General features: G+C 65.5%; 51 protein-coding genes and 1 tRNA gene (2 of these 52 cut by a window edge). 22 read left to right on the forward strand and 30 right to left on the reverse strand.

The window, feature by feature from the left end; genetic code table 11:
* Window positions 1-1,384, forward strand: partial view of a DNA cytosine methyltransferase gene (locus ACJJVR_RS12655; protein WP_405405055.1) — the 3' portion only. Its footprint begins 107 nt before the window's first position; 1,384 of the gene's 1,491 nt are visible here — the last part of the coding sequence; the start codon falls outside the window, past its left edge; its stop codon occupies window positions 1,382-1,384.
* A gap of 6 nt (window positions 1,385-1,390) precedes the next feature.
* Here the strand turns inward: ACJJVR_RS12655 and ACJJVR_RS12660 are convergent, their stop codons facing one another.
* The 4 genes from ACJJVR_RS12660 to ACJJVR_RS12675 are packed head-to-tail and all read right to left on the reverse strand — an operon-like array spanning window position 1,391 to window position 8,633.
* The gene (locus tag ACJJVR_RS12660) at window positions 1,391-3,478 is read right to left on the reverse strand and encodes an AIPR family protein (protein WP_405405056.1); all 2,088 of its coding nucleotides are present in this window, start codon (window positions 3,476-3,478) and stop codon (window positions 1,391-1,393) included.
* The gene (locus ACJJVR_RS12665; protein ID WP_405405058.1) at window positions 3,475-4,422 is read right to left on the reverse strand and encodes a PD-(D/E)XK motif protein; all 948 of its coding nucleotides are present in this window, start codon (window positions 4,420-4,422) and stop codon (window positions 3,475-3,477) included. Before ACJJVR_RS12665 ends, ACJJVR_RS12660 begins: the two co-directional genes overlap by 4 nt.
* Complete coding sequence (locus ACJJVR_RS12670) at window positions 4,415-7,153, reverse strand: Z1 domain-containing protein (protein ID WP_405405060.1); 2,739 nt, start codon at window positions 7,151-7,153, stop codon at window positions 4,415-4,417. Before ACJJVR_RS12670 ends, ACJJVR_RS12665 begins: the two co-directional genes overlap by 8 nt.
* 4 nt (window positions 7,154-7,157) lie before the next feature.
* Window positions 7,158-8,633 (reverse strand): ATP-binding protein, encoded by a 1,476-nt coding sequence (locus ACJJVR_RS12675; protein WP_405405061.1) that lies wholly within the window; start codon window positions 8,631-8,633, stop codon window positions 7,158-7,160.
* 283 nt (window positions 8,634-8,916) lie between these two features.
* Here ACJJVR_RS12675 and ACJJVR_RS12680 point away from each other — a divergent pair, with 283 nt between their 5' ends.
* Entirely contained in the window at window positions 8,917-9,174 is a 258-nt protein-coding gene (locus ACJJVR_RS12680) for a hypothetical protein (RefSeq protein WP_405405062.1), read from the forward strand.
* 482 nt (window positions 9,175-9,656) lie between these two features.
* Here the strand turns inward: ACJJVR_RS12680 and ACJJVR_RS12685 are convergent, their stop codons facing one another.
* Both ACJJVR_RS12685 and ACJJVR_RS12690 read right to left on the reverse strand, forming a co-directional pair.
* The gene (locus tag ACJJVR_RS12685; RefSeq protein ID WP_405405064.1) at window positions 9,657-11,402 is read right to left on the reverse strand and encodes a tyrosine-type recombinase/integrase; all 1,746 of its coding nucleotides are present in this window, start codon (window positions 11,400-11,402) and stop codon (window positions 9,657-9,659) included.
* Between the two features lie 92 nt (window positions 11,403-11,494).
* Window positions 11,495-11,569: transfer RNA gene (locus ACJJVR_RS12690), tRNA-Thr, on the reverse strand.
* A 137-nt stretch (window positions 11,570-11,706) separates the two neighbouring features.
* On the opposite strand from ACJJVR_RS12690, the gene ACJJVR_RS12695 reads away from it, so the two are divergent.
* The 6 genes from ACJJVR_RS12695 to ACJJVR_RS12720 all read left to right on the forward strand — a co-directional run bounded on the left by ACJJVR_RS12695 (window position 11,707) and on the right by ACJJVR_RS12720 (window position 16,001).
* On the forward strand, window positions 11,707-11,877 hold the full coding sequence (locus ACJJVR_RS12695; RefSeq protein WP_405405065.1) for a hypothetical protein: 171 nt from the start codon (window positions 11,707-11,709) through the stop codon (window positions 11,875-11,877).
* Window positions 11,877-13,148 carry a UDP-N-acetylglucosamine 1-carboxyvinyltransferase gene (murA, locus tag ACJJVR_RS12700; RefSeq protein WP_405405067.1) on the forward strand — a complete coding sequence of 424 codons (1,272 nt, stop codon included), beginning with the start codon at window positions 11,877-11,879 and terminating at the stop codon, window positions 13,146-13,148. Before ACJJVR_RS12695 ends, murA begins: the two co-directional genes overlap by 1 nt.
* Window positions 13,149-13,150: 2 nt before the next feature.
* Window positions 13,151-13,627, forward strand: a complete 477-nt coding sequence (locus ACJJVR_RS12705) for a DUF2948 family protein (RefSeq protein WP_405405069.1) — start codon at window positions 13,151-13,153, stop codon at window positions 13,625-13,627.
* 115 nt (window positions 13,628-13,742) lie between these two features.
* Window positions 13,743-15,056, forward strand: a complete 1,314-nt coding sequence (gene hisD, locus ACJJVR_RS12710; RefSeq protein ID WP_405405413.1) for a histidinol dehydrogenase — start codon at window positions 13,743-13,745, stop codon at window positions 15,054-15,056.
* Complete coding sequence (locus ACJJVR_RS12715; protein WP_405405070.1) at window positions 15,053-15,532, forward strand: UPF0262 family protein; 480 nt, start codon at window positions 15,053-15,055, stop codon at window positions 15,530-15,532. Before hisD ends, ACJJVR_RS12715 begins: the two co-directional genes overlap by 4 nt.
* Window positions 15,533-15,536: 4 nt before the next feature.
* A complete protein-coding gene (locus tag ACJJVR_RS12720; RefSeq protein WP_405405072.1) occupies window positions 15,537-16,001 on the forward strand; it encodes a low molecular weight phosphatase family protein in 465 nt (154 codons plus the stop codon).
* Here ACJJVR_RS12720 and ACJJVR_RS12725 read toward each other — a convergent pair.
* A complete protein-coding gene (locus ACJJVR_RS12725) occupies window positions 15,998-16,240 on the reverse strand; it encodes a DUF1127 domain-containing protein (protein ID WP_405405074.1) in 243 nt (80 codons plus the stop codon). The genes ACJJVR_RS12720 and ACJJVR_RS12725 overlap by 4 nt on opposite strands.
* 134 nt (window positions 16,241-16,374) lie before the next feature.
* On the opposite strand from ACJJVR_RS12725, the gene ACJJVR_RS12730 reads away from it, so the two are divergent.
* Entirely contained in the window at window positions 16,375-17,241 is an 867-nt protein-coding gene (locus ACJJVR_RS12730; protein ID WP_405405076.1) for a LysR family transcriptional regulator, read from the forward strand.
* A 4-nt stretch (window positions 17,242-17,245) separates the two neighbouring features.
* On the opposite strand, the gene edd is transcribed toward ACJJVR_RS12730, so the two are convergent.
* The gene (gene edd, locus ACJJVR_RS12735; RefSeq protein ID WP_405405078.1) at window positions 17,246-19,048 is read right to left on the reverse strand and encodes a phosphogluconate dehydratase; all 1,803 of its coding nucleotides are present in this window, start codon (window positions 19,046-19,048) and stop codon (window positions 17,246-17,248) included.
* Window positions 19,049-19,171: 123 nt separating this feature from the next.
* Between edd and ACJJVR_RS12740 the strand changes: the two genes are divergently transcribed.
* The 6 genes from ACJJVR_RS12740 to ftsY all read left to right on the forward strand — a co-directional run bounded on the left by ACJJVR_RS12740 (window position 19,172) and on the right by ftsY (window position 25,845).
* Window positions 19,172-20,404 carry an RSP_2647 family RNA methyltransferase gene (locus tag ACJJVR_RS12740; RefSeq protein ID WP_405405080.1) on the forward strand — a complete coding sequence of 411 codons (1,233 nt, stop codon included), beginning with the start codon at window positions 19,172-19,174 and terminating at the stop codon, window positions 20,402-20,404.
* Window positions 20,404-20,943: an RSP_2648 family PIN domain-containing protein gene (locus tag ACJJVR_RS12745; protein ID WP_405405082.1), complete on the forward strand. Its 540-nt coding sequence runs from the start codon at window positions 20,404-20,406 to the stop codon at window positions 20,941-20,943. The genes ACJJVR_RS12740 and ACJJVR_RS12745 overlap by 1 nt, the downstream gene beginning before the upstream one ends.
* A 60-nt stretch (window positions 20,944-21,003) precedes the next feature.
* The gene (gene zwf / locus ACJJVR_RS12750; protein WP_405405415.1) at window positions 21,004-22,449 is read left to right on the forward strand and encodes a glucose-6-phosphate dehydrogenase; all 1,446 of its coding nucleotides are present in this window, start codon (window positions 21,004-21,006) and stop codon (window positions 22,447-22,449) included.
* 2 nt (window positions 22,450-22,451) lie between these two features.
* Window positions 22,452-23,123 (forward strand): 6-phosphogluconolactonase, encoded by a 672-nt coding sequence (pgl, locus tag ACJJVR_RS12755; protein WP_405405417.1) that lies wholly within the window; start codon window positions 22,452-22,454, stop codon window positions 23,121-23,123.
* Window positions 23,124-23,132: 9 nt separating this feature from the next.
* The gene (gene pgi, locus ACJJVR_RS12760) at window positions 23,133-24,731 is read left to right on the forward strand and encodes a glucose-6-phosphate isomerase (RefSeq protein WP_405405083.1); all 1,599 of its coding nucleotides are present in this window, start codon (window positions 23,133-23,135) and stop codon (window positions 24,729-24,731) included.
* Between the two features lie 109 nt (window positions 24,732-24,840).
* Complete coding sequence (ftsY, locus tag ACJJVR_RS12765; RefSeq protein WP_405405085.1) at window positions 24,841-25,845, forward strand: signal recognition particle-docking protein FtsY; 1,005 nt, start codon at window positions 24,841-24,843, stop codon at window positions 25,843-25,845.
* Here the strand turns inward: ftsY and ACJJVR_RS12770 are convergent.
* Window positions 25,842-26,954 carry a Hint domain-containing protein gene (locus ACJJVR_RS12770; RefSeq protein ID WP_405405086.1) on the reverse strand — a complete coding sequence of 371 codons (1,113 nt, stop codon included), beginning with the start codon at window positions 26,952-26,954 and terminating at the stop codon, window positions 25,842-25,844. The genes ftsY and ACJJVR_RS12770 overlap by 4 nt on opposite strands.
* Window positions 26,955-27,080: 126 nt before the next feature.
* The gene (locus ACJJVR_RS12775) at window positions 27,081-28,061 is read right to left on the reverse strand and encodes a GlxA family transcriptional regulator (protein ID WP_405405087.1); all 981 of its coding nucleotides are present in this window, start codon (window positions 28,059-28,061) and stop codon (window positions 27,081-27,083) included.
* A gap of 148 nt (window positions 28,062-28,209) precedes the next feature.
* Here ACJJVR_RS12775 and ACJJVR_RS12780 point away from each other — a divergent pair, with 148 nt between their 5' ends.
* A complete protein-coding gene (locus ACJJVR_RS12780) occupies window positions 28,210-29,616 on the forward strand; it encodes a class II 3-deoxy-7-phosphoheptulonate synthase (RefSeq protein ID WP_405405089.1) in 1,407 nt (468 codons plus the stop codon).
* A gap of 32 nt (window positions 29,617-29,648) precedes the next feature.
* On the opposite strand, the gene ACJJVR_RS12785 is transcribed toward ACJJVR_RS12780, so the two are convergent.
* The 7 genes from ACJJVR_RS12785 to ACJJVR_RS12815 all read right to left on the reverse strand — a co-directional run bounded on the left by ACJJVR_RS12785 (window position 29,649) and on the right by ACJJVR_RS12815 (window position 37,532).
* Complete coding sequence (locus tag ACJJVR_RS12785) at window positions 29,649-30,518, reverse strand: lysophospholipid acyltransferase family protein (RefSeq protein WP_405405090.1); 870 nt, start codon at window positions 30,516-30,518, stop codon at window positions 29,649-29,651.
* Window positions 30,515-31,438 (reverse strand): DMT family transporter, encoded by a 924-nt coding sequence (locus tag ACJJVR_RS12790; RefSeq protein WP_405405091.1) that lies wholly within the window; start codon window positions 31,436-31,438, stop codon window positions 30,515-30,517. Before ACJJVR_RS12790 ends, ACJJVR_RS12785 begins: the two co-directional genes overlap by 4 nt.
* Before the next feature lie 85 nt (window positions 31,439-31,523).
* Window positions 31,524-33,542 carry a transketolase gene (gene tkt, locus ACJJVR_RS12795; protein WP_405405093.1) on the reverse strand — a complete coding sequence of 673 codons (2,019 nt, stop codon included), beginning with the start codon at window positions 33,540-33,542 and terminating at the stop codon, window positions 31,524-31,526.
* Window positions 33,543-33,616: 74 nt separating this feature from the next.
* Window positions 33,617-34,939, reverse strand: coding sequence for an HlyC/CorC family transporter (locus ACJJVR_RS12800; RefSeq protein WP_405405094.1), 1,323 nt, complete (start codon window positions 34,937-34,939; stop codon window positions 33,617-33,619).
* A gap of 10 nt (window positions 34,940-34,949) precedes the next feature.
* Window positions 34,950-35,918, reverse strand: a complete 969-nt coding sequence (locus ACJJVR_RS12805) for a site-specific tyrosine recombinase XerD (RefSeq protein WP_405405096.1) — start codon at window positions 35,916-35,918, stop codon at window positions 34,950-34,952.
* Complete coding sequence (locus ACJJVR_RS12810; protein ID WP_405405098.1) at window positions 35,915-37,375, reverse strand: hypothetical protein; 1,461 nt, start codon at window positions 37,373-37,375, stop codon at window positions 35,915-35,917. The genes ACJJVR_RS12805 and ACJJVR_RS12810 overlap by 4 nt, the downstream gene beginning before the upstream one ends.
* Window positions 37,368-37,532 (reverse strand): hypothetical protein, encoded by a 165-nt coding sequence (locus ACJJVR_RS12815; RefSeq protein ID WP_405405099.1) that lies wholly within the window; start codon window positions 37,530-37,532, stop codon window positions 37,368-37,370. The genes ACJJVR_RS12810 and ACJJVR_RS12815 overlap by 8 nt, the downstream gene beginning before the upstream one ends.
* Window positions 37,533-37,605: 73 nt before the next feature.
* On the opposite strand from ACJJVR_RS12815, the gene ACJJVR_RS12820 reads away from it, so the two are divergent.
* Window positions 37,606-38,211, forward strand: coding sequence for a shikimate kinase (locus ACJJVR_RS12820; protein WP_405405100.1), 606 nt, complete (start codon window positions 37,606-37,608; stop codon window positions 38,209-38,211).
* Window positions 38,208-39,314 (forward strand): 3-dehydroquinate synthase, encoded by a 1,107-nt coding sequence (aroB, locus tag ACJJVR_RS12825; RefSeq protein WP_405405101.1) that lies wholly within the window; start codon window positions 38,208-38,210, stop codon window positions 39,312-39,314. Before ACJJVR_RS12820 ends, aroB begins: the two co-directional genes overlap by 4 nt.
* Before the next feature lie 76 nt (window positions 39,315-39,390).
* Here the strand turns inward: aroB and ACJJVR_RS12830 are convergent, their stop codons facing one another.
* Complete coding sequence (locus ACJJVR_RS12830) at window positions 39,391-40,437, reverse strand: Glu/Leu/Phe/Val dehydrogenase dimerization domain-containing protein (RefSeq protein ID WP_405405102.1); 1,047 nt, start codon at window positions 40,435-40,437, stop codon at window positions 39,391-39,393.
* A 221-nt stretch (window positions 40,438-40,658) separates the two neighbouring features.
* Window positions 40,659-41,177 (reverse strand): single-stranded DNA-binding protein, encoded by a 519-nt coding sequence (ssb, locus tag ACJJVR_RS12835; protein WP_405405103.1) that lies wholly within the window; start codon window positions 41,175-41,177, stop codon window positions 40,659-40,661.
* 247 nt (window positions 41,178-41,424) lie between these two features.
* Here ssb and ACJJVR_RS12840 point away from each other — a divergent pair, with 247 nt between their 5' ends.
* Window positions 41,425-41,994 carry a lytic transglycosylase domain-containing protein gene (locus ACJJVR_RS12840; protein WP_405405106.1) on the forward strand — a complete coding sequence of 190 codons (570 nt, stop codon included), beginning with the start codon at window positions 41,425-41,427 and terminating at the stop codon, window positions 41,992-41,994.
* 3 nt (window positions 41,995-41,997) lie between these two features.
* On the opposite strand, the gene ACJJVR_RS12845 is transcribed toward ACJJVR_RS12840, so the two are convergent.
* The 11 genes from ACJJVR_RS12845 to mdh form a co-directional block, all read right to left on the reverse strand.
* Window positions 41,998-42,519 (reverse strand): transglycosylase SLT domain-containing protein, encoded by a 522-nt coding sequence (locus ACJJVR_RS12845; RefSeq protein ID WP_405405107.1) that lies wholly within the window; start codon window positions 42,517-42,519, stop codon window positions 41,998-42,000.
* Entirely contained in the window at window positions 42,512-43,900 is a 1,389-nt protein-coding gene (lpdA, locus tag ACJJVR_RS12850) for a dihydrolipoyl dehydrogenase (protein WP_405405109.1), read from the reverse strand. The genes ACJJVR_RS12845 and lpdA overlap by 8 nt, the downstream gene beginning before the upstream one ends.
* Window positions 43,901-43,963: 63 nt before the next feature.
* A complete protein-coding gene (locus ACJJVR_RS12855) occupies window positions 43,964-44,365 on the reverse strand; it encodes an MAPEG family protein (RefSeq protein WP_405405111.1) in 402 nt (133 codons plus the stop codon).
* Window positions 44,365-44,619, reverse strand: coding sequence for a hypothetical protein (locus tag ACJJVR_RS12860; protein WP_405405112.1), 255 nt, complete (start codon window positions 44,617-44,619; stop codon window positions 44,365-44,367). Before ACJJVR_RS12860 ends, ACJJVR_RS12855 begins: the two co-directional genes overlap by 1 nt.
* A gap of 97 nt (window positions 44,620-44,716) precedes the next feature.
* Window positions 44,717-46,222, reverse strand: coding sequence for a 2-oxoglutarate dehydrogenase complex dihydrolipoyllysine-residue succinyltransferase (gene odhB, locus ACJJVR_RS12865; protein ID WP_405405114.1), 1,506 nt, complete (start codon window positions 46,220-46,222; stop codon window positions 44,717-44,719).
* 4 nt (window positions 46,223-46,226) lie between these two features.
* Window positions 46,227-49,193 carry a 2-oxoglutarate dehydrogenase E1 component gene (locus ACJJVR_RS12870; protein ID WP_405405115.1) on the reverse strand — a complete coding sequence of 989 codons (2,967 nt, stop codon included), beginning with the start codon at window positions 49,191-49,193 and terminating at the stop codon, window positions 46,227-46,229.
* A 34-nt stretch (window positions 49,194-49,227) separates the two neighbouring features.
* Entirely contained in the window at window positions 49,228-49,608 is a 381-nt protein-coding gene (locus ACJJVR_RS12875; RefSeq protein ID WP_405405118.1) for a hypothetical protein, read from the reverse strand.
* A gap of 67 nt (window positions 49,609-49,675) precedes the next feature.
* The gene (gene sucD, locus ACJJVR_RS12880) at window positions 49,676-50,560 is read right to left on the reverse strand and encodes a succinate--CoA ligase subunit alpha (RefSeq protein WP_405405419.1); all 885 of its coding nucleotides are present in this window, start codon (window positions 50,558-50,560) and stop codon (window positions 49,676-49,678) included.
* Between the two features lie 81 nt (window positions 50,561-50,641).
* Window positions 50,642-51,835, reverse strand: coding sequence for an ADP-forming succinate--CoA ligase subunit beta (gene sucC / locus ACJJVR_RS12885; protein ID WP_405405119.1), 1,194 nt, complete (start codon window positions 51,833-51,835; stop codon window positions 50,642-50,644).
* Window positions 51,836-52,019: 184 nt separating this feature from the next.
* Window positions 52,020-53,189, reverse strand: coding sequence for a hypothetical protein (locus tag ACJJVR_RS12890; RefSeq protein WP_405405120.1), 1,170 nt, complete (start codon window positions 53,187-53,189; stop codon window positions 52,020-52,022).
* A gap of 67 nt (window positions 53,190-53,256) precedes the next feature.
* Window positions 53,257-54,219 carry a malate dehydrogenase gene (gene mdh / locus ACJJVR_RS12895; RefSeq protein ID WP_405405122.1) on the reverse strand — a complete coding sequence of 321 codons (963 nt, stop codon included), beginning with the start codon at window positions 54,217-54,219 and terminating at the stop codon, window positions 53,257-53,259.
* Between the two features lie 158 nt (window positions 54,220-54,377).
* Here mdh and ACJJVR_RS12900 point away from each other — a divergent pair, with 158 nt between their 5' ends.
* The 3 genes from ACJJVR_RS12900 to ACJJVR_RS12910 form a co-directional block, all read left to right on the forward strand.
* Window positions 54,378-55,127, forward strand: coding sequence for a sulfite exporter TauE/SafE family protein (locus ACJJVR_RS12900; protein ID WP_405405124.1), 750 nt, complete (start codon window positions 54,378-54,380; stop codon window positions 55,125-55,127).
* An 82-nt stretch (window positions 55,128-55,209) separates the two neighbouring features.
* Window positions 55,210-56,052, forward strand: a complete 843-nt coding sequence (locus tag ACJJVR_RS12905) for an HpcH/HpaI aldolase/citrate lyase family protein (RefSeq protein ID WP_405405126.1) — start codon at window positions 55,210-55,212, stop codon at window positions 56,050-56,052.
* A gap of 42 nt (window positions 56,053-56,094) precedes the next feature.
* A protein-coding gene (locus ACJJVR_RS12910) for an NnrU family protein (protein WP_405405127.1) crosses the window boundary here: on the forward strand, window positions 56,095-56,194 show its 5' end (the start). The gene runs 452 nt beyond the window's last position; only the first 100 of its 552 coding nucleotides appear in the window; the start codon lies at window positions 56,095-56,097; the stop codon falls past the right edge of the window.

A 56,194-nucleotide genomic window follows, 5' to 3' on the forward strand; every position in this document is an offset into this window, starting at 1 on the left:
CTCGGTCGAGATGGACCAACATGCCGTGGCAACCCTGCGTCTACGGTCTTTCCTCCGTTCGTTCGATGACGGGTTTCCTGAAGAGTATTACCGGGCACTGGAGTCCGGCGGGAATTTCACGCGCATGCTGGAGCGGCATCCTGATCGTTGGCAGACCGCATGCAGCGAGGTCAGACAGCTTGTGCTGGGCGAACCGGGCGTGTTCGAGAGCATCGCCCCCATATTGGACAGGACGCGGGAGGAGTTCGGGGGCAACACGATCCTCATAGGCGGCCCTCCATGCCAAGCCTACTCTCTGGCCGGTCGATCGCGGAACAAGGGCAAGCAGGGCTATGTCGCTGAGGATGATCAACGGCACTACCTCTATCGCGAATATGTCCGCATTCTCGAGCGGCTGCGACCGGCCGCCTTCGTGATGGAGAACGTCAAGGGGATGCTCTCCAGCAAGGTGGATGGCGGCGGGATATTCACGCGCGTCCTCGACGATCTTGAAGGGGCTGCGGACGGTTATCGCCTGCTGCCCCTGACGGTCCCCTCTCCTGCGGACGGATCCCGCGCGCAGGCACGTGACTTTCTCGTGCGTGCCGAAGAGCATGGCGTTCCGCAGGCGCGTCACAGGGTCATCATCTTGGGCATCCGCAGGGATGTCCTGTCGCGGGTATGCTCAGGAGCGACACTTCAGGCTCATTCCGGCGCGGTGACGGTCGATGAGGCGCTTCGCGGGATGCCTACGTTGCGCAGTGGTCTCTCGAAGGAGGACAGCCGTGCCGCCTGGCAGAAGGCCGTCCGCGATCATGCCGAACGGATCGCCGCCCTCGACACCCTGTCCCCTGATCTCGCGCGGCTGCTGCGGCAGGTCGCGCGGTCCAACTCGCTGCCGGATCATCGCGTGGCCATTCGGCTTGGCGACGACAGGCCGCCTGCGCCCTTGGACGGATGGCTATGCGACCCGCAACTGAACGTCGTGCTGCATCACGACACCCGCGGGCATATTCCCGCGGATCTGGGGCGCTATCTTTTTTCCTCGACATTCACGAAGGCCACCGGGCGCGCGCCGAAGCTCTCGGAGTTCCCGGACTGGCTGCAGCCCGAGCACAGGAACCGAGAGAGCGGAGACTTCGCCGACCGCTTCAGGACACAGGCCGCGATCCGGCCATCCACGACCGTCACCAGCCACATCTCCAAGGATGGACACTACTTCATCCACCCCGATCCGTCCCAGTGCCGGTCACTGACCGTCCGCGAGGCGGCGCGACTTCAGACCTTTCCCGACAACTACTTCTTCTGCGGGCCGAGGACGATGCAGTATCATCAGGTCGGCAACGCCGTCCCCCCATACCTCGCGTGGCAGATCGCCAAGGCGGTCAGGGCCTTGCTGCCCTGAACCTTGTCAGGCGTGCGCAGCGTCGCGGTTGAAGCCGTTCTCCTCGAGGCGCGCCAAGACGGCGACCGCCATGCTTGTCTGCCGTTCGGTCGGAAGGCGCGCGGGCATCTTGGCGCAGATGCCCAGCACGCCGAACTCCGCAGGGCTGAGCAGACGGTGCTCACGTCCCCATGCCTGAGCCTTGGCCCAGAACTCCGCGCCGAGTTCCAGCACGCGAACCTGATCGACGACGTCCTCCGAAAGCTTGCGGTCCGTCTTCTCGTCGCGTGCCGTCTCCTTGACGTCCTCCGGATCGACGATCATGTCGTCGAGGCCGTCGGGATAGGACAGCTTCCGCTTGCGGAACTGCTCCCAGCAGGCCTGCTTCTTGGCCCATTCGCTCATGTTGCGCACTCCGGCCGGTGGGCTGGTGATCACCTGCTGAGCCTCGGCCGCCGCCGTCAGCAGCGCTTCCTGCAACGCGGGCGGCACGTCCTGTGCGCGCCAGACGCGGGCAAGATCGACCGCCTTGTCCCGCGCTGACACATCGGCGGCCACCTTTGCGATCGCATAGGTCACGATGTTCGCCCGATAGCCGCCCTCATACCAGGCTTGCGCCGAGACGAGCTTTTCCAGTTTCCGGAAGATGATCGCCTTAGCGATCAGGTTTCTGAACCAGCCATCATCGACCCTGTCACCACTCTTGCCCCAAACCTTCTCGATCGAGCGTGCGAAGGCCGCGAAGTTCTTCTGCGCCCCTTGGCTGACGATGAACGGCTGGCCAGCCCACGTGTTCTCGAACTTGGCGAGATCGGTCTTGCTGAAGAACTGCGACCGGGGGAACTCGGCATCCCACCGCTTCCTTCCGGCCTCGGTCATCTTGCCGCGCGCATCGGCATACTGTCCCCGTGCGCGCTCGTAGAACCATTTCGTCTCGCGATATCCATGATCCCCCGAGGGGGCGAGCAGCTTGCGCGACAGCTCCTCGATCCGGACATGGAAGGGATGGTTCGCGAAGAAGTCGGCAGCGTTGACCTTGTTCTGGCTGTTCGCGTATTCCGAGATGCGCGGGACGACGCTCTCCGAAAGGATCGGGGGAACGATGCTCAGCTTCATCTGGACGAAGATGTCATCCATCCCGGCGCCGGCGGCCTTGGCTGCGGCATGGAGGGACGCTGTGGTCTGTCCTCCATTGACGATCTGCAGGTTGGAGGCCGACCTGAGCAGCAGACCGTCTTCGGTCTGCTCCACCTCTACCTCCTCGGCCGTTGCCGCAAGGCCGTTGTTGTAGCTGAGGAACATGTGCGGCTCCTCGAGGATCGTCCTGCGGATGCCCCGGTTCACCCCGCCCTTGGCCTGAAGGAAGCTGCGCACGTTAGATTCCAGCAGGCGCGCCCCCCAGACATCGTAGATCGCCGCAAGCTGACGCCCCGGAATCACGGCGATGTAGCTCTCAAGCGCGGCGTCCGATCCCGACGCTTTCAGGACCGGCACGCCGGCACCGAAATCCTCGCTGAATCGGATGGTCATGTCGGCGCGTGCCTTGCCCTGCTCGGCGTATCCCTGCAGTCGCTTGAGGTCCCAAACGTTGTAGGTCACGGGCTTGCCGTCGATCTCGCCCGCAGGCGTCGCGTCGACGCGCGCACGATTGTCCGAGTTCGTGACGTAGATGAGCTTGATCTTGACGATCCGATCCCACCGCGTCGCGATGAGGTCGGCAAGACCGGCTCCTTGACTCGTCTCCTCCAGCTGGTCCCGGAATTCTTCCAGCCGTGCATGCCGCAGAAACTCCACAAGCTTCTTGAACTGTGCCTTCAGCTCGTTGCCCGTTGTCATGCGAACTTCCTGTGTGATCTGAAAATCACACAAGATCAGCGCAAGGATCCCCTCGGCGTCAACCGGATCACCTCCCGATCCGGTAACCTGGATCAGGACGCCGTTCCTGCCCGTCCCCTGATGATGGGCGTAGTCCGCTTGATCGATCTCGCCGGCCTCGGTCAGGAACTCTCCGATCCGTTCGAAGAAGGCCTCCTGCGCATAGGTCCCGGACGCATCCGCATCGCCTTGGATGTCGGCGATGAGGCTCCGGTGGAATTCGTCAAGATCCGACATCATGCGATCCTCGCAGGCGACAGCACGTCGTCGTAGACTTCGAAAGGCGCGCAGGCGTGCAGGTTGATGTAGTATTTCAGGTTCTCCACGCCGAGTGGCAGCGGAGGCGTCATGCGGGGAAAGCCGTCACGGACCTCGTATGTTCGAGATGTGCCGGTCTTCCACACGCGCCTTTCATCGACGTCCTCCGGGCGGAAACCTGTCGCAGCGATGCGCCGCTCCCATAGGTCTACGGCTGCCGGATCCGAGGCCAACATGGCCCCTGTCATCCCGACGTGGTCTGCCAGTGACAGCCCCTCGGGCGCGATCGCCGTATCCACGTCGATAACGCGCAGATAAAGCGCAAACCCGTCGATAGTCTCAAGCTGCACCTCGGAGGATATCGCGATCTTCGGATGGGCCGCCCCGCGTCTGGCCTTGACCTCGACATGCATCGTCGCAAGCTCGAAATCCTTGGCGCTTCCTTCGGGGCCTTTCCATGCCTCGACCGCCGCAAAGGCCCCGAATGACTCGATCAGGGCGCGCAGCACTGCAAGCTCGGCCACTAGACCCCGCTGCTCTTCGAGGGTCAGGCCTCCGGTCCCGCCGCTGCGCAGCAGATGGTGCCAGCGAAGGGTGCGCTGGACGGCGCGCGCCAATGCCGCATTGGGGCTTTCCACCGATTCCGCAGCAGAGACGACATCGCGGCAGAGCGTATCGAAGATGTCGGCCTGACCGTGATCCGAGAGGGAGAGGCAAAGATTGCCGCGCCCCTCGACCGTCCGGTAGCAAAGCGTCAGGTTCCGCAGCTGCGGTAGGGGATGGACCTCGGCCACGCCCTCGCCAAGCCTGAGGACGAGGCCGGGCGCGCCGTCAGGCATCCGTGCCCAGAAGATGTCGTGTCGTCCATGGCCGTCGACCCGTCGACCCGTGTCGGGGGCCAGATCACCCCAAGGGGTCTCAGCCATCGATGTCGCCCTCGTCGTCGGTATCGTCGTCATCTCCATAGAGCTCGCGGAATTTCTGCGCGTTCACGATGTATTCGACGCGCTCTCCCGGAACGCTGGAGGTCGGCAGGCTCATCCCCCAACCGGCCACGACGGATTTGGGAAAGTTGCTGGGAAGAGGCAGCAGGGTCTTCTCATCGTTGCCGTGATATTCTTCGCGCAGCTTGACGATCTGGAGCACGAACAGCGGGCGTTCGCGCACTTGGCGATAGATCTTGTCTGGATAATTGACCTTGCCGGTCTCGGCATTCACCTTCTGGGGATTGTTCTGGCGATAGGCCGCCTCGGCGGCCGCTGCGGCATCCAGTGCGACGCCGATCTTCTCAACACCCCGCGACGCGATCCTGGCCTTCTTGCCGCTGATGGACAGCAGGCCGTTTCCGAGATCGCCCAGTTCGACCTTCCGCGACTGTGGCCCGATTTTCCAGCCCGCATGGAGAAACGGGGACTCCCCCTTGACGCTGGCGATCAGCACGTCCCAATGCGCCAACTCGTCATCCTTGCGTGCATCTATATAGCTGCGGATCGGGCCGGTCTGCGTCAAGAACGCCGCATCGTGGTTCCGCCATCCCAGAAGGAACCGTTGGATAAGATCGACAGGCACCTTTCGGAGGAGGCGGCCGCCCATGGGCTCCTCCGCCATCTCAGGTCCGAAGCCGGCCGCCGAAAGCTGATCGAGAAAGCGCTTCGCGTGATCGAGGTTCGCGTCGACATCCTTCACTCCCAACTTGGCCGTCTCGACCCATGCGTTCGACAGACCGACATGGACGACCTTCTGCCCCGATCCCATCTTGTTGCGCGCTGTCACCAAGAGGGCGGACGGGTGGCTGCGGACTGCCAGACCGAAATCCGCCGGCGTCAGCCTCGCGCTCTCCATGTTCTTGAGCTCGAGATGCAACTCCTCCGATGCTTCGGCGATATGGGCATACCAGTCAATCGCGTCCGTCGGCATCCAGATCCGGCAGAGGTCCTCGTAGCCGCCGCGATACCCGAACCAGCGCCCCATCTGCATCAACGTGTCATACATCATGGTGTTACGCAGGAACCAAGTGACCGTCAGCCCCTCGAGCGTCAGGCCGCGCGACAGGGAATAGCCGCCTACGGCGATCACGGTCTGACCGATCTCGCCGATTGTCGCATAGTCCAGCCCGTTGCCGCGGCTGTTGACCTCCACCACCTTGGCCGCGGCGATGGCGTCCAGCAGCGCCGCTTGGACGTCGTCCCATGCGAACCCGGTGTCGCCGTATTCCTTCCGCCAGACATCGTGCAGGGCTGCGATCTCGGGATCGGCCAGCCCTCGCACGCCGAGGGACCCGTTGATCCGGACCGCGTTCTGGATGTCGGACAGACGCTCATGGATGCGGTTGCGGATCCTGCCCTGGACGGCGGTGAAACGGCTCGCGTTGACCAGCATCGAGCAGTGCTTGGACGCCTGGCCCCGAAGGTTGCGGATCGTGCGTGCGACGAGGAAGGCGCGCAGAGCCTCAATGAGTGAAGGCGGAAGTTCGGCGATGTCGTGATCGATCTTGTGCGTGACGGGCAGCACATCCGCGTTGTCGGCGATGTGTCGCAGCCATACCGGAGGACCATCCTCGGGCAGTCCGTCGATGAAGACCTTGCTAGCGCCGAAGTAGTTCGTGGGGGCATCAAGGCCGATGATGAAGTGCTTGGGAAACAGATCCTCCTTCAGCGCGTCGTCATACTGGTCGGGGTCAACGAAGATGTTCGCGAAAGGCGTCGCCGTGTATCCGACATAGCAGCTCCGGCGGAAGGTCTTCAGGAGGTCGCGGATCTGGCCGTTGATCTTCGTCACCTCCTCCTTGGCATATTTCGTGTTGATCGAGGCGTTGTCTGCCTCGTCGTCGATCAGCAGCATCGGCTGATCGATCATCTGTTCGTCGCCCTTGGCGCTGTTGTCCTTGAGCCAGTCGAGAAGGTTCTTCAGCGTGCTCGGGTTCTTCTTGATCACAAGGACGACCGGAACCTTGTAGGAATCGATCTGGCTGGTGTTCGTCGACGCGGTCTCCTTGTGGAAGTCCCGCTTCGTGTTGGTCAGGCTGACCGGGACGTGGCGTTCGTCGAACAGGCCGACCCCGATCGCATGGTTTCCCTTCTGCCCCGTGCGGCCGGTGTCGCGGCCGATGAAGCCTTCGTCGATGCGCTCCTGGGTCTGGTTGCGGAGGTTGTTGTGGATGCCCGCGATGACGATGATCAGCCGATATCCCGCATCCGCCGCCTTGCAGATCAGGCCGGTGTAGTTCGCGGTCTTACCGCTCTGGACATGCCCGACGACCATTCCGCGTCGGTCCCATTCTTCCTCCAGCCGCGGATTTCCCAGCCGGCCGAGGATGCGGTCCGTGACGGCGTCGGTCGAGGTCACCACATCCTGCGGGAGCCCGTTCTTCAGCAGCAGCTTCTTGTAGCGGTCCCAGTAGTAGGGTGCGATCGAGGCCTTGGCGTCGTCGAGCCACGGCTGGAAGGCCGCGTCGTCGACCATCGCCCCAAGGCCCATTGTGACGCTGAACCGGCTTTCTATGTCCCGGGCCAGCTGCTCAAGGGTCGCTTCGTCCGCACCTATGCCCAGAAGGACGTTAAAGTTGGAGATCATGCCCCGCAATTCCTCGCCGGTCTTGCGATGATGCGCCAGCGACTGAGAGATCACCGAGTCGAGGTGAGTGATCTGGTTGGTCATGTCCTCAGTTCTCCTGCATACCGGCGAGCATCTCGCGAATTTTGTCCTTGTGACGACTGAGCGGCTCGGTCGAACATAGCGCCTGCAGCACGTCATTTCCTGCCATGCCGGTTGCCAGAAGCATCCTGACGGCCTGCTCCACCGACTCCGCGACCTCCTCGAACTCGGTCTGATCAGCTTGGACGCCCTCGGCGCCGCCTAGCATATCAGCATGCAGGGCCGGAACCGGCAGTCCGGCCCCAAGAAGCCTGATGCAGGTTCGGAAGCCGTTGCGGAATTCCTCGGGCAGGGCCTGCGCGAAGCCCTCGATGGCGGGATGGTCGGCATTAGGGCGATAGATGATGCTACCGTCCTTTTGGAACCGGTTCCAGAGCGGCAGGTTCGCCTCGTCCACCAACTTACGGCCGCGCTTCTGATAGGTCCTCTTGGATGTGCCCTGCATGCGCTCGACGATGCGTCTCAGCCGATCTCGAACGACAGGCGGCATCTGGGCCGACGCCTTGCGCACGTCGATTTTCCAGTCGGCATCCATCGTGTTCGGGATGTCGACCCGGACGCGGCTCAGCTTGGTCAGCTCGGTCGCGCGGGCAAGCCCGAGCCACCCCCCGGCGATGATCAGCCGGCGCTCGCGATAGATGTAAAAGCCCTGAGATCGCAGATGGCCTTCTGGCCCGCCTATCTGATCCCACTCGGCTTTCGTCATCCGACCATGATGCGGCAGCGTGAAGCACTGGGCGAAGATCGTCTGGTTCGCATAGGGGATCGGGTCGATCTCACCGGCCTGCGTCGCGGGGTGCTTCGATGCGAACGGATCCAGCGGCACAAGCCTGCGACCGTTCAGGAAAAGATTCAGCTGAGGCCTCGTCCCTTCCATGTATCGGTGAAAGCACAGGCGCAGATGGTGCTCCGCCCCGGACAGGGCGGCGTTGACCTCCGCCGAACGCTTTTTTGCATCGTGACGGACATTGGTCGACAGGCGGTCCAGCTTGCGCCAGATGACGACAGTGCCGCGCTCCGTCAGTTGTTCGATCGCCGGAAGGGAAACGGGGTCTTCCTCTACCTGCACCTGCCAAAGGTTGCTGCGGGACACCTCGTCAAGGTCCCATGTCGCGGCGGTGGTGGTGCCATTCCGTCGGCTTGCGACGGTCAGCATCCGGCATTGCGAAAAGCTTGCGCTCTTTAGTCCGAGACCGAAGCGGCCCAGGTCGTGTGTCGAGCGCTGTTCGAGAGGGTTGCGCGATCCAGGCCGCATCGCCTCGATCAGTTCCTCCCGCGTCATTCCCGAGCCGTCATCGACAATCGCGATCCATGGGGCGTCGGATATCGTGTCGGCGACGATATGAACCGCCGTCGCCCCCGCAGTGATCGAGTTATCGATGACATCTGCCATCGCCGTCTCGAGCGTATAGCCGAAGTCTCGCATCCCCTCGATCAGGGAGGCGGCATGGGGGGTGGCGTCCGCCAGACTCTTTAAATTCATGTCTTCAATCGTTTGTATGAGCGATGCCCGACGTTCCCCATCTCGGGCCGCTGCGTCAAGCAATTCTCGGATCGGATCTGCGTAAAGTGCAAATCATGTCTGTCAAGCCGGCCTACCCTGACCCTCGCCGGCCCTGCGTCCGGGGCAGGTCCTGTCCTGCCAGTTCGCCTATGCACATATTAACGTAACTGGCTTGGAAAGTCGCCGTCAGGCCTAACATCCCATACGACACCTCGTTTGCCGACACCTAAGATGATGAAAGAAGCAACATGAGGTGAATGAGATGGTTGAACTTGTAAAAGATGTCAGGCTGATCCGGATCGTGCGGTGGCGATCGATGGTGCAGAACTTGCTGATCATCGGTGCGATCTTCTTGGCGGCGGCACTGTATCGCCTGTCGGAAGACAACTGGGCCTTCACCAGTTTGACTGCGATCTACCTTCCGGTCGGGATGGCCCTCTTGACTGCAGGCATCATCCTTCTGATGCGAGGGCCAATAATTTATGTCGAGAAGGACGGCGTCACAGAGAACGACATCTAGGACGCCGGCGCCTTTCATTGGTGGACCATGAGGGCGCGAGGCCCCTTCGTAGCCGAGTGCGAGCGGGGGTGTGTGCGGACATTGACGTTGACCTTAACTTTTATCCAGCCTGAGCAGGACTCCGGGGTTGAGTTTTTCCCTTCTAGGCCGGTTGGGCAACGGGGCTGGCGCGGAGCTTTGCGGATTGCGCAAGGTCAGACCCCGATGGGAGGTGTAAGGTCTAGGCGAACTCGGCAGGCGACTGCTTGCCGAGGCGGGAGTGTGAGCCTTCGGTGTTGTAATCCTTGCGCGAGGCCGCGAGCGCGCCGCAGGTGTGGTTCTCCACTGCGGCGAACCCGGTTCCAAACTGAGGAGAGCGAGGCCTCGATCACCATAACCTGGAGCTCGCTCGACCCACTGCCGCCACATCTCGCGAAGAGCTTGGGCATCTTTGTGAGTTGACGGGTTTCTCGCCTTAGCTGCTGAAACATGGTCACTTGGATTCAGTCTTTGCTCATCACGGGTGTGTTCAGATCGTATTCGGCAAAGGCATCGATCACCCGAAGCTTCGCCGTGATGGTCACGTCGCCATAACCATCACTGGCCGTCTTTCCGGAATGACCCTGTATCGCGTCTAGGACGCGGACAGGTGCGCCTTGTTCAAGGCCCAACGTCTTGAACCGGTGGCGAAAGCCATAATTCGGCTGAACATCGTCCGGCACCAGTCCCAAGCGGTTCAACCATTCGCTGATCTCACCGGATATCGCGCGCGCGCTCGTGACATATTTCTCCCGTGAAGGTGCCCGATGAAACAGCGGCCCAGGCGCGGCTTTGATGAAGAAGTCCGCGAACCCCAGTGACACCAGCTGAGGATGCAAAGGCACGTCGCGAAACTGTCCCGTCTTCACTGATCCCGCCTCAGGGGTGATGCGCATGATCCACCTGCCGGCTTCGATGCGGAGATCCTCCTTTCGAAGCTGGGTGAGTTCGGTGGGACGCGCGCCCGAGAAGGCTGCCAGCAGCGGCACCCATCGCTTTGCATTCGAGAGCCACGGCCGTTCCTGGTTGGCTGGGTTCGTCCGATGCGGTGGCTGGTAGCGATAAGCGGCCTTGAGAATACGCGTCGCTTCGAGAGTGCTGTAGCCTTTCTCTCGCACTTGGATCCTGCGCGGAACCTGCTGTCGGACGCTGGAGGCTTCATTCGACGCTAGGCGGTCGTTGTCGTGCGCCCATTTCAGAACCGCCCGGACGGCGGCCAGATACTTGTCGGACACCGTTTTCGGTGCCTTGCCCGACGAGAGCAGGCCGTCTCGCCAATCCAGTAGGTTGCGTTTGGTGATCCTCTTGGCATCGTCATGACCCAGAAACCTTCGCAGGTCGGCGATTGCGTGCGTCCAGTTCGCGCCCCCGTCGCGGTGTTTGCCAAGCTGCTGTCGCGAGAGGATGTAGTCCTGGAATAGACCCTGCAGGCTGATACGCGTCTGTGCCAGGACCGAACGTTGCGGTGGCTGCAGGATCGGGTCGACGGATTGGCCTTCGAAGTTCCCTGCATCCCGCTCGAGGGTCTGCGTTAGTGCCGCAATCTCGGCCCGAACCAACGCGGCCGAAAGCATTTGCCGATCCTGAGACCCGCGCGCGGCCGCGTGCGAATGTTCCTCGACCACGCGATTTGTGCTGATCTCGACAAGGGTGTGGTCTCCGGATCCAAGTCTGACCTTGAGAGCCTCCATGCGCGAGCGGCGCAGACGCCGGTCGTGCTCGCGCGCGCCTCTCATCAGCTCATAGTCCGTCTGCGCCATTATGGCGCCGACGGGATCCTCGCTGTCACTGATCTCACCTGTATCGATCTTCTGCATGATCCGTTCATACTCGGCCTTTTGAGCTTCGAGACTGGGCATGCGCTCCTGTTTGGCGTCGTAATCCGAGATGACTTGGCGGTAGTGCTGGTGTGCAAGCTCCTGGATGATTTCCGGGGTCAGGGGGACGAGGACGCGGGGCGGGCAGGAGACGGCGTCAGTCGGTGACCCTGGAGCGCCGGCCATGCCTGCTTGTGCCCGGGCCTGTGAAATCTGCTGTTGAAGTCTCGCGACGGCGGCGGCGTGATTCTGCGATGCAATGGTGCGGTCCCCTCCCAAGGGTTCCGCCAGCTGCGTCCTTCCGCCGAGGAAGGGTCGCAGCGCCTCAGGAATGGCGATCCGAGCCCAGAAGCGGCCGTTCTTTTCCTTCCAGTGACGTCGTGATCCCGCCATGTCGCAACCTTCATTCTGGCACCTGTTCTGGCACCAGAAATGGCACCAGGGCCCACGAAACAAGGGTGTTTTTTCATATCAAGGGTTTGGGATGGTGCTGTGAGAGAGGATTGAACTCTCGACCTCACCCTTACCAAGGGTGTGCTCTACCACTGAGCTACCACAGCAACGTGAGGCGGCGTTTAGCCAAAGGTTTCGGACCCTGCAAGGGGGTCTGCGCAATTTTTCGCGAATTTGGCGATTGATCGTGCTGCATGCGTGCGTTTGCTGGACGTGCGGGCCACACGGCGCTAACAGGACTTCCATGACCGATCGACGCGACGACAAGCCCAAACCTGACAGTCGTGATGAACGCCTGCGGCAAGCGCTGCGCGCGAATCTGGCACGGCGCAAGGAACAGGCGCGGTCACGGGCGGATCGGGACGACAACAAGACTGCCCCGGATGCGGGCGGCGAGACAGGCAAGGACAACTGATGGATCAGATCATCGTCACGGGGAACGGCCCGCTTCACGGGGAAATCCCCATCGCCGGCGCCAAGAACGCCTGCCTGACGTTGATGCCAGCGACGTTGCTGACCGACCAGCCGCTGACGCTGACCAACGCGCCGCGCCTGTCCGACATCCGCACCATGACCGCGCTGCTGGGCTCTCTGGGGGCCGAGGTCGCCAGCCTGCAGGAGGGTCAGGTCCTGGCCCTGTCCAGCCATGCGATGACCAGCCACCGGGCCGAATACGACATCGTGCGCAAGATGCGGGCGTCGATTCTGGTGCTGGGGCCGATGCTGGCGCGTGACGGCGTGGCCGAGGTCTCGCTGCCAGGCGGCTGCGCGATTGGCGCGCGTCCCGTGGACCTGCACCTGCGCGCGCTGGAGGCGATGGGCGCGACGCTGGATTTGCGCGACGGCTATGTGCATGCCAAGGCACCTTCGGGCGGGTTGCGGGGTGCCGTGTTCGAATTCCCGGTCGTGTCCGTGGGCGCGACCGAGAACGCGCTGATGGCCGCGACGCTGGCGCGTGGCACCACGGTGCTGAAGAACGCCGCCCGCGAGCCCGAGATCGTCGATCTGGCCCGCTGCCTGCGCGCGATGGGTGCACAGATCGAAGGCGAAGGCACGGGCACCATCACCATTCAGGGCGTGCAGGCGCTGCATGGCGCGACGCATCCGGTCGTGACGGACAGGATCGAATTGGGCACCTATATGCTGGCGCCCGCCATGTGCGGCGGTGAGGTCGAACTGTTGGGCGGCCGGATCGAGTTGTTGGCGGCGTTCTGCGAAAAGCTGGACGAGGCCGGGATCAACGTCGAGGAAACCGCGCGCGGCCTGAAGGTCTCGCGCCGCAACGGCCGGGTGCGCGCCGTCGATGTCCGGACAGAGCCGTTCCCGGGTTTCCCCACCGACCTGCAGGCGCAATTCATGGCGCTGATGTGCATGGCCGAGGGCACGAGCGTACTGGAGGAGACGATCTTCGAGAACCGCTTTATGCACGCGCCCGAACTGGTCCGCATGGGTGCGCAGATAGAGGTGCATGGCGGTCATGCGACCGTCACCGGGGTGGAAAAGCTGCGCGGTGCGCCGGTGATGGCCACCGACCTGCGCGCATCGGTCAGCCTGATTCTGGCGGGTATGGCAGCCGAAGGGCAGACGACCGTCAGCCGCGTCTATCACCTGGATCGGGGTTACGAACATGTCGTGCGCAAGCTGCGCGGCGTGGGGGCCCATATCGAACGCGTCAAGGAGGAGTGATCATGGCCGAGGATGCCCGTTTCGCCGATGCCGACCCCCGGCCCCTGGCCCTGAGGGCCGAGGACGAGGACGACCTGCGTATCCTGTCGTCGCTGGTGCAGGACGCGGTTCTGACCGGCACGGATGTCAGCCATGACCGTCAGGCACGGCGGTTGTCGCTGTTGCTGACCCGGTTCCGGTGGGAGGATGCCACCGATGCTCGGACCCAGGGGCGCGACTACGAACGTGTCCGCGCGGTGCTGGTCATCGGTGACGTGATGCGCGTGGTCAGCGATGGTGTCGGGCGCGATGCGGACACAGTACTGTCACTGCTGGCGATCCGCTGGCAGGCAGGCGAGGACGGCACCGGTCGCCTGTCGCTGGACTTTGCGGGCGACGGGACCATCGTGGCGGATGTCGAGTGCATCAACCTGGACCTGCGCGACGTGACGCGCCCGCATCGGGCGGTGTCGGGCAAGGCGCCGCAGCACCCGGAATAGAGCCTTTCGGGGCATCTGGGCAAAGAAGAAGCCCGCGGCATCCTGTCCGCCCCCCGGCGCTTGAGCCGGGCGAGGACGCGGGGTACGGCCACGCGGGAACACGAGGGGAATGATGATGCCGGTCTTTCTGAACAGCGCCGACGCCGATTTCGAAGACGGCTTTCGCGCGATGCTGGGTGCCAAGCGCGAGGATTCGGCCGATGTGAACGACGCGGTCACCGCCATCATCCGCGATGTACGCGATCGGGGCGATGCGGCCCTGTGCGACCTGACATCGCGGTTCGACCGGCTGGATCTGACGCCCGCCACCCTGCGCTTTTCGCCTGAGGAGATCGCGGCGCATGTCGCCCGCGTCACGCCCGAGGATCGGGCCGCCCTGGCCCTGGCGGCCGAACGCATCCGTGCCTATCACGCCCGCCAGATCCCCGAGGATGCCAGCTGGACCGACCCCGAGGGCGCGACCCTGGGCTGGCGGTGGAGCGCGGTGTCGGCGGCGGGACTGTACGTGCCGGGCGGGCAGGCGGCCTATCCGTCCAGCGTGCTGATGAACGCGATCCCGGCGCGGGTCGCGGGGGTCGAGCGGCTGGTCATCTGCGTGCCGACGCCGGACGGGGTGGTCAACCCGTTGGTGTTGCTGGCGGCGCAGCTGTCCGGTGTGGATGAGATCTATCGCATCGGCGGAGCGCAGGCTGTGGCGGCGATGGCTTATGGCACCGATACCATCGCGCCGGTCGACAAGATCACCGGGCCGGGCAACGCCTATGTCGCCGCGGCCAAGCGGCAGGTCTTTGGCCGCGTGGGCATCGATATGATCGCCGGTCCGTCCGAGGTTCTGGTGATCGCGGATGGCGAACAGAACCCCGACTGGCTGGCATGGGACCTGCTGGCGCAGGCCGAACATGATGCCGACGCGCAATCAATCCTGATCACCACCGATCCGGCCATGGCGCAGGCCGTGGCCGCGGCCGTTGAACGCATCATCCCGACGCTGGACCGGGCCGCCATCGCGGGGGCCAGCTGGCGCGATTACGGCACGCTGATCGTGGTCGACGACCTGGACCAAGCGGCGGCCCTGTCGAACCGCATCGCGCCAGAGCATCTGGAACTGTGCGTGGCCGACCCCGAGGGGCTGGCCGCCAAGTGTGTCCATGCCGGCGCGATCTTTCTTGGCGCGCACACGCCCGAGGCGGTCGGTGATTATGTCAGCGGGCCGAACCACGTGCTGCCGACGGCGCGTTCGGCGCGGTTCAGTTCCGGCCTGTCGGTCATGGATTTCCTGAAACGCACCACCATGGCGCGACTGACGCCGGGGGCATTGGCGGCGATCGGCCCCGCCGCGGTGCGGCTGGCGGCATCCGAGGGCTTGCAGGCGCATGGCGCTTCGGTTCAGGCTCGGTTGGGGACCTTGAACGAAAGACCGCTGGAATGAGCCGCATCACCCGGATCGAGATCGACGACAGTGCCATCCCCCCCGCCACGCCGGAAATGGAGCAGGAGCGGCGTGTCGCGATCTTTGATCTGATCGAGGACAACAGTTTCGTCATGCCGGGGCGTGACGGGGACGCCGCACCCGACGGACCCTATGTTCTGGAACTGTGCATCCGCGAGGGGCGGCTGGTCTTTGACGTCACGGCCGAGGACGCGACCAAGGTGGCCGAATTCCACCTGTCACTTGGGCCGTTCCGGCAGGTGGTCAAGGACTACTTTCAGATCTGCCAAAGCTATTTCGACGCCGTGAAACGCCTGCCCCCCGCCCAGATCGAGGCGATCGACATGGCCCGCCGCGGGATCCACAACGAAGGGGCGCGCACCCTGCAGGAGCGGCTGGAGGGCAAGGCCGGGCTGGACATCGACACGGCGCGCCGCCTGTTCACCCTGATCTGTGCGCTGATCCCGCAGGGCTGATCCGATGACGTTGGACACGCTGCCATCGTCTGTTCTGTTCTGCTGCGACCACAATTCCATCCGCTCGCCCATGGCCGAGGGGATGATGAAAAAGTTCTATGGCCGCGCGGCCTATGTCCAGTCGGCGGGCGTCAGGAACGACATGGAGGTGGACGGCTTTGCCATCGCCGTCTGCGAAGAGATCGGCGTACCCATCGCCAACCACCGCAGCCGCAGCTTTGAGGAGATGCAGAACTGGGGCGATGATCTGGGCCAGTTCGATCTGATCGTCGCCCTGTCGCCCGCCAGTCAGCGCATGGCGCTGGAGATGACGCGGCACGCGCATCTGGACGTGGAATACTGGCCGGTCATGGACCCGACGGGCCTGGCCGAAGGACGCGAGGCGCGGCTGGCGGCCTATCGCCAGACCCGCGATCAGATCCAGACGCGCATGCGCGCCAGGTTCGGTCCGCCGCACATCCTGACCTAGCAGCGCACGTGGCGTCCACGCCGCCAATGCCTGGGCACGTCCCAGATCGGCCGTGCCATTTCCGCAATCACGTCATCACGCGTCAAACCGATGTCGCGCAACCGGTCGTCCGACAGACGTGACAGATCGATGCGGGTTCGGCGCACATCGAACATGGTCAAGGCGCGTTCCACCCACCAGGGGCGGGGCAGGATGCCGTGGCCGGTCACGACACGCAGCAGTGCGTTTTTCGGGGTCATCGTTCAGCCTCCGTGATTGAACCCATCAGTGGTAATGATGAGAAGCGTGTCGTTTATCTTTACAGTTGATGGATATCCCCCAACGGCGTATTTGTGAAACGAGTGGTTTTGATGTGATCCATCACGGAAACAGAATGATGCGCAATCTGGATATCGCCACGCTGCGGTCGTTGCAGGCGGTGGCCGAATACGGCGCCGTGACGCGCGCTGCCGATGCGCTGAACATGACGCAAAGTGCGCTGTCGATGCAGATGAAGCGCCTGGAAGAGGTGTTCGGTCGGCCGATGCTGGTCAAGGTCGGGCGCGGCGTCATTCTGTCCGATTTTGCCCAGGATCTGTTGGGGGACAGTCGCAAGCTGGTCGCCCTGAATGATGCGATTCTGTCACGGTTCACGGGCGCACGGCCGCAGACCCGACTGCGCGTGGGGCTGACCAGCGACTGGTTGTTCACCAAGGTCGCCCAGACCGTCCGCGCCTTTCGGGCCGATTTCCCGCAGGTCGAACTGATCATCAACGACGCTCGCAGCAAGGATCTGCGCATCCAGATGCGGCGCGGAGAGCATGACGTGATCCTGACCACCGAATTCGACGCACCGGCGGGTGCAATTCATCTGGCAAAGGTTGATCTGGCGTGGTTCGGGGCGACGGGGGGGCAGGCATGGCGCGACCGCCCGCTGCCGATCGCCAATTCGCCGCATTGCGCCTACCACACCGTGGGCATGTCCGCGCTGGAGCAGGCCGGGATCGAATGGTTGCAGGTCGTCAGCGATGGCGGCACCGACACGTGGCGGGTGCTGGCTGCCGCAGATCTGGGACTGACGCTGTTGCCACGGGGCATCCGGCAACCGGGACTGGAGGTGGTGGACCATGGTGGCGCGCTGCCACCGCTGCCGCCGACCTGGCTGAACGTCTATGTGGCGGATGGCCCGGCGCGGCGGACGGCCTCGGATTTCGCGGGCTATCTGCGCCGCGTCGTCTGCGAGGTCGCCGCCGCCGCCTGACGGATCAGACCACCACGCCTGCGCCGTCCGTTGCCGGTCCCGCATTGGCGCGGAACGCCGCGAACAGTTCTCGGCCCATGCCTTCGTGGCTGCCCGACGGGTCATGGATCGCAGGGGTGCGGCTGTCGAAATCGGCCTCCAGGCATTCCAGCGTGCCGTGGGCGGCGTCCAGGCGCACCATGTCGCCGTCACGCAGCCGCGCCAGCGGTCCACCCATCGCGGCCTCTGGCGAGACGTGGATCGCCGCGGGCACCTTGCCCGACGCACCCGACATGCGACCGTCGGTGACCAGCGCGACCTTCAGCCCGCGGTCCTGCAGAACGGCCAGCGTCGGCGTCAGCGAATGCAGCTCGGGCATGCCATTGGCGCGCGGTCCCTGGAACCTGACGACGACGATCGTATCCTCGGTGAATTCGCCGTTGCGAAAGGCGGTTTTGACCGATTCCTGATCCTGGAACACGCGGGCGCGGGCCTCGATCAGGTGGCGTTCGGGGGCGACCGCGCTGATCTTGATGACGCCGCGACCCATGTTGCCCTGCAACTGCTTGAGGCCGCCCGATGCCGCGAACGGGTCGCTTGCGGGGCGCAGGATGCGGTCGTTCAGCGTGGTGCGGGCGCCGTCCTCCCACCGGATGCTGTCGCCGTCCAGCTTGGGTTCGCGGACATAGCTGTCCAGCCCCGACCCCGTGATCGTCTTGACATCCGGATGCAGCAGGCCCGCCTCCAGCAGCTGCCCGATCATATAGCCAAGGCCGCCTGCCGCGTGGAAATGGTTCACGTCGGCCAGCCCGTTGGGATAGACCCGCGCCATCAGCGGCACGTTTTCCGACAGGTCGTGGAAATCGGCGATGTCGATGATCACCCCCGCCGCCCGTGCCATCGCGGGCAGGTGCAGCACCAGGTTCGTCGACCCGCCGGTGGCCATCAGCCCCACGATGCCGTTCACAAAGGCGCGCTCATCCAGAACCTGTCCGGCTGGGGTGTATTGGTTGCCCAGATTGGTGATCTGCGCCGCGCGCTGGACCGCGGCCACGGTCAGCGCCTCGCGCAGCGGCGTATTCGGGTTCACAAAGCTGGAGCCGGGCAGGTGCAGGCCCATGAACTCCATCAGCATCTGGTTCGTGTTCGCGGTGCCGTAAAAGGTGCAGGTGCCCGCGGAATGATAGCTGGCCATCTCGGCTCGCATCAGTTCGTCGCGGCCGACCTCTCCGGTGGCGAATTGCTGGCGGACCTTGGATTTTTCGTCGTTGGGCAGGCCCGAGGGCATCGGGCCTGCGGGCACGAACACCGCCGGAATGTGCCCGAAGGTCGCCGCCGCGATGATCAGCCCCGGCACGATCTTGTCGCAGACGCCCAGATACAGCGCCGAATCAAAACAGTCATGCGACAGCGCCACACCCGCCGCCAGCGCGATCACGTCGCGCGAGAACAGCGACAGTTCCATCCCCGGGCGCCCTTGGGTAACGCCGTCGCACATCGCGGGCACGCCGCCCGCGACCTGCACCGTGGCGCCCGCCGCACGACCCGCAGCACGGATCACGTCAGGATAGCGTTCGAACGGCTGATGTGCCGACAACATGTCGTTATACGCCGTCACGATCCCGATATTGGGCTTTCGCGTCGTGGCCATGTCGGTCTTGTCGTTCATGGCGGCATAGGCATGGGCCTGATTGCCGCAGGACAGGTGCGCGCGGGCCGGCCCGTCCTGCGCGGCGCGGGCGATCTTGGCCAGATAGGCGCTTCGGCTGTCGTGCGAACGTTCGCGGATCCGGTCGGTGACGCGGTCGATCATGGCGTGAAGGGTCATGGGGGGCCTCCTCTGGCTTTGCGGCACTATACGCTGTTAGCGTTAACGGTTCAACCGTTGGCGGTCGTCAGCCTTGTGCGCAGGGGTGGGTCATGTCAGATCGACCGTAAAAGGAGTTTTGCGATGAGCGAACTGCACGACGACGACCTGCCGGTCAGCCACCCCAACGACCGTGCCGTGATCCGGTTGCGTCCGAAATCCAAGCCGCAGGCGATCCGCCACGGCTTCCCCTGGGTCTTTGCGGACGAGGCGGTTCTGGACCGCCGCACCAAGGCGCTGCCCCCCGGCGGACTGGCCGTGCTGGAAGATGCCGAACGCCAGCCGCTGGCGCTGGTCACCGTGAACCCGGTTAGCAAGATTATCGCCCGCGTGATGGATACCGATCCGGACGCGGTCATCGACGGCGCATGGCTGCGCGCCCGGCTGACCCGCGCGCTGCAGATGCGCGAACGCATCTATGACGAACCGTTCTATCGTCTGGTCCATGCCGAGGCCGACGGCCTGCCGGGGCTGGTCATCGACCGCTTTGGCGACGCCGCCGTGATTCAGCCGAACGCGGCCTGGGCCGATGGCATGGCCGAAGAGATCGCCGATGCGCTGATCGACGTCGCGGGCGTCACCACGGTTGTCCTGAACGGGCAGGGCCGGTCGCGCGGGCTGGAGGGTCTGACCGAACGGCTGGAGGTCATTCGCGGCACCGCGCCCGACGCCCCGGTTCAGGTACGGATGAACGGCGCGATCTATCTGGCCGACCTGATGGGCGGACAGAAAACCGGCCTGTTCTTTGACCAGCGCCCGAACCATGCGTTCACGCAACGGCTGGTTGGTGGCGGGTCCGTGCTGGACGTGTTCAGCCATGTAGGCGGTTTCGGCATGGCCGCGCTGGCCGCTGGCGCGACCAGCGCGCTGTGTGTCGACGGCAGTGCTCCGGCGCTGGAACTGGCGCGGGGCGGGGCGGCGGCCATGGGCGCGTCGGACCGGCTGGAGACGCTGCAATCCGATGCATTCGACGCGCTGGAGGCGCTGGCCGAACAAGGCCGGACCTTTGACGTAGTGGTGTGCGACCCGCCGGCCTTTGCCCCGTCAAAGCCCGCGTTGGAAAAGGGCCTGCGCGCCTATGAGCGTGTGGCCAAGATGGCCGCGCCGCTGGTGGCACCCGGCGGATACCTGGTGCTGTGCAGCTGTTCGCATGCCGCCGACCTGACCGCGTTCCGCAATGTCAGCGCGCGCGGCATCGGGCGTGGGGGACGGCGCGGCGTGCTGATCCACACCGGTCAGGCTGGGCCCGACCATCCGACCCTGCCGCAGTTGGCCGAGACGGGCTATCTCAAGGCGCTGTTCTTTCGGCTGGACTGATGCGCGCCGTTCTGGACGCCAATGTCCTGTTCCCCACCATCCTGCGCGAGATCCTGACGGATCTGGCGCAGGCGGGTTTGTACGACGCGCTGTGGTCTGACCGCATCCTGACCGAATGGCACCGCGCCGCCGCCCGCATCGGCCCCGATGCCGCCAGCGTCGCCGGGGCCGAAATCGCGATGCTGCGCCTGCGGTTTCCACAGGCCGCGCAGCAGGATGACGGTCAGGCGACGATCGATCTGGATTTTCCCGACCCCGCCGACCGTCACGTGGTCGAGGCCGCGCTGGCCGGGGGTGCGGCCCTGATCGTGACCGCGAACCTGCGCGATTTTCCACAGCGGATGATGGCGGGGCTGGGCCTGCGCGCCCTGCACCCCGACGCGTTCCTGCTGGATCTGCTGGCACGCGACCGCGCCGCGGTCCTGTCCGCGCTGCACGGTGCGCGTGGCCGGGCAGAGGCCGCAGGCGGTGCCATGACCATGGCCCAGATGCTCAAGCGGTGCCGCCTTCCGCGCGTGGCCCGCGCAGTGAACGGTTGAACGGCATTGCTGTTATCGCTAACAAAGGGTATGGCGGACGCCACCCAACAGGAGGACAGCATGGTCTCTCGTGTCATTCCGGTCGATGATTTCGACCTTGTGATCTTTGGCGCCACGGGCGATCTGGCCCATCGCAAGATTCTGCCCGGTCTGTACCGGCGTTTCAAGGCCGGACAGTTCCCAGCCACAAGCCGGATCATCGGTGCGGCGCGCACCGAACAGGACGACGACGCGTTTCGCGCCGAGGCCGCCGCGGCGATCTGCGAATACGCGGGTGCCAAGCCCGACGACCCGCAATTGGCCGAATTCTTGACGCTGCTGGGTTACGTGCCCATCGACGCCAAGGGCGAGGGCGGCTGGCAGGCGCTCAAGGAGCGGATGCGCAAGGGGTCGGTCCATGCGTTCTATTTCTCGGTCGCGCCGGCATTGTTCGGCGACATCGCCGAACGGCTGGCGGGCCACGGCATCGCCGATGACGACAGCCGCATCGTGGTGGAAAAGCCCTTTGGACGCGACCTGGCCAGTGCGCGTGCGCTGAACGCCACGCTGGCGCAGCATTTCAACGAACAGCAGATCTATCGGATCGACCATTACCTGGGCAAGGAAACCGTCCAGAACCTGATGGCCGTACGCTTTGCCAATGTCCTGTTCGAGCCGCTGTGGAATGCGCAATACGTCGACCACGTCCAGATCACGGTTGCGGAAACCGTGGGCGTGGCCGGGCGCGGCAGCTATTACGACAAATCCGGCGCGATCCGGGACATGGTTCAGAACCACATGATGCAGCTTCTGTGCCTGATCGCGATGGAGCCGCCCTATCACTTCGACCCAGACGCCGTGCGCGACGAAAAGCTGAAGGTGATCCGCGCGCTGGAGCCGCTGGAGCCTGCCGACATCGTCCGCGGCCAGTATCAGGGCGAGGGCAGCGATTACCTGACCGACGCCGAGGATCGCGATTCGCGGACCGAGAGCTATGTCGCGATGAAGGTGCGGATTTCGAACTGGCGCTGGCAGGGCACGCCCTTTTACCTACGCACCGGAAAGAAACTGCGCGCGCGCACCAGCGAGATCGCGATCACCTTCAAGGAGCCGCCGCATTCGATTTTTGACGAAAGCGGTGTACCCAAGGCCAACGAACTGGTCATCCGCCTGCAGCCGAACGAGGGCATGAACCTCAAGGTGATGATCAAGGAACCGGGGCCGGGCGGCATGCGCCTGGTGCAGGTGCCGCTGGACATGTCCTTTGCCGATGCCCTGGGGCCCGAGGGCGCGGACATGCCCGACGCCTATGAGCGGCTGATCATGGACGTGATCCGCGGCAACCAGACCCTGTTCATGCGCGGCGACGAGGTCGAGGCGGCCTGGGCCTGGACCGACCCGATCATTACGTCATGGGAAGAGGGCAAGCGTCGCCCCGAACCCTATGACAGCGGATCCTCGGGCCCCGAGGAGGCGTTACGCCTGATGCACCGCGACAACCGTCGCTGGAGGGAGATCAGGGCATGACCATGCAATTCAAGGAATACCCCGACCGCGAGATGCTGGCACTGTCCGTGGCCGACCGCATCGCGTCCCAATTGGCACAGCATCTGCGCGGCCACGACAGTGCGACGCTGTGCGTGCCGGGCGGCACCTCGCCCGCGCCTGTCTTCGAGACGCTGTCAGGTGCCGATCTGGACTGGGACCGCGTGACCGTGGTGCTGGGCGACGAACGGTGGGTGGACGGCGACCACAAGCGGTCGAACAGCCGCCTGCTGCGGCGTCATCTGCTGAAGGACAAGGCCGCGGCGGCGCAGTACATCGACCTCTATACGGGCGACGCCTCGCCCGATCTGGCAACCGACGGGCTGGCCGAAAGGCTGGCGCCGGTGCTGCCGCTGACGGTCGTGCTGCTGGGCATGGGCAACGACATGCACACGGCCAGCCTGTTCCCGGGCGCCGATCACCTGCAGGCCGCGATGGCCACGGGCGCGCCCCCCGTCATGGCCATCCGCGCCGAGGGCGCGGAAGAGCCGCGCATCACCCTGACGCGGCCGGTGCTGGCCAACGCGCTGAACATTCACGTGCTGATCATGGGCCCGGAAAAGCGTCAGGCGCTGGACCGGGCGCAAAAGCTGGACCCGATGCGGGCACCGATCCGCGCGTTTCTTGACGAGGCTACCGTCCATTGGGCGGAATGAGGAATTGACATGACCGCACTCTGGAACCGCTTGCAGGATCACCGCAAGGGCCAAGGATCGACCCCGATCGAGGCTCTGTTCGACGCCAACCGCGCCACCGATTTCCGCGTGCAGACGGACGGCCTGACCTTTGACTATTCCAAGACCATGATCGACGCGGGCGCGCGCGACCTGTTGCTGGAACTGGCCGCCCCGGTGGCCGCCCGCCGCGACGCGATGTTCGCGGGCGAGAAGATCAACGAGACCGAGGGCCGTGCCGTCCTGCATACTGCGTTGCGCAACTTGGAGGGCAGCGTCACCGTCGACGGACAGGACGTGATGCCCGGGGTTCGCGAAACACATGCCCGCATGACGCGGTTCGCGTCCCAGGTTCGCGACGGCAGCTTTGCGGGGCAGGGCGGTCGCATCACCGACGTGGTTAATATCGGCATCGGCGGATCGGACCTGGGCCCGGCGATGGCGGTGCTGGCGATGGCGTCCTATCATGACGGGCCGCGCACGCATTTCGTCAGTAACGTGGACGGCGCCGACATCGCCGACACGCTGAAGGGGATGGACCCCGCGACGACGCTGGTGATCGTCGCCTCCAAGACCTTTACCACGATCGAGACCATGACCAACGCCCAGACCGCCCGCGACTGGATGGCGGCGTCGGTCACCGATCCGGGCGCGCAGTTCGTGGCCCTGTCCACCGCCGCCGCCAAGGCCGCCGATTTCGGCATCGCGGCAGAACGCGTGTTCGGCTTTGAGGATTGGGTCGGCGGTCGCTATTCGGTCTGGGGTCCGATCGGGCTGTCGCTGATGCTGGCCGTCGGGCCAGAGGCGTTTGACCAGTTCCTGGCCGGTGGCGCCGCGATGGACGCGCATTTCCGCACCGCTGCGCCCGCACAGAACCTGCCGGTGATGCTGGCCCTGACCGGCATCTGGCACCACCAGATCTGCGGTTATCCGACCCGCGCGGTGCTGCCCTATGACAATCGGCTGATGCGCCTGCCCGCCTATCTGCAGCAGCTGGAGATGGAATCGAACGGCAAGCGCGTGGCGATGGACGGCAGCGATCTTCCGGTCGTGTCCGGCCCGGTGGTCTGGGGCGAACCCGGCACCAATGGCCAGCACGCATTCTATCAGCTGATCCACCAGGGCACGATGCCGGTCCCCTGCGAGTTCATCCTGGCCGCGCGCGGGCACGAACCCGATCTGGCGCATCACCACATCCTGCTGGCCGCAAATTGTCTTGCGCAGTCCGAGGCGCTGATGCGGGGTCGCTCGCTGGACGAGGCGCGTGCCCTGATGGAGGCTAAGGGTCTGGAGGGCGTCGAGCTGGACCGTCAGGCCCGCCACCGCGTGTTCCCCGGCAACCGGCCATCCACCACGCTGTTGATGGAGCAGTTGACGCCGTTTGCACTGGGCCAGATCGTGGCGCTGTACGAACAGCGCGTCTTTGTCGAAGGCGTGATCCTGGGGATCAACAGCTTTGACCAGTGGGGAGTCGAACTGGGCAAGGAACTGGCGCTCAAGGTCGAACCGCTGCTCAAGGGTCAGGATGCACCGTGCCATGATGCGTCAACGAATGCGCTGGCGGCGCTAATCCGGCAGATGCGGGGCTGACACGGGCGCACGCGTGCGGGACATACAAAGCCGCCCTGATCCGTCGGGGCGGCTTTTCCTTGACGCCGCAAGCGGGTAGGGTCCGCCCGGCACAGTGAAAGGTCGGATCATGGCGTTCTTTACAAAACTGCGAGAGCGGCTGACGCGGTCCTCCTCCAAGATCGGGGCGGGGCTGGACGATATCGTCGGAGAGACCGCTGCACCCGTCACGCCTGCTGCGGCACCCGAGCCGTCGGGGCTGGTCGGCCGCCTGTTCGGCCGCGCCGAGGCGCATGTCGAGGAACCGCGCCGCGCCCTGGACGACGAGATGCTGGAAGAGCTGGAGGACATGCTGGTCCAGGCCGATCTGGGCGTCGAGACCGCCCTGCGCGTCACCGCCAATATCGCCGAAGGGCGAATGGGCCGGCGTGTGTCGTCGACCGAGCTGAAACAGCTGCTGGCCACAGAGATCGCACGCATCATGGCGCCTGTCGCGCGTCCGCTGCCGATCTATCCGAAAAAACCGCAGGTGGTGCTGGTCGTGGGCGTCAACGGCGCGGGCAAGACCACCACCATCGGCAAGCTGGCCAGCCAGTTCCGCGCCGCCGGAAAGTCGGTGGTGATCGCGGCCGGTGACACGTTCCGTGCGGCGGCGGTCGAACAACTGCAGGTCTGGGGTCAGCGCGCCGGCGTGCCGGTGATGGTCGCCCCGCAGGGCAGCGACCCCGCCAGCCTGGCATGGGACGCGATGGTCCGGGCCGAGGCCGAGGGCGCCGATCTGCTGATGATCGACACCGCTGGCCGACTGCAGAACCGTCAGGACCTGATGGAGGAGCTGGCCAAGATCGTCCGCGTGATCCGCAAAAAGGACCCCGACGCGCCGCACAATACCCTGTTGGTGCTGGACGCGACCACCGGCCAGAACGCGTTGAGCCAGGTCGAGACGTTCCGCAAGCTGGCCAATATCTCGGGTCTGGTGATGACCAAACTGGACGGTACCGCGCGCGGCGGCGTGCTGGTGGCCCTGGCCGATCGGTTCGGTCTGCCGATCCACGCGATCGGCGTGGGCGAACAGATCGACGATCTGGACGCCTTTGACGCGGACGAGTTCGCCCGCGCTCTGGTCGGCCTCTAGGCGTCCAGCAGCGCCCGCTGGTTGCGGCCATGGCGCTGTGCCAGACGGCGGGCCTGACGGCCGGGCAGCAGGTGGCGCGCAGGTTTTTGTGTCGTGCCCGCTGTCAACGCGATGACGCGGCGCGCATTCTGTGCCCCCAACGCGCGCAGGGCCATAGGCCTAGGCAACAGGCTTTCTGCCCACGCCCCGTTCGCCAACAACAGATTGTGGTCTGCCATCAGGACGTGCCAATACGCGACCCCATTCGTATCTGTGATCACGGTGACCCCCGGCAGTCCCGCCAGATGACGCGCGGCAACCAGGACTTGATGATGGCCGCTGATGCGTTCGGCGATCCGTGACCCGATCAGCACGCGGTGTTGCGGCGAAACGATCAGGTCACGGGTGGGATGTCCCGCCCCCAGGGCGTGGGCTGCGATGCGGATCGGGCGCTGGTCCGGGCGCAGATCCAGATCGCGCGGTCCCATCAGGCGATGCCCGATCCAAAGCACTGGTTGCGCACCACGATCCAGCGTCTGCAATAGATCCCTGGGTTTCAGGTCCTGTACCGGACGGGCCCCAAAGGGCGTCTCGATCATCGTATCCTGGGCGAAACACAGTGCGGGCGCTATGACAGGCCATGCCACACCGTCGGCAACGCGCTCCAGCCCGCGGACGGCGGTCATCCTGTACCCTACGGACAGATCGAACACCGGTGCGATCCCCTGCGCGTTGGGCACGGGAAAAATCAGCACCGATTGGTGACCGCCATATTCGGTACCGACGTCATAGGCTTCAAAGCTGCGCGGAAAGACCACATAGAAACTGTCGTTATCATCCGACGTTATGATGGACCCGACGAAATTGGACATTCTTGTGCCGGCGGGGACAAAATCAGCGTTCGGACCGGTGCCAAAGACCGCGTCCTCGACCAGCGTCTGGTCCGTCTCGTCGGGTGTGTACAGGCCGCTGCGGAACATGTCGTCATCGTCGCTGATCGTGATCGTCGTCAGCGTCGGGTTGTCCAGTTGAATGCGCCCGCCCATGCCCCACGGCGCTTCTCGGGGGGCACCCACGTCCCCCACGGGAATGACGGTGCTGACGGTCAGAACCGTGATCGTGTGATACATGGAATGCCCCAGTGTTGTCAGTCGAACGGATCCGGCCGTGCATGTCATCGGGCGGTTCCCGACCCTAGGGCGGCAATGGTTAACGCATCGTTAACCGCAGTACAAAAGATGAATGATTTCCTAAGCTCAGGCGGGAATCGACGCCGACGTTCCGCGTTCCCGGTACGGTGTGCTGCCATATTGGGCACGATAGCATTTGGAAAAATGCGACGGGCTGGAAAACCCGGATGCCAGTGCGATCTCGATGATCGACATCTCTGTCTGCATCAACAGGTTGCGGGCCCGCGACAGGCGGGTTTCCATGTAATATCGTTTCGGACTGCGGTTCAGATAGCGGCGGAACAGGCGTTCCAGCTGTCGCGTCGACATGCCCGCATCCAGCGCCAGCTGGGCGGGGCTGACCGGATCCTCCAGATTGGCCTCCATCCGTGCAATGACGGCGGCCAGGCGGGGATGGCGCACACCGATGCGCGTCGGGATCGACAGGCGCTGGCTGTCCTGATCGGTGCGGATCGCGGTATGCAGCATCTGGTCGGCCACGTCGGCGGCCAGCGCGTCGCCCTGCGCCAGCGCGATCAGGTGCAGCATCAGGTCGATCGAACTGGTCCCGCCCGCCGCGGTCAGCCGGTTGCCGTCATGCACGAAGACCGACCGAAACAGATCGACCTCGGGAAAGGCCTCGGCCAGGCCGTCGTGGTTTTCCCAGTGGATCGTGGCCTTGCGCCCGTCCATCAGCCCGGCCTCGGCCAGAACCCAAGTGCCGGTGCAGACGGCGCCCATCGCCGCGCCGCCGCGCGCCTGCCGGCGCAGCCACGCCAGCACGGGGCGCGTCGCCTCGCGCGCGATGTCCGTGCCGCCGCAGACGATCACCACCGCGTCCCGGCCGGGTGGGGGGGCGTCCAGATCCAGGCCGCCGTCCAGCATCACCCGTGCCCCGTTCGAACAGGTCGCCACGTCGCCACGCGGCCCCACCAGACGCCAGTCGAACAGCGTCTTGCCCGATGCGCGGTTGGCCAGACGCAGCGGTTCGATCGCGGCCGTGAAGGGCAGCATCGTGAAACGATCCAGCAGCAGGAAGGTGAAGCGTCGTGGTTTTTCGGAATGCATGGGAGCTATCTTTGCGTGCGGTTGCGCCCCGCACCCAAACAGCGTTTTGACGCCGCGGCAAGGGGGCTTTCAGGGTGCCCGCGGCAGACCCTTTTCCTGCCGACTGTTAGCGTTTATACCGACGCGACATTTTCAAGGAGCGCAGGACATGACGCAACAGACCCGCAAGACCGCCACCCAGGATTGGGACAAGGCCGGCTGGCGCGCCTATCCGCGCGTCCAGATGCCCGACTATACCGATCCCGCCGCCCTGAACGGTGTGGAATCGCAGCTGCGCCGCTATCCGCCGCTGGTCTTTGCCGGAGAGGCGCGCCGCCTGCGGGCCCAGCTGGCCGATGCGGCGGCAGGCCGGGCCTTCCTGTTGCAGGGCGGCGATTGTGCCGAAAGTTTCAGCGAATTCAGTGCCGACAACCTGCGTGACACCTTCAAGGTGCTATTGCAGATGGCCGTGGTGCTGACCTGGGGCGCGCAGATGCCGGTCATCAAGGTCGGACGCATGGCCGGACAATTCGCCAAACCCCGCAGCGCACCGACAGAGGTGATCGACGGGGTAGAGCTGCCCAGCTATCGCGGCGACATCATCAACGGTTTCGATTTTACCGCGGAATCGCGCATCCCCGACCCCACGCGGATGCTGGCGGCCTATACGCAGGCGTCGGCATCGCTGAACCTGCTGCGCGCGTTTTCGACCGGTGGTTTTGCGGACATGCACCGCGTTCAAAGCTGGATTGCTGATTTTGTAGGCGGTGACGAGGCCGCGCGGTATCGTGACATCGCGGGCCGCATCGGTGACGCGATGGCGTTCATGCAGGCGGCGGGCGTGAATTCCGACACGGCGCACCAGCTGTCCAAGGTCGATTTCTATACCAGCCACGAGGCCCTGCTGCTGGAATACGAAGAGGCGCTGGCCCGCATCGACAGCACCACCGGCCTGCCCGTGGCGGGGTCGGGTCACATGATCTGGATCGGTGACCGCACACGTCAGCCCGACGGCGCGCATGTGGAATTCTGCCGCGGCGTCCAGAACCCGATCGGCCTGAAATGCGGTCCCTCGACGACGGCCGATGACCTCAAGGTGCTGATGGCCAAGCTGAACCCCGAAAACGAGGCGGGCCGCCTGACGCTGATCGCGCGGTTTGGCGCGGGCAAGGTGGGCGATCACCTGCCGCGCCTGATCAAGGCCGTTCAGGAAGAGGGCGCGAACGTCGTCTGGTCCTGCGATCCGATGCACGGCAACGTCATCAAGTCGTCGACCGGGTACAAGACGCGGGCCTTTGATTCGATCCTCAGCGAGGTGCGCGAGTTCTTTGGCGTCCACAAGGCCGAGGGCACGATCCCCGGCGGCGTGCATTTCGAGATGACCGGCAAGGACGTGACCGAATGCACGGGCGGCGTGCGCGCCGTCACGGACGAGGATCTGTCCGACCGCTATCACACCGCCTGCGATCCGCGCCTGAACGCCAGCCAATCGCTGGAACTGGCGTTTCTGGTTGCCGAGGAATTGCGCGCCCGGCGCGAGGACGCGGCACCGCAGCGGACCGCCGTCGCCATCTGATCACGACAGGGCCCCGCCGATGCGGGGCCTTATCATTTCCAGCGGCGATGGACCCAGAACCACTGGTCCATGTGCCGGCGGACCAGCATTTCCAGATCATCGTTCAGGGCCTGCATCATCGCGCGGGAATCGTCATGCGCGACGGGTGCCCCGACATGGACCTTGAAGGACAGTCCGTCCGGCTGGCGGATGCCGCAGATCGGCACCAGCAGCGCGTCATAACGGCGCGCCAGATCGGCGGGCGTCAGCACCGTTCGCGTCGGCAGGTCAAAGAACCGCAGCTCTGCCCCCTCGCGGTCGAACTGGTCGAACCCCAGGGCCAGCCAGCCGCCGCCCTTCAGGAACCGCAGCATCGCGGCCAGGCCCGCCCGCCCGCGCGGGAACAGCGGTTCGGCGATGGCGGTGATGGCGGGGACGTAATGGCGGTTGAACGCCTCGTTGTTCATGGGCCGGTACAGCGCGCCGACGGGCCAGCCCCGTGCCGACAGCGCCGCGCGCATCGCGTCGTAATTGCCGAAATGCGCACAGGCGAGGATCACGGGGCGATGGCTGTCCAGTGCCGTCTCCAATGCAGCCAGCCCGGGGCCCTGCAGGGGGTCGGCCTTGCGGATGCGGTCGGTAAATTCATCGGCGGAATAGATTTCGGCCAAGGACCGGCCCGCGTTATCGGGGACGGCGCGGACCAGCGCCTCGACCTCGACCGGGGTCAGGTCGGGACGAGCCAGGGTCAGGTTGTCACGGATGCGCTGTCGCCACCCGGCGAGCGGGGCGATCACATGGGCAAAGACCCAGCCCATGGTCGGAATGCGGCGATGATACGGCAATAGCCGCACCAGCCCCATGATTGCCAGAAAGGCCCCGTTGGCAAAGCGGTCCGTCATCGAGGATCGGTCGTCGCTCATACTGCCCCCTTGGCGGCCCGCGCCTCGCGCGACCAGACATAAAGCCCCGCAACCACGATAATCACCGCACCCATAACGGTCCAGACGTCAGGCAGTTGTCCGAAGAACACAACCCCCCACAGCCCGGCCCATATCAGCCCGGTATAGCCAAACGGCGCCAACACGCCGGCCTCGGCCGCGCTGAAGGCCTTGACCAGCAGGTACTGGCTGACCGTGCCAAAGACCGCCAACGCCCCGAACGCCCACAGGTCGCCCAAGGCAATCGGCTGCCAGAACATCGGCACCACGATGCTGGAGGCGACGGTCCCCACCACCGCCGACCACAGCACCGACGTCGCCACCGAATCGCTTCGAACGATGCGCGTCAACAGTGCCCCCGCCGCATAGGTGAATGCCCCCGCCAGCGGCAGCAGGGCGGCGGGCTGGAACACGCCCAGACCGGGGCGGATGATCAGCAGCGCGCCGACCAGCGCCACGGCAATGCCTGCCAGCCGCCGCGGACCGACCCGCTCGCCCAGAAACAGCGCGCCACCAAGCGTGATCAGGACCGGGTTCAGGTCCATGATCGCCGTCGCCTCGGCCAGCCCGATATATTGCAGGGAGGTAAAGAACAGCGTCACCGACCCCAACTGCATGATCGCGCGGGCAAACTGTGTGCCCGGTTGGCGTGTTCGCAGCAAAGGCAGCATCGCGCCGCGAAAGATCAGCGCAAAGATCAGGAGGTTGCCGACGAACCGCGCCCAGATGACCTGCGCGGGGTGGTACGTCTGCGTCAGATGCTTGGCCGTCGCGTCCATCAGCGTGAACCCCAGGATCGCCGCCAGCAGCAGGGCGATGCCCCGCGCCTGATCCGATCCGGGCCGCCGCAACCCGTCCCGTTCCCGGCCCATCAGCGCGAATGCGCGTGCCAGAACGCGCATCAGCGGACCCGGTCATGGGTATCTGGAAAGACAGGAGATGGTTTCCCCTCTGCCCAGATACCCGATCCCGCACCCGATCCTGGCGTCACAAAAGCGCTTTCACGCGCTCTGTTACGGCTTCGGCGGTGATGCCGAATTCCTTGTACAGCTCGGGGGCAGGACCGGACGCGCCGAAACCCTCCATGCCCACAAACGCGGAACGATCCTCGTCGCCGCGCTCTCCCAGCAGCAGCCAGTCCCAGGGCTGGCGCACAGCGGCCTCGATCGCGATGCGGACGGTGCCCTTGGGCAGCACCTCGGCGCGATAGTCGCGCGGCTGGTCGCGGAACAGCTCCATCGACGGGACGGACACGACGCGGGTGGGGATGCCTTGGGCCTCCAACGCATCGCGGGCCGCGACAGCGATCTCGACCTCGGAACCGGTGGCCATCAGCACCACCTTGGGGGCGGCACTGGCCTCGCGCAGGACATAGGCGCCCTTGGCGGTCAGGTTCTCTCCGCCTTCCTGGCGCAGCAGCGGCAGGTTCTGGCGTGACAGGGCCAGCACCGACGGGGTCGCGTCCTGCGACAGGGCGATCTCCCACGCTTCGGCGGTTTCGGTCTGATCGCAGGGGCGAAAGGTCAGCGTGTTGGGCGTCGCGCGGCAGATGGCCAGATGCTCGACCGGCTGATGGGTCGGGCCGTCCTCGCCCAGACCGATGCTGTCATGGGTCATGACATAGACGACCGGCAGGCCCATCAGCGCCGACAGGCGCATCGCGCCGCGGGCGTAGTCGGTGAATGTCAGGAACGTGCCGCCATAGGGGCGGAACCCGCCATGCAGCCAGATCCCGTTCATCGCCGCCGCCATGCCGTGTTCGCGGATGCCGTAATGCAGATAGCGGCCCATGCGGTTGTCGGCGTCAAAGATGCCCTGGCCGCCGGTCTTGGTGTTGTTCGACCCTGTCAGGTCGGCAGAGCCGCCGAAGTTTTCCGGCATTTCCGCGTTCAGGACCTCCAGCACGTTCTCGGAGGCCTTGCGGGTCGCGACCTTGGGCTTGGCCTCCAGCGTCTGGACCTTGAAGGCGTCGATGATCGCGTTCAGGCGCGGGTTGACCTCGTTGCCGATGCGGCGGGCGAAATCGTTGCGCGCATCGTCGGACAGCGCATCCACGCGGTCGTTCCACGCCGCCCGCGTGGCGGCACCCTGTTGGCCGATGGCCCGCCAGTCGGCGACGATCTGGTTGGGCAGGTGGAACGGCTCATGGCTCCAGCCATAGGCCGCGCGGGTTGCCGCGATCTCATCAGCACCCAGAGGAGAGCCGTGCGCCTTGCTGCTGTCGGATTTGTTCGGCGCGCCGAAACCGATGATCGTCTTGCAATCGACCAGCGTCGGGCGGCCGTCATCCTGCGCGGTGGCGCTCAGCGCGCGGTCGATGTCGGCGGCGTCATGGCCGTCGCAGGACAGCACGCGCCAGCCGGCGGCGGCGAAACGCGCGTGCTGGTCGGTGCGGTCCGACAGGCTGACGCGGCCGTCGATGGTGATGTCGTTGTTGTCCCACAGCACGACCAGCCGGCCCAGCTTCTGGTGGCCGGCCAGGGCGATGGCCTCGTGGCTGATGCCCTCCATCAGGCAGCCGTCGCCGGCGATGACCCAGGTGCGGTGGTCGCACAGGTCGGCCCCGAATTCGGCGCGCATCGCCTCCTCGGCGATGGCAAAGCCGACGGCGGTGGCCAGACCCTGACCCAGGGGCCCGGTGGTCGTCTCGACCCCCTCGACATGGCCGTATTCCGGATGGCCCGCGGTGATCGCGCCCAGCTGGCGGAAATTGCGCACCTGGTCCAGCGTCATCTGTTCATAGCCGGTCAGGTGCAGCAGCGAATAGATCAGCATCGACCCGTGACCCGCCGACAGGATGAACCGGTCGCGGTCGAACCAGTGCGGTGCGCTGGCGTCGAATTTCAGGTGGTTGCGGAACAGGACGGTGGCGACGTCGGCCATGCCCATCGGCATGCCGGGATGGCCGGAATTGGCGGCCTCGACCGCGTCCATGGACAGCACGCGGATCGCGCTGGCCAGGTTCCAGTGGGCGGGGTCTGCGGTGCGGCGGGCGGCGATATCCATGGGATGTTCCTTGCGGCATGGGGGGGTTGGCGCGTTGTTATGGGTTGGGCTGTCCGGTTGCAAGCGGGCCCCGGTCAGCCCTCCGTCACGGTGGGCAGGGGGCGGATGCGCAGCCGGGTGATGCGGTTTTCCCGCCGGGTCACGACCTCAAAGCGATATCCCGCGAAACTGAACACCTGGCCCTGTTCGGGAATCGACTGCGCCATGTGGATGACCAGACCCGCGATGGTGTTGGCCTCTTCGTCGGGCAGGGTCCAGTCCAGCTGGCGGTTCAGGTCGCGGATCGTCATGCCACCCTCGACCAGATAGTCGCCCTGGGTGTTCGGTTTCAGGGTCTGGTCCTCTTCGGTGTCGTGTTCGTCGGCGATCTCTCCGACGATCTCCTCGATGATGTCCTCCAGCGTGATCAGGCCGCGCAGCGAACCGTATTCATCGACGACCAGTGCGAAATGGGTGCGTCGTTTCAGGAACTCGCGCATCTGTTCGTCCAGCACGCTGGTTTCGGGGACGAAATACGGGGGCATCATCACCGCCGCCAGATCGAACCGGCGCGCGGCGCTGGCGTCGCCCGCATCGCCCACGGCCCGGTTGACCGCGCGCAACAGGTCCTTGGCGTGGATCACGCCGACGATGTTCTCGCGTTCCTGGCGATACACGGGCAGGCGGGTGTGGGGGCTGGCCAGCACCAGTTCCAGGATCTTTTCGGGCGGCTGGTCGCCGTCGATCATCTGAATCTCGGACCGGTGGCGCATGATCTCCTCGACCGTGCGATTGCCCAGGTCCAGCGCGCCCAGCAGACGGTCGCGGTCCTCCTTGTTCACGGCGCCCTGGGCATGGCCCAGGGACAGCGCGCCCTCGATCTCCTCCTCGAGGGAGAACATGTGCTTGCCGGGATCGGTCTTCAGACCGGCCACCGACAGCATGCCGCCCACGATCATGCGCACGACGGTGACGATCGGCGCCAGCACAATGGTCAGGATGCGGATCGGGCGGGCCACCATGCTGGCCACCTTTTCGGGGGCAGAGATGGCATAGGTTTTGGGCATCACCTCGGAAAAGATCAGCACCAGCACGGTCATCACCAGCGTCGCGATAGCCACGCCGCTGGCCCCCAGCAGGCGGGTGAACAGCGCGGTTGCCAGGCTGGCGGCCAGGATGTTGACGACGTTGTTGCCCAACAGGATCGCGCCGATCAGCTTTTCGCTGTCGGCGGTGATGCGGACGGCGGCCTCGGCCCCGGTGTCGCCCCGGTCTGCGCGGGCCCGCAGCTTGGCCTTGCTGGCTGCCGTCAGTGCGGTTTCCGACCCCGAAAAGAATGCCGACAGCATCAGGCAGATCAGGATCGCCGCGATGGTGACGACGGCCGCAAGATCCAGTGCAGAGGTAAGGTTGTCCATTAGGTCCCGGTCAGTTGGTGTTGGCGGCATCGTCCGGCAGCGCGTCGCGCGCCAGAGGATGGTGGTTCAGAACCAGATCGCGCATGCGTTGGTTCAGAACATGCGTATAGATTTCTGTCGTGCCCAGGTCGGCGTGACCCAGCAGCATCTGGATGCTGCGCAGATCGGCACCCCCCTCCAGCAGGTGGGTGGCAAAGGCATGGCGGATCACGTGCGGCGTCACGCGTGCCGGATCAATGCCCGCGGCGACGGCCATCTGCCCAAGCAGGCGCGAAAAGCTCTGCCGCGGCAGATGGCCCGCGGCGCCGGGTGCGGGGAACAGCCAGCGCGCCCCCCGTCCCGCCAGCAGACGGTACAGCGGGCTGTCCTGCGGGGCGTTGTCCCGGATCTCCAGCCAGTCGCGCAGGGCGGTGCGCGCGGCCTGGCCCAGGGGCACCATGCGGTCCTTGCCACCCTTGCCGCGGATCACCAGCACGGCCGGATCGCCCCGGCAGCCCGCGACCGGCAGGCTGACCAGTTCGGTGACGCGCATGCCGGTGGCGTACAGCAGTTCGATCATGCACATGTTGCGCGTGCGGTCGATCCGGCCCCGCCCGATGCCGGGGGCGGCATCCAGCAGGGCTTGGATCTGGGCCTGGTCCAGCGTGCGCGGAATGCGTTTGGCGCGACCGGGACCGGCGATGCGGATGGCGGGGTCGTCCTCGCGCCAGCCCTCTTCCAGCGCAAAGCGAGTGAACTGACGGATCGCCGACAGGCGGCGGGCGCGGGTCGCGCGCGACAGGCCCTGCGCGTCGCAATGCGACAGGTAATCCTCGACCTGTTCGCGCGTCAGCCCGGCCAGCGCCAGACCCCGCGCCCCCAGCCAGTCCGAGAGGTCGCGCAGGTCGCGGCCATAGGCCAGCAGCGTGTTGCGCGCGGCACCGGCCTCGGCGGCCTGCGCGTCCAGAAAGGCGCCGATGGCGTTGTGATCGGTACTCATTGCGGGGCCTGTATCTGGGGCAGCAGGGCGATCTGGGCCTGCGCGCGGTCGGCATCGGGGCCAAGGCCCAAGGCGCGCAGCATCGCGATGCCGCGTCCGGCGCGGGCAAGATCACCCTCCAGCGCGGCATCGACATCGGCCATCGCGGTCAACAACGCCTCTCCGCGACGGATGTCAGGGGGCGTGGCCGGGGGCGCGGCCATGTCGGGCGCCGGATCGGGGATCACGCTGTCGGGCAGGCCCATCCACGCGCGCATCAGGTCGGCCACCTCGGCGGCGCGGGGGTCGGTGATGCCGGTGGGCAGGTCGGCCGCGATCATCGCCGCCAGCAGATCGGCCATGCCCGCCGCGCGGAATTCGTCGAACGCGCGGGGCAGGGCCTGCGCCAGATCGCCACTTGCCAGTGCAGCCTCCAGCGTGCGCATGACGCCGGCGCGTTCCCAGACCCCGCCCGATGCGGCGGGACGCTGTTCGCCATAGATCTGGCGCAGCGTCGCCGCGGGCAGGGCGCCGGTGCGCGCCAGACGCTCCGCGGCCTCCAGTCGGGCCTTGAATCCGCTGTTCAGGCGCAGGTCGGATTGAGCAAAGGCCACCGGCAGGGGCTGGGTCGGCAGGGGCTGGCCCACGGCCTCGTGGATGCGGAACTCCAGCGGGGTCATGCGGTCGGCGGGGGTCAACAGATCCTGGGTGTCGACAAAGGCATCATCCAGAAAATGCGTCATCAGAATCGCCTGGCGTTCATCGATCAGGCCCAACGCCTCTGCGCCATGCAGGCCGATGGCGGCGGCCGCCCAGTCGCCGGTTTGCGCCAGGCAAAAGATGCGGGCCGCGAAACTGGGGGCGATGCCGGGGGTGCCGTTCATGATCGCACAGGCCCGACCCTCGTCGCCCTCCAGCAGGGCGATGTCGAACATGCGGCGGAATATCTCGGGCTGGCCGGGGCCTGCGGCCACCAGCAGCGATTGCGCATCGTCCAGCGCGCCCATGTCCAACAGGCGGTCCGCGCGCGACAGGAACAGATGCCCCCGCATTCCCTCGGCCCCGGTTGGGGGGGCCAGCTGCGCGGTCAGCACGCGTTTCAGCAGCGCCTGCATCGATTGCAGGCGCGCGGGCGTGGCCAGCACCATCTGCGACAGATGCGCGGGATCGCTGCCCGCCCACAGATCGCCCGGCAACCCGGCGCGGCGTGGGCTTTGCGTGCCGGTGTGATCGGGGTTGCCCTGATCCAGTCGCGTCACCTGTACCGGCCCCACGGCCCCGCTGGTGGCCACGGGCTGTGGGCGGGTACCCGGCCTGCGCGGCGGCCCGTCACCCGGCCGCCAGGCCGAGCTTTCGCGCACCGGGCCACGCACGCTGCCCGACAGCCAGTCGCTGGCCGACAGCGGCTGTTGTTGCGCCATCGCGAAACCGGGCAGCAGCGCCAGCACCAGCGCGCAAAGGGTGGTTCTGTCAGTCACCGGCAGCCTCGGCCGGCAGGTCGGCCGCAGGCGCGTCCAGCTGCAGCGGGCTGCGCACCTGTTGGCGGGTCGGGGCCATGTCGCCGAAATAGGCATATCCCGCAAGGCCGATCAGGCCCGCCAGAATCAGCACCACCAGCAGTTTCAACATCCGCATTGCATTCGCCTTTGCTCGACCGTGTTTTTCTGTGTTCTTGCGCCGGTCTTGGGCCGGCTGGGGACGAATATATATGGCAATTTCGGAAAGATCACGTCATTCAGTCACCCGATTGACGGGGGGCCGGATGACACAGGTGCTGACGCGCCATATCGTGCTGATCGGAATGATGGGCGCGGGCAAGACCGCCATCGGGTCCGAACTGGCCCGCAGGCTGCGCGTGCCGTTCACCGATTCTGACGCCGAGATCGAGGCCGCGGCCGCCATGTCCATCAGCGAGATCTTTGCCCGCGACGGCGAGGCGTTCTTTCGCGCGCGCGAGGCGCAGGTCCTGTCGCGGCTGCTGGCGCGCTCGCCGGGCGTCGTGTCGACCGGGGGCGGCGCGTGGATGAGCGCGCAGAACCGGCAGGTCATCGCCGCGAACGGCCTGTCGGTCTGGCTGAACTGTTCGCCCGAGACGCTGTGGGCGCGGGTGCGCCAGCGGCCGACCCGGCCTTTGTTGCAGACCGCCGACCCCAAGGGCACGCTGCTGCGGCTGCTGGCTGAGCGCAGCCCGGTCTATGCGCTGGCGGATCTGGAGTTCGTGTCCCGTGCCGGTGACACGATCGACGCCACGGCCACGCGCCTGATTGCGGAACTGTCTGCCGCACACCCCACCCTGACTCAGGAGAAGCCATGACCGATCCCGTCACCGTTACCGTGCCCCTTGGTGCGCGCGCCTATGACGTGCGCATCGGACAGGGCCTGCTGGGTCGTGCGGGTGCGGAGATCGCGCCGCTGCTGTCGCGCCCGCGCGTGGCGATCGTCACCGACGCGACCGTGGCCGGGCTGCATCTGGCACCGCTGCAGGACGCATTGCGCAGCGCGGGCATCACCAGCGAGGCGCTGGTCCTGCCTGCCGGAGAGGGGACCAAAAGCTGGCCGCACCTGACCGCCTGTGTCGAATGGCTGCTGGAACAGCAGGTCGAGCGGCGCGATGTCGTGCTGGCGCTGGGCGGCGGGGTGATCGGCGATTTGGTGGGGTTCGCGGCCGCGGTCCTGCGGCGCGGGGTGCGGTTCGTGCAACTGCCCACGACGCTCTTGGCGCAGGTCGACAGCAGCGTCGGCGGCAAGACAGGCATCAACAGCGCGCGCGGCAAGAACCTGATCGGGGCGTTCCACCAGCCGTCGCTGGTGTTGGCCGATATCGACGTGCTGGACACGCTGAGCCCGCGCGATTTCCTGTCGGGCTATGGCGAGGTCGCCAAGTACGGCCTGCTGGCGGATGCCGATTTCTTTGAATGGCTGGAGGAAAACGGGCCGGCGCTGGCAGGGGACGCGTCACTGCGCCAGCATGCGGTCGCGCATTCGGTGGCGATGAAGGCGGGCATCGTGACCCGTGACGAGACGGAACAGGGCGAACGCGCGCTGTTGAACCTGGGGCACACCTTTGGTCACGCGCTGGAGGCGGCGACGGGCTATTCCGACCGGCTGCTGCATGGCGAGGGGGTGGCCATCGGCTGCGCGCTGGCGTTCGATCTGTCGGCGCGGATGGGGCTGTGTTCGCAAGAGGCGCCCAGCCGGGTGCTGGCGCATCTGCGCCAGATGGGCATGCCGGCGCGTCTGTCCGAAATGCCGGGCGACCTGCCTGACGACGCAGCGCTGATCGCCCTGATGGGACAGGACAAGAAGGTCGTGGACGGGCAGTTGCGATTTGTGTTGGCGCGCGCGATCGGCGATGCCTTTGTCAGCGACGCGGTCGAGGGCGGCATGCTGGCAGCGGTTCTGCACGACGCACGCTAGCCGTCCGTCCCGGCCCGCGAAGCCGTGACAGCCCCCATCGAGGGGGCCGCCACGGCTGGCTGTCGCCGAAGCCGCCTCAGGCGGCGCGGCGGGCGGCCAGCATGTCGTGCACCATCTGGTCGGCCACTGCTGCCGGCAGCTGGCCCGTGTCGCGCGCCCGGGTCAGCATCTGGTCCACGCGGCCCGCAATGGCCGTCAGCCGGTCCAGACGCCAGGCGTCGGGTTTGCCGTGGATCTCGCTGGCGACGCTGATGATGCCGCCGGCGTTCACGACATAGTCGGGCAGGTAGGCGATGCCGCGTTCGGCCAGAATGTTCGCCACGCCGTCATCGGCCAGCTGATTGTTCGCCGCACCGCAGACCAGCGCCGCGGTCAGGGCCGTCGCCGTGTCCCGCGTCAGTACGCCGCCGAGGGCGCAGGGCGCAAAAATGTCCATCTGCTGGTGGAAGACGGCATCAGGCGCACAGACCGTGGCACCAAGCCGCATCGCCGCGTCATCCAGCGCCGCCTGATGGATGTCGGTCACGATCAGCTGCGCCCCGGCGGCCGCCAGCTTTTCGGCCAGCGACAGGCCGACATGGCCCAGCCCCTGCACCAGCACGCGACGCCCGGTCAGGTCATCGGTGCCGAACGCATGGCGCGCGCCTACGCGCAGACAGCGGAACACGCCCTCGGCCGTCCAGGGCGACGGGTCGCCCGACGCGCCCGACAGGCCCACCGCAAAGCGCGTCGCCTGCGCCGCGTGGGCCATGTCGGTCGGAGAGATGCCCACGTCCTCGGCCGTCCAATAGGTACCGGCCAGCGCGTCCACGGCCTCGCCAAAGGCACGCATCATCGCGGGCGTCTTGTCGGTGCGCGCGTCTCCGATGATGACCGCCTTGCCGCCGCCCAGGCCCAAATCGGCCATCGCGTTCTTGTAGGTCATGCCGCGGGCCAGACGGGTCACGTCGTGGATCGCGGCGTCGTCGTCGTCGTAGGGCCACATCCGGCAGCCGCCTGCCGCCGGGCCAAGCGCGGTCGAATGCAGGCAGATCAGCGCGCGCAGCCCGGCCTGCGGGTCCTGTGCCAGAACCAGACGCTCGAACCCCTGGGGGGCGGTCAGATCGGTCAATGTCAGTGCCATCGGCAAGCCTTCCTGTGGCAGACGCGCGACCTGTGCCGCGCAGGGATCACCCCAGAAAGCGCGGTCAGACCCGCAATGCAAGCACAGGATCAATCGCAAAGCCGGGGCCACGTGGCGCGCAACTTGCAACAAGGTCGGCGGAGTGCGCGGTAACATCGCATCGCCGCCCACGAAAAAGGGCGGCCCTGCGGCCACCCTTATGGTGATTCGCATCTACCGGATCAGAACGGGATCTCGTCGTCATAATCCGCGCGTCCGCCGCCTTGGGCGCCGCCGCCGGACCCGCCGCCACGCGACGCCGATCCGCCGCCCTGGTTGTAGTCGTCGTAACCGCCGCTGTCGCGACCACCGCCGCCACCACCCATGCCGCCGCCACCCGCACCGCCGCTGGCGCCGTCAAGCATGGTCAGCGTGCCGCCGATGCCGCGCAGGACGATTTCGGTCGAATAGCGGTCCTGACCGGACTGGTCCTGCCACTTGCGGGTTTCCAGCTGGCCCTCGACATAGACCTTGCTGCCCTTTTTCAGATAGCGTTCGACAACACCCACCAGGCCCTCGTTGAAGATGGCGACGGTGTGCCACTCGGTGCGTTCCTTGCGCTCTCCGGTGGTGCGGTCCTTCCAGTTCTCGGACGTGGCGATGCGCAGGTTCGCCACCTTGCCGCCGTTCTGAAAGCTGCGGATTTCCGGGTCACGGCCAAGATTGCCGACCAGAATGACCTTGTTGACGCTGCCTGCCATGATCAGGATCCTTGGTTTGTTGTCGATGTTCTGAATTGGTCTTTCGTCCGCGTTTAACCCGGCTGGACGGGTATGAGCAAGGGCACGCGGGTTCTTGCCCGCAGGACTTTGCCAAGCTGGTAGCACGGGCGATTTCATGTATAGTTCGGGACAAAAGCGGCGACAGGCCGGTGCGACAAGGATGAGGGCGGAGATGATGCGGCTAGGCCATACCCTGAAGGCAACCCTATGTGCAGCGGTGATCGGAATGTTGGCCCTGCCTGCCGACGCACAGGGCCTGCGCCTGTCGGGCGCATCGTCCAAATCGCGTGCCGACCAGTTTGCCCGCCAGACCCGGCTGATGGATTCGCGGCTGTCGACCCAGTACCAGTCCTCGGCCCGCCTTCAGCCCAACGCAGGTCAGCAGGACGTCGTGCTGGAAACCGCGCCAAGCATTCCCCGCTATACCGGGCGGCGCAGCGAATACCTGCCGCAGGCGCGCCAGGCCGCACAGCGTCACGGCATTCCCGAAGACCTGTTCCTTAGGCTGGTTCAGCAGGAATCCGGTTGGAACCCCAATGCCCGGTCGCACAAGGGCGCGATGGGTCTGGCACAGCTGATGCCGGGGACCGCGGCCAAGTTGGGTGTGAACCCCAACGATCCGGTTCAGAACCTGAATGGCGGGGCACAATACCTGCGGATGATGTATAACCAGTTCGGGAACTGGACCCTGGCGCTGGCGGCGTACAATGCGGGGCCGGGCGCGGTGCAGAAACACGGCGGCATTCCCCCCTATCGCGAGACGCGGAACTATGTCCGCATCATCGCGGGAGGCTGACGTTCAGCCGCGCAGGCCGGTCTTTTTCAGCAGACCCTTGCGCTTGGCCTCGTAGTAGTAGCCGCGCGCATACCACATGACGGCGCGGTCGGGGTCGCCGTCCGCCACCATCCAGGCGCCGCGCAGATATTTGACGCCATAGCGCAGGTTCGTGTCCGCATCCAGCAAGCCACTGTCAGGCCCGCGATAGCCCATCGTACGCGCCGTCTGCGGCACGATTTGCATCAGCCCGTAATAGGGGCCGTTGCGGGCATCAGGGCGGTGGCTGGATTCGCGCAGGATCACCCGCTGAACCAGCGAACTGGGAACGCCATAGTGGCGTGACCAGAAGTTGATCCGCTGGCGCAGGTAAGGCGTTTCGTTCGGATAGAGGCCTGAGCCGCGCACCCTCCCGTTGCTGCCTGAGCTGTCGCCGCTGCCTCCGCAGGCGGCCAGCGCCAGGACAGAGATCAACAGCCCGCGCCGCCCGATATGGGCCATGGGCCGCGGGGGCAGGGCCCCCGCCACCACCGACGCGTCATGCATGGATGGCACCGCCCCCGCAGGCCAGCGCCGCCTCACGGACGGCTTCCGACACGGTCGGATGCGCGTGACAGGTCAGGGCCAGATCCTCGGCCGAGGCGCCGAACTCCATCGCCACGCAGACTTCGTGGATCAGGTCGCCCGCCGACGGGCCGATGATGTGGCAACCCAGGATACGGTCCGTTTCCGCATCGGCGATCAGCTTGACGAAACCCTCACCCTGGAACTGGGCCTTGGCGCGGGCATTGCCCATGAACGGGAACTTGCCGATCTTGACCTTGCGCCCACCCTCCTTGGCCTGCTCTTCGGTCAGACCGACATTGGCAACCTCGGGGGTGGTATAGATGACGCCGGGGATGACACCATAATTCACGTGGCCATGCTTGCCCGCGATCACCTCGGCCACGGCCATGCCCTCATCCTCGGCCTTGTGGGCCAGCATCGGGCCGGGGACCGCGTCGCCGATCGCATAGATGCCCTTGACGCTGGTTGCCCAATGTTCGTCGACCTTGACGAAACCGCGGTCGGTCATGGTCACGCCCAACGTGTCAAGGTTCAGGCCGTCCACATGCGGACGGCGGCCGGTCGCCACCAGCACCACGTCGGCCGTCACGCTGTGAGCGCTGTCGTCCTTTTTCATCGCATAGGTGACAGTCGCCTGACCGTCCGTGACCTCGGCTGACTGCACGGCCGCGCCCATGACAAAGGTCATGCCCTGCTTGGACAACATCTTCTGGAACTGCTTCTGGACCTCGGCGTCCATGCCGGGGGTGATGACGTCCAGGTACTCCACGACCGTCACCACGGCACCAAGACGCGAATAGACCGACCCCAGTTCCAGCCCGATAACGCCAGCACCGATCACGACCATGGATTTCGGAATGCTGGGCAGGGCCAGCGCGCCCGTGGAATCGACAATGACGCCCGCCTCGTTGTCGACTGTCACGCCCTTGAGCATGGCGGGGGACGATCCGGTGGCGATGACGATGTTTTTCGTTTCATGGACGGTGTCGCCGACCTTGACCTTGCCGGCCTCGGGGATGGAGGCCCAACCCTTGATCCAGTCGATCTTGTTCTTCTTGAACAGGAACTCGATGCCCTTGGTGTTCCCCTGAACCGTCTCGTCCTTATAGGACTGCATCTTGGTCCAGTCGACATCGACATGGGCATTCATCAGGCCCATCTTTTCAAAGTTCTCATGGGCCTCGTGCAGCATGTGGCTGGCGTGCAGCAGCGCCTTGGAGGGGATGCAACCCACGTTCAGACAGGTTCCGCCAAGGGCCTCGCGGCCCTCGACCACGCCGACCTTCAGGCCCAGCTGCGCGGCGCGGATGGCGCAGACATAGCCGCCGGGGCCGGCGCCGATCACGATCAGATCATACATGGCAGTTCCTTTTGTCAGACCGCGGTCCGGCGCTTTGCGCCACCGAACCCCCGCGGGGTATTTTTACAAAGATGAAATCAGGGCAGACAGGATCATCACGACGGTCGCCGCGAACCCGATGATCCAGATGATCGAACGGCCCGGCACCCAGCCCAGCACATAGGCGGGGACATAGAGGATGCGCGCCGCGACATAGGTCCAGGCACAGATCGCGGTCACCGTGCCCGACGCGTCGCCAAGCGTGACCACGACCACCGCCAGGGTGAACATGATCAGGCCTTCGAAATGGTTGTTGAAGGCGCGCTGCAGGCGACCTGCCATTCCGGACAGTTCGACCTTGCCGTTGTCGCGCGGGCTCATGGCGGCGCGACGGCCGACCTGGCGTTGCGCCATCACGGAATAGGTCGCGAATTGCGCAGTCTGGATCAGGCCGGCAACGGCAAGGGCGGCGACTTCGGAAGGCATCAGACGGTGTCCACGAAATGCGCATCGGTGGCGGTGACGCCTGCCTGTGTCGCAAAAACCGCCGCCGCGCCGTCCAGATAGCCGCGGGCGGCCTTTGCGTCGCTGACCTGGAACAACGCCCAAGAATGACCGTCGTCCTCGCGCCACAACTGCAGCAGCGTCAGGCCGTTGCGGCCCCGATCCTCGGCGTCGGCGTCGAAGGCCGAACGAAAGGTGGCAGGGTCGGCGTGGGAGTAGCGGACGATCAGCTGCATGGGTCAGGCTCCGGTTCGTGACGGCCCAGCTTTGGTCAGGCGTCGGAGCAATGCAAGCCCACGCCGAGATAGGGGCCCCGAAGGGCCCCCGGCAAGATCACAGATCCATCAGCAGGCGACGCGGGTCTTCCAGCGCTTCCTTGACGCGAACCAGGAATGTCACGGCGCCCTTGCCGTCGACGATCCGGTGGTCATAGGACAGCGCCAGATACATCATCGGGCGAATGACGATCTGGCCGCCGACGACCACGGGCCGTTCCTGGATCTTGTGCATGCCCAGGATGCCGGACTGCGGGGGATTCAGGATCGGGGACGACATCAGCGAGCCATAGACGCCACCGTTCGAGATGGTGAACGTACCGCCCTGCATTTCCGCCATCGACAGCTTGCCGTCGCGGCCCTTCAGGCCGAGTGCGCCGATCTCTTTCTCGATCGCGGCGAACCCCTTCTGGTCAGCGTCGCGCAGGACCGGCACGACCAGGCCCGACGGGGTGCCCACGGCCACGCCCATGTTGACATAGTTCTTGTAGACGACGTCGGTGCCGTCGATCTCGGCGTTGACCTCGGGTACTTCCTTCAGCGCATGGCAGCACGCCTTCACAAAGAAGGACATAAAGCCCAGCTTGACCTTGTGCTTCTTTTCAAAGGCGTCCTTGTACTCGGTGCGCAGGTCCATGATCGCGGACATGTCGACCTCGTTATAGGTCGTCAGCATCGCGGCGGTGTTCTGGGCATCCTTCAGGCGGCGCGCGATGGTCTGGCGCAGGCGGGTCATCTTGACCCGTTCCTCTCGTGCGCCATCGTCGGCCGGGCGGGGCGCCGCGGGGGCCTTGGCGGCAGGCGCCTGCGCCTTGGCCACGTCTTCCTTCATCACGCGACCATCACGGCCCGAACCCTGCACCTGATCGCGGCTGACGCCCTTTTCGGCCATGGCCTTCTTGGCCGAAGGCGCATCCTCGACGTCGCGCGGCTTGGTCTCTTCGGGGCCGGCGTTCTCCAGAACGGTCTCCTGTGCATCCGAAGGCTTGGGCGCGGCAGCCGCACCCCCTTCGGTGATGATCGCCAGGCGCGCCTTGGCGTCGACAGTGGCGCCTTCCTCGGCCAGAATCTCTGCCAGAACGCCCGCGGCGGGGGCCGGAACCTCGACCGAGACCTTGTCGGTCTCCAGCTCGCACAGCATCTCGTCGGCCTCGACATGGTCGCCGGGCTTCTTGAACCAGGTGGCCACGGTGGCCTCGGTCACGCTCTCGCCCAGAGACGGGACCATAACGTCCACGGATTTGCCGCTCATCTTCGTCTGTTCCTTGGTGTCTTCGGCCGGTGCTTCGGCCTTGGCAGGTTTCGGGGCGGGGGCGGCGGCTTCGCCACCCTCGCTGATCTGGGCCAACAGCGCGTCGGGGCCGACCGTCTCGCCCTCGGCGGCGACGATTTCTGCCAGGGTGCCGGCGGCGGGGCTGGGCACCTCGACGGTGACCTTGTCGGTCTCCAGCTCGCACAGCATCTCGTCGACCTCGACGCGGTCGCCCGGCTTCTTGAACCAGGTGGCGATCGTGGCCTCGGTGACGGATTCACCCAGGGCGGGTACGCGGACTTCGGTGGTCATCGGATCATCCTTCGAGGTTCAGTGCGTTGGCGACCAGCGCCTCTTGTTCGGCCTTGTGGCGCGAGGCGAGGCCCGTGGCGACGGATGCCGCCGCGTTCCGGCCCGCATAACGCGCACGGGTGTGCTTGGCGCCAAGCCGTTCCAGTACCCATTCCAGATAGGGCTCGACAAAGCTCCAGCCACCCTGGTTCTTGGGCTCTTCCTGGCACCACACGACTTCGGCCTGCTTGAAGCGGCCCAGTTCCTTGACCATCGATTGTGCGGGGAACGGATAGAACTGTTCCAGACGCAGCAGATAGGTGTCGGTGATCCCGGCCTCGTCGCGGGCCTTCAGCAGGTCGTAATAGACCTTGCCCGAACAGACCACGACGCGCTTGATCTGGTCATCCGACACCAGCTTGGTGTCGGACCGGCCGCGCTGCGCATCGTCCCACAGGACGCGGTGGAAGGTGCTGCCCGACTGGAACTCTTCGGCCGAACTGATGGCCAGCGGATGGCGCAGCAGCGACTTTGGCGTCATCAGCACCAGCGGCTTGCGGAAGCCGCGGTGGATCTGCCGGCGCAGGATGTGGAAATAGTTGGCGGGCGTGGTGCAGTTGGCAACGATCCAGTTGTCCTCGGCACATTGCTGCAGGAACCGCTCCAGCCGGGCAGAGCTGTGTTCAGGTCCCTGACCCTCAAAGCCGTGCGGCAGCAGCATCACCAGACCCGACATGCGCAGCCACTTCTTTTCGCCAGACGAAATGAACTGGTCGAACATGATCTGTGCGCCATTGGCAAAATCGCCGAACTGCGCCTCCCACAGGGTCAGCGTGTTAGGTTCCGCCAGCGAATAGCCGTATTCGAAACCAAGCACCGCGTATTCCGACAGCATGCTGTCGATGACCTCATAGCGGGCCTGACCGTCGGCGATGTTGTTCAGCGGATAATAGCGTTTTTCGGTCTTTTGATCGGTAAAGGCCGAATGCCGCTGACTGAACGTGCCGCGGGTGCTGTCCTGGCCGGACAGGCGCACGCCATGCCCCTCGGCCACCAGCGACCCGAATGCCAGCGCCTCGGCGGTGGACCAGTCGAATCCCCCGCCGGTCTCGAACATCTGCTTCTTGGCCTCCAGCAGGCGGCCTACGGTCTTGTGCAGGGTCAGATCGTCGGGCGCGTTGGTCAGTGCGCGACCGACCTGGGTCATCACCTCGGGGGTAATGCCGGTCTCTCCGGCAATGTAATCCGTGCCCTCGCGGTTCAGGCCCGACCACTTGCCGTCCAGCCAGTCGGCCTTGTTCGGCTTGTAGTTCTTGCCGATCTCGAATTCCTGGTTCAGGTGCGCCTGAAAGGCGGCCTTCATGTCCTCGATCTCGCCCTCGGGGATCAGCCCGTCGGCAACCAGACGTTCGGTATACAGCTGCAGCGTGGTCTTCTGCGCCTTGATCTTGGTGTACATCGCCGGGTTGGTGAACATCGGCTCGTCGCCTTCGTTGTGACCAAAGCGACGATAGCAGATGATGTCCAGAACCACGTCCTTGCGGAACTTCTGACGGAACTCGATCGCCACGCGGGCGGCGTGCACCACCGCCTCGGGGTCATCGCCGTTCACGTGAAAGATCGGCGCCTCGACCATCAGCGCGATGTCGGTCGGATAGGGAGAGGTGCGGCTGAACGCCGGTGCGGTGGTAAAACCGATCTGGTTGTTCACCACGATGTGGATGCAGCCGCCGGTGCGGTGACCACGAATGCCCGACAGCTGAAGGCATTCGGCCACGACGCCCTGGCCCGCAAACGCCGCATCGCCATGCAGCAGGATCGGCAGGACGGACGTCCGTTCGGTCAGGTCACCCAGCTGGTCGCTCTTGGCGCGGGCCTTGCCCAGCACGACCGGGTTCACGGCCTCAAGGTGGCTGGGGTTGGCGGTCAGCGACAGGTGGACGCTGTTGCCGTCGAACTCGCGGTCCGAGCTGGCGCCCAGGTGGTATTTCACATCGCCCGAACCGTCCACGTCCTCGGGCTTGAAGCTGCCGCCCTGGAATTCGTGGAAGATCGCGCGATAGGGTTTGGACAGCACATTGGCCAGCACCGACAGGCGACCGCGGTGCGGCATGCCGAACACGATTTCCTTGACGCCCAACGCGCCGCCGCGCTTGATGATCTGCTCCATCGCGGGGATCAGCGCCTCGCCGCCGTCCAGACCGAACCGCTTGGTGCCCATGTACTTAACATGCAAGAACTTTTCAAAGCCCTCGGCCTCGACCAGCTTGTTCAGGATGGCGCGACGGCCTTCGCGGGTAAAGGCGATTTCCTTGCCGTAGCCCTCGATCCGCTCTTTCAGCCAGGCGGCTTCTTCGGGGTTCGAAATGTGCATGTACTGCAACGCAAAGGTGCCGCAATAGGTGCGGGTCATCAGATCGGTGATCTGACGCATCGACGCGACCTCAAGGCCCAACACATTGTCGATGAAGATCGGCCGGTCCATGTCGCCGGGGCCGAAGCCATAGGTCGCAGGGTTCAGCTCTCCATGATCCGGGGCCTCGCGCAGACCCAGGGGGTCCAGCTGTGCATGCAGGTGCCCGCGGATGCGGAACGCGCGGATCAGCATCAGCGCACGGATGCTGTCCAACACGGCCTGGCGCATCTGATCGGTCGACAGCTTGACGCCCTTTTCCTCGGCCTTGGCGGCGATCTTCTTGATCGCGGCATCTGCGTCGCCCTTGGACGCGGACGGCCATTCGCCGGTCAGCGCGCTGGTCGTGTCATCCTGAGGAACCGGCGGCCAGTCGGCCCGCTTCCAGCTGGCGCCCTCGGCCTCGCGCACGGCCACATCGTGGTCGTCGCCAAGCGACCGGAAAAAGCTGTCCCAGGCTTCGTCGACCGCCCCCGCGTCCTTGGCCCACTGGCCGTACAGCTGTTCCACATAGGCCGCATTATGGCCCTGCAGGAACGAGGAATCGTGGAAATCGGTGTTCTTTGGCTGGTCGGTCATGACTGGTCCCAGTTCAGGGCAAATAAGGGTTGGATCAGGCGCAGTAGATATCAAAGATGCGGGCACCCGGATCGGCGCTCGGATCAAGCCGGGGCTGCTGCTGAATCCGCAGCGGGGCCCGACGTTCAAGGCCGCACAGCGCGACGGCAGCGCGGCTTTCGGCATTCGGCGGGGCATGGGCAGGGCGATAGATCACCCGCCACCCAAACTCCCGCCGGGCCACGGTACGCACCGATTCCACCGGCAGGCCGCTGGCCTGATGCAGATCGGTGCGTGCCGGGATGCCGCCGGGCAGGATGTCGGTGGTCATCCTGTCCCCGCAGCCCGCAAGCCCCATCAGCGCCACCAGCGACACCAGACGGCCCGCGCGGTGCGCGGATGCTGTGGTGCCATGCTGGCTGGTCTGCTGGTCCACGGTCATTTCCTTTGCGTCAGTCCGCCCACCCCAACAGGTGGGTACGGGGGGGCGGACTGTCAAATCATCAACCCTTGATCGCCTTCAGCACGGCTTCGCCCAGGCCTGCGGGGCTGTCGGCGACGATGATGCCGGCCTTCTTCATGGCCTCGATCTTGGATTCCGCATCGCCCTTGCCGCCCGACACGATCGCGCCGGCATGGCCCATGCGACGGCCCGGTGGTGCGGTGCGACCCGCGATAAAGCCCGCGGTAGGCTTCCAGATGCCCTTGCGCTTCTGCTCGGCCAGGAACTCGGCGGCCTCTTCCTCGGCGGAACCGCCGATCTCACCGATCATGATGATCGACTCGGTCTCGGGGTCGTCCAGGAACAGGCGCAGCACGTCGATATGCTCCATCCCCTTGATCGGGTCGCCGCCGATGCCGACGGCGCTGGACTGGCCCAGGCCCACGTCGGACGTCTGCTTGACGGCCTCATAGGTCAGGGTGCCGGAACGCGACACGACGCCGACCGACCCGCGACGGAAGATGCTGCCCGGCATGATGCCGATCTTGCATTCGTCGGGCGTCATGATGCCGGGGCAGTTCGGCCCGATCAGGCGCGACTGCGACCCGGCCAGAGCGCGCTTGACGCGCATCATGTCCAGCACCGGGATGCCTTCGGTGATGCAGACGATCAGCGGCACGTTGGCGTCGATCGCCTCAAGGATCGAATCCGCCGCGAACGGGGGCGGCACATAGATCACGGACGCATTGGCGCCGGTGACCGCCACAGCCTCGTGGACCGAGTTGAAGACGGGCATGCCCAGATGGTCGGTGCCACCTTTGCCGGGCGTGACACCACCGACCATCTGCGTGCCATACGCGATCGCCTGTTCGGTGTGGAAAGTGCCTTGGGATCCGGTGATTCCTTGGCAGATGACTTTGGTATTCTTGTCGACGAGAACGGCCATCATGGCCTCCTTGCGTAAGCGGCGCGTGACGCACCGCGATGTTCCAGAGGAGGGCGCGCGCAACCCGCGCGCCCGGATGGATCAGCCCTTGACCGCTTTCACGATCTTCTCGGCGCCGTCCTTGAGGTCGTCGGCCGCGATCACGTTCAGGCCACTGTTGGCAATGATCTCCTTGCCCAGCTCGACGTTCGTGCCTTCCAGGCGGACGACCAGCGGGACCTGCAGGCCGACCTCTTTCACGGCGGCGATGATGCCCTCCGCGATGATGTCGCAGCGCATGATGCCGCCAAAGATGTTGACCAGGATACCTTTGACGTTCGGATCGCTAGTGATGATCTTGAACGCCTCGGTAACCTTCTCGGTCGTGGCACCGCCACCGACGTCCAGAAAGTTGGCGGGCTCGGCGCCGAACAGCTTGATGATGTCCATCGTGGCCATCGCCAGACCCGCGCCGTTGACCATGCAACCGATCTCGCCGTCCAGCGCGATATAGTTCAGGTCGAACTTGGAGGCGGCCAGCTCCTTGCTGTCCTCCTCGGTCTCGTCGCGCAGCGCCATGATGTCGGGCTGGCGGTACAGGGCGTTGTTGTCAAAGCTCATCTTGGCGTCCAGACACTTGATCTGGCCTTCGGGCGTGACGATCAGCGGGTTGATCTCCAGCATCTCCATGTCTTTTTCGATGAACATGCGATACAGATTCTTGACCAGAGCCACGCACTGCTTGACCTGCGCACCTTCCAGACCCAGGGCGAACGCCACGCGGCGGCCGTGGAAATCGGACAGGCCCGAGGCGGGATCGACGCTGAAGCTGACGATCTTTTCGGGGGTGTGCTCGGCCACTTCCTCGATGTCCATGCCGCCCTCGGTCGAGGCGACAAAGCTGACGCGCGACGTCTGACGGTCGACCAGCAGGGCCAGGTACAGCTCGCGCGCGATGTCGCTGCCGTCCTCGATATAGATGCGGTTGACCTGCTTGCCGGCCGGTCCGGTCTGGTGCGTGACCAGCGTGCGGCCCAGCATCTGGCGGGTCAGTTCCTCGGCTTCCTCGACCGACTTGGCCAGACGGACGCCACCCTTTTCACCGGCCGCAGCCTCGGTGAAATGGCCCTTGCCACGGCCACCGGCGTGGATCTGTGCCTTGACGACCCACAGCGGACCGTCCATCTCGCTGGCGCAGGTCTTGGCCTCGTCGGCCTTCATCACGATGCGGCCTTCGCTGACGGGCGCGCCGTATTGACGCAGCAGCGCCTTGGCTTGGTATTCGTGGATGTTCATCTCGACCCCCTCATTCGGTTCGACAGATTTGGGGCCTTGTGCCACGCCTGCATGGCACACAGAAATGAAATCCCCGTAAAATGCCGAAAACCGGCGGGAAGCCGCATAATGTGATCACAGTCAGAATTGCCGTGATCACAAACTCTCCCGTCAATGGGGTGAACCGGTTGATTCGGCCGCCGGGTCAGTTCAGCAGCACCATGTAAAGCCCGGCCCGCCCACCAAAGCTGCCGACAAACCGGTCCCAATTGTCGCGCCCGACCGTCAGGCCGGGGCGAGCATAGGGCAGGGCGGCGGTGCCCTGAACCCAATCGGCGATCTCCACCGGGCGGGGGTCTTTCAGCCACATCGCCAGGTCCACGCCGTGGCCGGGGGCAAAGCGCCAATAGGGGATCAGCATCCTGCCGGACAGCGCCTGATCGACCTCGTCCAGGATCGACAGCCACAGCGGCCCCGTGCCGGGCGGCAGGTCGAACCCCAATGCGGCCTGCTGCGCGTCGTTGGGTATCCATTCGCGGTCGTCGTCGGTCTCTTGCGCGACGGCGGTCCAGAAATCGCGATTGGCGGCGACCATGTCGCGCAGATGCTCGCCCGCAGCCTGCGTCAGCACCGGGTCTGGCTGTTGCCGCAGGGTCTGGATCGCAACCGCCACGCGGTCCACGATCGGCCCAAAGGCGCGGGCCTGCATGTCGAAACTGGGCGCCCGCGCCATCTGACCCGGAGGCTGGGCGAACTGTTCGGACAGCGCGCCCTGCAGCGCGATGTGTTGCGCCAGCGCCGGTTCGGGATCGAACGCCAGGATCAGCGTCGCAACGCCATCGATCAGATGTGTATAGGCGCGCAGCCAGTGGACATCCGCGGCGTCGAATCGCACCACCGCAGGACCATCGGGCAGGGGCAGGCCGGACAGCGTCGCCAGATCCTCGGCCGGGTTGCGGGTGCCGTCGCCATCAACGTCCAGCCACAGGTCGCGCAGATCCAGAACCAGCGTTGCGGGGGCTTCGGGCAGGGCGTCGCGGGTGTCCTGCATCGCCTGTGATATGTCGCGCATCATCGCGGACACGATATCCGCCGTCATCGGTTGCGGGTCCGGGTTCGGAGGCAAGGACGCGCCCAGCAGCGGCACGGGCAGCAACGGGTTGGTCGCGCCGATCCGATGGCGGGCCTGATACGCCGCCTCGACCCCGCCCAGAAACCGCGTGGCGGCGATGGCCAGGTCGCGATCGGCCGAGGGCGCCTGTTCCTGTAGCTGCGCACGGGCGCCTGACAGGCCGTGGTCGGCAATCAGCGCCGATGTCTCCTGCGCCAGGGCGGGCGCGGCAAACAGCGACAGGACGGCAAGAAGAAAGCGCATGGGGCCTCCGAAACAGAAAACGGCGCGCCCATGATGGCGCGCCGTCCCCCGGTTTCGCAAGCGAAGATCAGGCTAGCGAGGGATCGATACCCTTGCAGGCCTCGACCAGACCCTTGACCGCGTCGATGGACTTGTCGAACATCACCTGCTCGTCGCGGTCCAGCTTGATGTCGATGACCTTTTCGACGCCGTTCGCGCCGATCACGGTCGGCACGCCGACATACATGCCCTTGAGGCCATAGGGGCCGTCAACATGGGCAGCACAGGGCAGCACGCGCTTCTGGTCCTTCAGATAGGCCTCGGCCATCTCGATCGCGCTGGTGGCGGGGGCATAGAACGCGCTGCCAGTCTTGAGCAGGCCGACGATCTCGGCGCCGCCGTCGCGGGTGCGCTGGACGATGGCGTCCAGTTTCTCCTGCGTGGTCCAGCCCATCTTGACCAGATCGGGCAGCGGGATGCCGGCGACGGTCGAATAACGGGTCAGCGGCACCATCGTGTCGCCATGCCCGCCCAGAACAAAGGCCGTCACGTCGCGCATGGACACATCGAATTCCAGCGACAGGAAGTGGCGGAAGCGCGCCGAATCCAGCACGCCGGCCATGCCGCAGACCTTGTTATGGGGCAGGCCGCTGAACTCGCGCAGCGCCCAGACCATCGCGTCCAGCGGGTTGGTGATGCAGATCACGAACGCATCGGGCGCGTGCTTGGCAATGCCCTCGCCCACGGATTTCATGACCTTGAGGTTGATGCCCAGCAGATCGTCGCGGCTCATGCCCGGCTTGCGTGGAACGCCTGCGGTCACGATGCAGACGTCGGCACCGGCGATGTCGGCGTAATCGTTGGCGCCCTTCATGCGGGCGTCAAAACCTTCGGACGGGCCCGATTGCGCGATGTCCAGCGCCTTGCCCTGCGGCGTGCCTTCCGAGATGTCGAACAGGACGACGTCGCCCAGTTCCTTCATCGCGGCCAGATGCGCCAGCGTGCCGCCGATCTGCCCCGCACCGATCAGTGCGATTTTGGGTCGGGCCATGGATAACCTCCGATTGGGTGGTGAATAGTTGCCGAAGGCGTAAGCGGTCGCGCAAGGAATCGCAAGATGGTCGCACAGCGGCATGGGCATGGTTGTGCTAACACTTGTCTTCATTGCCGCCGCGGGCCACAGATCGCCCGTCAAGCACGGAGAGGCCCATGCTGGAATTGTCGGTGGCCGGTTGGGTGCTGGCCGTGATCGCGGCGATGGCGGTGGGTCTGTCCAAGGGCGGGCTGGCCATGGTCGGAACGATCAGCGTGCCACTGATGTCGCTGGTGATGTCGCCGGTGCAGGCGGCGGCCCTGCTGCTGCCGATCTATGTGGTGTCCGACCTGGGCGGGCTGATCGCGTTTCGCCGCAACCTGGACCGGCGCGTGCTGATGCTGGCGCTGCCCGGGGCGATGGCGGGAATCGCCGTTGGCTGGGCCACGGCCAGCATCGTGCCGGTGCGGGGCGTCACGCTGATCGTGGGGGTCATCGGGTTTGGTTTTGCGCTAAACGCGCTGATCCGCCCGGCGCCGGACGGTGAACCCAGGCCCGCGCGGGCCCGCGCGGCGACGATCTGGGGCGGGCTTGCGGGGTACACCAGTTTCGTCAGCCATGCGGGGGCGCCCCTGTGGCTGGTCTATGCCCAACCGCTGCGCCTGTCGCCGCTGGTCTATGCGGGGACGACGACGTGGTTCTTTGCCATCGGCAACTGGGTCAAGCTGATCCCCTATGCCGCACTGGGCCAGCTGTCGCCGGCGAACCTGGCCACGGCAGCAGCCCTGATGCCGGTATCGTTGATCGCCGTCTGGGCCGGGCTGCGGCTGGTACGGATCATTCCGGCCGCGCTGTTCTATCGGCTGATCACCTGGGGGCTGTTATTGGTTTCGCTGCGGCTGATCTGGCAGGGGTTGGCGCCCTGATCGCCGCAGCGCGGCATTTTTTACTTGCCAAAAATGGCGTGATTCGGCACCAAAGCGTAATATTGTTGCCCGGAGGTTCCTGATGACCCGTCCCTATCGCTCGGTCCTGTACATCCCCGCCGCCAACGCCCGCGCGATGGACAAGGCGCGCGGTCTGCCCACTGACGCGATCATCCTTGATTTGGAGGACGCGGTGGCCCCCGACGCCAAGGCCGCCGCCCGCGATGCGCTGGCCCATGCCGTGGCGCAGGATTACGGCCCCCGTGCGCGGATCGTGCGCATCAATGCGCTGTCGACGGCATGGGGCGCGGATGATGCCCGCGCCTGCGCCGGCATGGACATCGACGCGGTGCTGATCCCCAAGGTGGACGGCCCCGATGATCTGGACCGCGTGGCCGCCCTGATCCCCGACACGCCCCTGTGGGCGATGATGGAGACGCCGTTGGGCATGCTGAACGCCGCCGCCATCGCCGCCCATCCGCGTTTGCAGGGGATGGTGATGGGCACCAACGATCTGGCCAAGGATCTGGGCAGCCGCGCGCGGCCTGACCGCCTGCCGATGATGGCGGGGCTGGGCCTGTGCCTGCTGGCGGCCAAGGCGCATGGGGTGGTGATCGTCGACGGCGTCTTCAACGCGTTCAGGGATGACGACGGTCTGCGTACGGAATGCGAACAGGGTCGTGACATGGGGTTCGACGGCAAGACCCTGATCCACCCTGCCCAACTGGAGATCGCCAACGCCGCGTTTGCCCCCACCGGGGACGAAATCGCGCTGGCCCACCGCCAGATCGAGGCGTTCGACGCGGCCACCGCGCAGGGGCAGGGCGTCGCCGTGGTCGACGGTCGGATCGTCGAGAACCTGCATGTCGAGACCGCGCGCCGCACGCTGGACCGCGCGCAGGCGATTGCGGACATGGCGCAATAAGGGCAGTCTGCGCGCCACAAGCTCCAGCGAGAGGAAAGCCAGATGCTGATCCTGATCCTAGGCGTGGCCCTGTGGTGGGCTGCGCATCTTTACAAACGGGTGGCCCCGGCCAGCCGTGCCTCGATGGGGGAACGCGGCAAGG

The sequence above is a fragment of the Paracoccus sp. Ld10 genome (genome assembly GCF_045064235.1).
Classification (GTDB): domain Bacteria; phylum Pseudomonadota; class Alphaproteobacteria; order Rhodobacterales; family Rhodobacteraceae; genus Paracoccus.

Bases quoted from the DNA above. Each gene is read 5' to 3' on its own strand.
- ACJJVR_RS12660 (WP_405405056.1), bottom strand. From the start codon at position 3,478: ATGATGTCGGATCTTGACGAATTCCACCGGAGCCTCATCGCCGACATC.
- ACJJVR_RS12665 (WP_405405058.1), bottom strand. From the start codon at position 4,422: ATGGCTGAGACCCCTTGGGGTGATCTGGCCCCCGACACGGGTCGACGG.
- ACJJVR_RS12670 (WP_405405060.1), bottom strand. From the start codon at position 7,153: ATGACCAACCAGATCACTCACCTCGACTCGGTGATCTCTCAGTCGCTG.
- ACJJVR_RS12675 (WP_405405061.1), bottom strand. From the start codon at position 8,633: ATGAATTTAAAGAGTCTGGCGGACGCCACCCCCCATGCCGCCTCCCTG.
- ACJJVR_RS12680 (WP_405405062.1), top strand. From the start codon at position 8,917: ATGGTTGAACTTGTAAAAGATGTCAGGCTGATCCGGATCGTGCGGTGG.
- ACJJVR_RS12685 (WP_405405064.1), bottom strand. From the start codon at position 11,402: ATGGCGGGATCACGACGTCACTGGAAGGAAAAGAACGGCCGCTTCTGG.
- ACJJVR_RS12695 (WP_405405065.1), top strand. From the start codon at position 11,707: ATGACCGATCGACGCGACGACAAGCCCAAACCTGACAGTCGTGATGAA.
- murA (WP_405405067.1), top strand. From the start codon at position 11,877: ATGGATCAGATCATCGTCACGGGGAACGGCCCGCTTCACGGGGAAATC.
- ACJJVR_RS12705 (WP_405405069.1), top strand. From the start codon at position 13,151: ATGGCCGAGGATGCCCGTTTCGCCGATGCCGACCCCCGGCCCCTGGCC.
- hisD (WP_405405413.1), top strand. From the start codon at position 13,743: ATGCCGGTCTTTCTGAACAGCGCCGACGCCGATTTCGAAGACGGCTTT.
- ACJJVR_RS12715 (WP_405405070.1), top strand. From the start codon at position 15,053: ATGAGCCGCATCACCCGGATCGAGATCGACGACAGTGCCATCCCCCCC.
- ACJJVR_RS12720 (WP_405405072.1), top strand. From the start codon at position 15,537: ATGACGTTGGACACGCTGCCATCGTCTGTTCTGTTCTGCTGCGACCAC.
- ACJJVR_RS12725 (WP_405405074.1), bottom strand. From the start codon at position 16,240: ATGACCCCGAAAAACGCACTGCTGCGTGTCGTGACCGGCCACGGCATC.
- ACJJVR_RS12730 (WP_405405076.1), top strand. From the start codon at position 16,375: ATGATGCGCAATCTGGATATCGCCACGCTGCGGTCGTTGCAGGCGGTG.
- edd (WP_405405078.1), bottom strand. From the start codon at position 19,048: ATGACCCTTCACGCCATGATCGACCGCGTCACCGACCGGATCCGCGAA.
- ACJJVR_RS12740 (WP_405405080.1), top strand. From the start codon at position 19,172: ATGAGCGAACTGCACGACGACGACCTGCCGGTCAGCCACCCCAACGAC.
- ACJJVR_RS12745 (WP_405405082.1), top strand. From the start codon at position 20,404: ATGCGCGCCGTTCTGGACGCCAATGTCCTGTTCCCCACCATCCTGCGC.
- zwf (WP_405405415.1), top strand. From the start codon at position 21,004: ATGGTCTCTCGTGTCATTCCGGTCGATGATTTCGACCTTGTGATCTTT.
- pgl (WP_405405417.1), top strand. From the start codon at position 22,452: ATGCAATTCAAGGAATACCCCGACCGCGAGATGCTGGCACTGTCCGTG.
- pgi (WP_405405083.1), top strand. From the start codon at position 23,133: ATGACCGCACTCTGGAACCGCTTGCAGGATCACCGCAAGGGCCAAGGA.
- ftsY (WP_405405085.1), top strand. From the start codon at position 24,841: ATGGCGTTCTTTACAAAACTGCGAGAGCGGCTGACGCGGTCCTCCTCC.
- ACJJVR_RS12770 (WP_405405086.1), bottom strand. From the start codon at position 26,954: ATGTATCACACGATCACGGTTCTGACCGTCAGCACCGTCATTCCCGTG.
- ACJJVR_RS12775 (WP_405405087.1), bottom strand. From the start codon at position 28,061: ATGCATTCCGAAAAACCACGACGCTTCACCTTCCTGCTGCTGGATCGT.
- ACJJVR_RS12780 (WP_405405089.1), top strand. From the start codon at position 28,210: ATGACGCAACAGACCCGCAAGACCGCCACCCAGGATTGGGACAAGGCC.
- ACJJVR_RS12785 (WP_405405090.1), bottom strand. From the start codon at position 30,518: ATGAGCGACGACCGATCCTCGATGACGGACCGCTTTGCCAACGGGGCC.
- ACJJVR_RS12790 (WP_405405091.1), bottom strand. From the start codon at position 31,438: ATGCGCGTTCTGGCACGCGCATTCGCGCTGATGGGCCGGGAACGGGAC.
- tkt (WP_405405093.1), bottom strand. From the start codon at position 33,542: ATGGATATCGCCGCCCGCCGCACCGCAGACCCCGCCCACTGGAACCTG.
- ACJJVR_RS12800 (WP_405405094.1), bottom strand. From the start codon at position 34,939: ATGGACAACCTTACCTCTGCACTGGATCTTGCGGCCGTCGTCACCATC.
- ACJJVR_RS12805 (WP_405405096.1), bottom strand. From the start codon at position 35,918: ATGAGTACCGATCACAACGCCATCGGCGCCTTTCTGGACGCGCAGGCC.
- ACJJVR_RS12815 (WP_405405099.1), bottom strand. From the start codon at position 37,532: ATGCGGATGTTGAAACTGCTGGTGGTGCTGATTCTGGCGGGCCTGATC.
- ACJJVR_RS12820 (WP_405405100.1), top strand. From the start codon at position 37,606: ATGGCAATTTCGGAAAGATCACGTCATTCAGTCACCCGATTGACGGGG.
- aroB (WP_405405101.1), top strand. From the start codon at position 38,208: ATGACCGATCCCGTCACCGTTACCGTGCCCCTTGGTGCGCGCGCCTAT.
- ACJJVR_RS12830 (WP_405405102.1), bottom strand. From the start codon at position 40,437: ATGGCACTGACATTGACCGATCTGACCGCCCCCCAGGGGTTCGAGCGT.
- ssb (WP_405405103.1), bottom strand. From the start codon at position 41,177: ATGGCAGGCAGCGTCAACAAGGTCATTCTGGTCGGCAATCTTGGCCGT.
- ACJJVR_RS12840 (WP_405405106.1), top strand. From the start codon at position 41,425: ATGTTGGCCCTGCCTGCCGACGCACAGGGCCTGCGCCTGTCGGGCGCA.
- ACJJVR_RS12845 (WP_405405107.1), bottom strand. From the start codon at position 42,519: ATGCATGACGCGTCGGTGGTGGCGGGGGCCCTGCCCCCGCGGCCCATG.
- lpdA (WP_405405109.1), bottom strand. From the start codon at position 43,900: ATGTATGATCTGATCGTGATCGGCGCCGGCCCCGGCGGCTATGTCTGC.
- ACJJVR_RS12855 (WP_405405111.1), bottom strand. From the start codon at position 44,365: ATGCCTTCCGAAGTCGCCGCCCTTGCCGTTGCCGGCCTGATCCAGACT.
- ACJJVR_RS12860 (WP_405405112.1), bottom strand. From the start codon at position 44,619: ATGCAGCTGATCGTCCGCTACTCCCACGCCGACCCTGCCACCTTTCGT.
- odhB (WP_405405114.1), bottom strand. From the start codon at position 46,222: ATGACCACCGAAGTCCGCGTACCCGCCCTGGGTGAATCCGTCACCGAG.
- ACJJVR_RS12870 (WP_405405115.1), bottom strand. From the start codon at position 49,193: ATGACCGACCAGCCAAAGAACACCGATTTCCACGATTCCTCGTTCCTG.
- sucD (WP_405405419.1), bottom strand. From the start codon at position 50,560: ATGGCCGTTCTCGTCGACAAGAATACCAAAGTCATCTGCCAAGGAATC.
- sucC (WP_405405119.1), bottom strand. From the start codon at position 51,835: ATGAACATCCACGAATACCAAGCCAAGGCGCTGCTGCGTCAATACGGC.
- ACJJVR_RS12890 (WP_405405120.1), bottom strand. From the start codon at position 53,189: ATGCGCTTTCTTCTTGCCGTCCTGTCGCTGTTTGCCGCGCCCGCCCTG.
- mdh (WP_405405122.1), bottom strand. From the start codon at position 54,219: ATGGCCCGACCCAAAATCGCACTGATCGGTGCGGGGCAGATCGGCGGC.
- ACJJVR_RS12900 (WP_405405124.1), top strand. From the start codon at position 54,378: ATGCTGGAATTGTCGGTGGCCGGTTGGGTGCTGGCCGTGATCGCGGCG.
- ACJJVR_RS12905 (WP_405405126.1), top strand. From the start codon at position 55,210: ATGACCCGTCCCTATCGCTCGGTCCTGTACATCCCCGCCGCCAACGCC.